The 57,671-nt window shown below is 72.7% G+C and carries 32 protein-coding genes (1 of these 32 running past the window's edge); 29 read left to right on the top strand and 3 right to left on the bottom strand.

The window, feature by feature from the left end; genetic code table 11:
- From AB0G28_RS35880 to mpaM, 14 genes are all read left to right on the top strand, one after another.
- Positions 1-2,800, top strand: partial view of an amino acid adenylation domain-containing protein gene (locus AB0G28_RS35880; RefSeq protein ID WP_361099759.1) — the 3' end only. 3,476 nt of this gene lie to the left of the window's left edge; the window shows 2,800 of its 6,276 coding nt (coding positions 3,477-6,276); its start codon lies beyond the left edge, outside the window; its stop codon occupies positions 2,798-2,800.
- Between the two features lie 56 nt (positions 2,801-2,856).
- Positions 2,857-5,967 (top strand): amino acid adenylation domain-containing protein, encoded by a 3,111-nt coding sequence (locus AB0G28_RS35875; protein WP_361099756.1) that lies wholly within the window; start codon positions 2,857-2,859, stop codon positions 5,965-5,967.
- A 131-nt stretch (positions 5,968-6,098) separates the two neighbouring features.
- Positions 6,099-18,329 carry an amino acid adenylation domain-containing protein gene (locus AB0G28_RS35870; protein ID WP_361099753.1) on the top strand — a complete coding sequence of 4,077 codons (12,231 nt, stop codon included), beginning with the start codon at positions 6,099-6,101 and terminating at the stop codon, positions 18,327-18,329.
- A 23-nt stretch (positions 18,330-18,352) separates the two neighbouring features.
- A complete protein-coding gene (locus AB0G28_RS35865; protein ID WP_361099750.1) occupies positions 18,353-23,935 on the top strand; it encodes an amino acid adenylation domain-containing protein in 5,583 nt (1,860 codons plus the stop codon).
- Positions 23,932-24,141, top strand: a complete 210-nt coding sequence (locus tag AB0G28_RS35860; protein WP_361099747.1) for an MbtH family protein — start codon at positions 23,932-23,934, stop codon at positions 24,139-24,141. Before AB0G28_RS35865 ends, AB0G28_RS35860 begins: the two co-directional genes overlap by 4 nt.
- Before the next feature lie 106 nt (positions 24,142-24,247).
- Positions 24,248-25,453: a cytochrome P450 gene (locus tag AB0G28_RS35855; RefSeq protein WP_361099744.1), complete on the top strand. Its 1,206-nt coding sequence runs from the start codon at positions 24,248-24,250 to the stop codon at positions 25,451-25,453.
- 48 nt (positions 25,454-25,501) lie between these two features.
- Positions 25,502-26,698, top strand: a complete 1,197-nt coding sequence (locus tag AB0G28_RS35850) for a cytochrome P450 (protein ID WP_361099790.1) — start codon at positions 25,502-25,504, stop codon at positions 26,696-26,698.
- 151 nt (positions 26,699-26,849) lie between these two features.
- A complete protein-coding gene (locus AB0G28_RS35845; RefSeq protein WP_361099787.1) occupies positions 26,850-28,082 on the top strand; it encodes a cytochrome P450 in 1,233 nt (410 codons plus the stop codon).
- A gap of 65 nt (positions 28,083-28,147) precedes the next feature.
- Positions 28,148-29,623, top strand: coding sequence for a tryptophan 7-halogenase (locus tag AB0G28_RS35840; RefSeq protein ID WP_361099741.1), 1,476 nt, complete (start codon positions 28,148-28,150; stop codon positions 29,621-29,623).
- A gap of 104 nt (positions 29,624-29,727) precedes the next feature.
- Positions 29,728-30,897 carry a glycosyltransferase gene (locus AB0G28_RS35835; RefSeq protein ID WP_361099738.1) on the top strand — a complete coding sequence of 390 codons (1,170 nt, stop codon included), beginning with the start codon at positions 29,728-29,730 and terminating at the stop codon, positions 30,895-30,897.
- Between the two features lie 43 nt (positions 30,898-30,940).
- Complete coding sequence (locus AB0G28_RS35830) at positions 30,941-32,167, top strand: glycosyltransferase (RefSeq protein WP_361099735.1); 1,227 nt, start codon at positions 30,941-30,943, stop codon at positions 32,165-32,167.
- A 149-nt stretch (positions 32,168-32,316) separates the two neighbouring features.
- Positions 32,317-33,135: a PIG-L family deacetylase gene (locus AB0G28_RS35825; protein ID WP_361099732.1), complete on the top strand. Its 819-nt coding sequence runs from the start codon at positions 32,317-32,319 to the stop codon at positions 33,133-33,135.
- 58 nt (positions 33,136-33,193) lie between these two features.
- Positions 33,194-34,888, top strand: coding sequence for a glycosyltransferase family 39 protein (locus AB0G28_RS35820; protein WP_361099729.1), 1,695 nt, complete (start codon positions 33,194-33,196; stop codon positions 34,886-34,888).
- Positions 34,889-35,028: 140 nt separating this feature from the next.
- Complete coding sequence (mpaM, locus tag AB0G28_RS35815) at positions 35,029-35,850, top strand: daptide-type RiPP biosynthesis methyltransferase (protein WP_361099727.1); 822 nt, start codon at positions 35,029-35,031, stop codon at positions 35,848-35,850.
- Between the two features lie 49 nt (positions 35,851-35,899).
- On the opposite strand, the gene AB0G28_RS35810 is transcribed toward mpaM, so the two are convergent.
- The gene (locus AB0G28_RS35810) at positions 35,900-37,186 is read right to left on the bottom strand and encodes a PLP-dependent aminotransferase family protein (RefSeq protein WP_361099724.1); all 1,287 of its coding nucleotides are present in this window, start codon (positions 37,184-37,186) and stop codon (positions 35,900-35,902) included.
- A gap of 169 nt (positions 37,187-37,355) precedes the next feature.
- Here AB0G28_RS35810 and AB0G28_RS35805 point away from each other — a divergent pair, with 169 nt between their 5' ends.
- The 10 genes from AB0G28_RS35805 (at position 37,356) to AB0G28_RS35760 (ending at position 49,322) form a co-directional block, all read left to right on the top strand.
- Complete coding sequence (locus AB0G28_RS35805) at positions 37,356-38,216, top strand: alpha/beta hydrolase (protein WP_361099721.1); 861 nt, start codon at positions 37,356-37,358, stop codon at positions 38,214-38,216.
- A gap of 46 nt (positions 38,217-38,262) precedes the next feature.
- On the top strand, positions 38,263-40,008 hold the full coding sequence (locus AB0G28_RS35800) for an amino acid adenylation domain-containing protein (protein ID WP_361099718.1): 1,746 nt from the start codon (positions 38,263-38,265) through the stop codon (positions 40,006-40,008).
- A gap of 14 nt (positions 40,009-40,022) precedes the next feature.
- Complete coding sequence (locus AB0G28_RS35795) at positions 40,023-41,213, top strand: cytochrome P450 (RefSeq protein ID WP_361099715.1); 1,191 nt, start codon at positions 40,023-40,025, stop codon at positions 41,211-41,213.
- A gap of 113 nt (positions 41,214-41,326) precedes the next feature.
- Positions 41,327-42,391, top strand: coding sequence for a 4-hydroxyphenylpyruvate dioxygenase (gene hppD / locus AB0G28_RS35790; protein WP_361099712.1), 1,065 nt, complete (start codon positions 41,327-41,329; stop codon positions 42,389-42,391).
- Positions 42,388-43,464 carry an alpha-hydroxy acid oxidase gene (locus AB0G28_RS35785; RefSeq protein WP_361099709.1) on the top strand — a complete coding sequence of 359 codons (1,077 nt, stop codon included), beginning with the start codon at positions 42,388-42,390 and terminating at the stop codon, positions 43,462-43,464. The genes hppD and AB0G28_RS35785 overlap by 4 nt, the downstream gene beginning before the upstream one ends.
- A gap of 41 nt (positions 43,465-43,505) precedes the next feature.
- A complete protein-coding gene (locus tag AB0G28_RS35780; protein WP_361099706.1) occupies positions 43,506-44,855 on the top strand; it encodes a cation:proton antiporter in 1,350 nt (449 codons plus the stop codon).
- Positions 44,856-45,183: 328 nt separating this feature from the next.
- Positions 45,184-46,596, top strand: coding sequence for an NDP-hexose 2,3-dehydratase family protein (locus AB0G28_RS35775; RefSeq protein WP_361099703.1), 1,413 nt, complete (start codon positions 45,184-45,186; stop codon positions 46,594-46,596).
- Position 46,597: 1 nt separating this feature from the next.
- Complete coding sequence (locus AB0G28_RS35770; protein ID WP_361099701.1) at positions 46,598-47,575, top strand: NAD-dependent epimerase/dehydratase; 978 nt, start codon at positions 46,598-46,600, stop codon at positions 47,573-47,575.
- A complete protein-coding gene (locus AB0G28_RS35765; protein WP_361099698.1) occupies positions 47,572-48,681 on the top strand; it encodes a DegT/DnrJ/EryC1/StrS family aminotransferase in 1,110 nt (369 codons plus the stop codon). Before AB0G28_RS35770 ends, AB0G28_RS35765 begins: the two co-directional genes overlap by 4 nt.
- A 23-nt stretch (positions 48,682-48,704) precedes the next feature.
- On the top strand, positions 48,705-49,322 hold the full coding sequence (locus AB0G28_RS35760) for a dTDP-4-dehydrorhamnose 3,5-epimerase family protein (RefSeq protein ID WP_361099696.1): 618 nt from the start codon (positions 48,705-48,707) through the stop codon (positions 49,320-49,322).
- A 60-nt stretch (positions 49,323-49,382) separates the two neighbouring features.
- Here the strand turns inward: AB0G28_RS35760 and AB0G28_RS35755 are convergent, their stop codons facing one another.
- The gene (locus AB0G28_RS35755; protein WP_361099693.1) at positions 49,383-50,531 is read right to left on the bottom strand and encodes a glycosyltransferase; all 1,149 of its coding nucleotides are present in this window, start codon (positions 50,529-50,531) and stop codon (positions 49,383-49,385) included.
- A gap of 212 nt (positions 50,532-50,743) precedes the next feature.
- Here AB0G28_RS35755 and dpgA point away from each other — a divergent pair, with 212 nt between their 5' ends.
- The 5 genes from dpgA to AB0G28_RS35730 all read left to right on the top strand — a co-directional run bounded on the left by dpgA (position 50,744) and on the right by AB0G28_RS35730 (position 55,778).
- Positions 50,744-51,844, top strand: coding sequence for a 3,5-dihydroxyphenylacetyl-CoA synthase DpgA (gene dpgA, locus AB0G28_RS35750; RefSeq protein WP_361099690.1), 1,101 nt, complete (start codon positions 50,744-50,746; stop codon positions 51,842-51,844).
- Complete coding sequence (gene dpgB, locus AB0G28_RS35745; RefSeq protein ID WP_361099687.1) at positions 51,838-52,494, top strand: enoyl-CoA-hydratase DpgB; 657 nt, start codon at positions 51,838-51,840, stop codon at positions 52,492-52,494. Before dpgA ends, dpgB begins: the two co-directional genes overlap by 7 nt.
- Positions 52,491-53,786 (top strand): (3,5-dihydroxyphenyl)acetyl-CoA 1,2-dioxygenase DpgC, encoded by a 1,296-nt coding sequence (dpgC, locus tag AB0G28_RS35740; RefSeq protein ID WP_361099684.1) that lies wholly within the window; start codon positions 52,491-52,493, stop codon positions 53,784-53,786. Before dpgB ends, dpgC begins: the two co-directional genes overlap by 4 nt.
- On the top strand, positions 53,783-54,592 hold the full coding sequence (dpgD, locus tag AB0G28_RS35735; protein ID WP_361099681.1) for an enoyl-CoA-hydratase DpgD: 810 nt from the start codon (positions 53,783-53,785) through the stop codon (positions 54,590-54,592). The genes dpgC and dpgD overlap by 4 nt, the downstream gene beginning before the upstream one ends.
- Positions 54,593-54,692: 100 nt before the next feature.
- Positions 54,693-55,778, top strand: a complete 1,086-nt coding sequence (locus AB0G28_RS35730; protein ID WP_361099678.1) for a 3-deoxy-7-phosphoheptulonate synthase — start codon at positions 54,693-54,695, stop codon at positions 55,776-55,778.
- 215 nt (positions 55,779-55,993) lie between these two features.
- On the opposite strand, the gene AB0G28_RS35725 is transcribed toward AB0G28_RS35730, so the two are convergent.
- Positions 55,994-57,268 (bottom strand): cation:proton antiporter, encoded by a 1,275-nt coding sequence (locus AB0G28_RS35725; protein ID WP_361099675.1) that lies wholly within the window; start codon positions 57,266-57,268, stop codon positions 55,994-55,996.
- Positions 57,269-57,671 lie beyond the last annotated feature (403 nt).

Genomic DNA, 57,671 nt, shown 5'->3' with positions numbered 1-57,671 from the left:
GCTGCTCGTGCTCGACGAGCTGGACCTGGCCGCGGCGCCGGACGCGGCGTTGCCGCGGGTGGGCCCGGGCGACGCGGCGTACGTGATCTACACGTCGGGATCCACGGGAATCCCCAAGGGGGTCGTCGTCACCCACGCGGGGCTGGGCAACCTGGCGCTGGCGCACATCGACCGGTTCCGCGTGACGCCGTCGTCCCGGGTGCTGCAGCTGGCGGCGCTCGGCTTCGACACCATCGTGTCCGAGGTGATGATGGCGCTGCTCTCCGGGGCGACGCTGGTGATGCCGCCGGACCAGGACCTGCCGCCGCGGGCGTCGCTGGACGACGCGCTGGCCCGGTGGGACATCACGCAGGTGAAGGCGCCGCCGTCGGTGCTCGCCACCACCGAGGTGCTGCCCGAGCGCGTGGAGACCGTCGTGGCGGCGGGCGAGCTCTGTCCGCCGGGCCTGGTGGACCGGCTGTCGGCGGGCCGGCGGATGATCAACGCCTACGGGCCGACCGAGACCACGATCTGCGCGACGATGAGCCTGCCGCTGGCGCCGGGGCAGGACCCGATCCCGTTCGGGAAGCCGGTGCCGGGGGTGCGCGGGTATCTGCTGGACTCGTTCCTGCGGCCGCTGCCGCCGGGGATCACCGGTGAGCTCTACCTGGCCGGGATCGGGGTGGCGCGCGGCTACCTGGGGCGGCCGGGACTGACGTCCGAGCGGTTCGTGGCCGATCCGTTCGTCCCCGGCGAGCGGATGTACCGGACCGGGGACCTGGCCTACCTGACCGGCGAGGGCGAGCTGGTGTCCGCCGGGCGGGCCGACGACCAGGTCAAGATCCGCGGGTTCCGGGTCGAACCCCGCGAGGTCGAGTTCGCCCTGTCCGCCGACCCGCGTGTCACCCAGGCCACGGTGACCGTCCGCGAGGGCCGGCTGCTGGCCTACGTGTCGCCGGGCGATGTCGACACGCAGGCGTTGCGGGACGACCTCGCCTCCCGGCTGCCGCAGTACATGGTGCCCGCGGCCGTGGTGGCGCTGGACGCCCTGCCGCTGACGGCGCACGGGAAGATCGACCGGCGGGCGCTGCCCGATCCCGAGTTCGCCCCCGCGACGGGCCGGGCGCCGGCCACCGAGGCCGAGCGGGTGCTCTGCGAGCTGTTCGGCGAGGTGCTCGGCGTGGGCCGGGTCGGCGTGGACGACAGTTTCTTCCAGCTGGGCGGCGATTCGATCCTCTCGATGCAGCTGGCGGCCCGGGCGCGCCGAGCGGGGCTGACGTTCACCGCGGCGGACGTCTTCGACGGGAAGACACCGGAGCGGATCGCCCTGCTGGCAGCGGAGTCGTCGCTGCCGCGGCGTGACCCGGCCGCGGCGGCCGACGGCGTGGGCGAGGTCGTGCTGACGCCGGTGATGCGGATGTTCGGCGACGCCGTCGCGGCGCCGGGGTTCGCGCAGTGGGTGGTGGTGGGCGCGCCCGCGGACCTGACCGGGGAGGCGTTGCGGTCCGGGCTCGCCGCGGTGGTGGACACGCACGACATGCTGCGGGCACGGGTCGTCGACGGCGCGGGCGGCAGGCGCCTGGTGGTGGGCGAGCGCGGATCGGTCGACGTGGCCGGGCTGGTCACGCGCGTGCAGGCGGGCGGCGACCGGCTGGACGAAGCCGCGGAGGAGGCGGCGCGAGCGGCGGTGAGCCGGCTGGACCCGCCGTCCGGCGTGCTTCAGGTGGTGTGGGTGGACGCCGGACCGGGCCGGGTGGGCCGGCTGGTGGTGGCGGCGCACCACCTCGCGGTCGACGGCGTGTCCTGGCGGGTTCTGGTGGCGGACCTGAGGACGGCGTGCGAGGCGGTGGCCGCGGGACGGGAACCCGTGCTGGAGCCCGTGGGGGTTTCGTTCCGGCGGTGGGCGGCCCTGCTGGCGGAGTGGGCGGTCTCGGCCGGCCGGGTCGCGGAACTGGCGGCGTGGCAGGCGATCGCCGGTCGAGGCGACCAGCCGGAGGCCGTCGCGGCCGGAAGCGTGCGCACGCGGTCGTGGACGGTGCCGGCGGCGGAGACGTCGGTGCTCGTCGGGCGGGCTCCGGTGGTCTTCCACTGCGGAGTGCACGAGGTGCTGCTGGCCGGGCTCGCGGGCGCGGTCGCCCGGTGGCGCGGCGGGGACACGCTGCTGGTGGACGTGGAAAGCCACGGCCGCCATCCGGTGGAGGGCATGGACCTGTCCCGGACGGTGGGCTGGTTCACCAGCACGCACCCGGTGCGGCTGGACGTGACGGGCATCGACCTGGCGGACGCCGTGGCCGGCGGCCCGGCGGCCGGGACCCTCCTGAAGGCGGTCAAGGAGCAGTCGAGGGCGGTGCCCGGCGACGGGCTCGGCTACGGGTTGCTGCGGCACCTCAACAGCGAGACCGGGCCGGTGCTGGCGGCGAGCCCCGCGGCGCGGATCGGGTTCAACTACATGGGCCGGTTCGCCGCCGGCGACCGCGACGGTGTGCGGCCGTGGCAGCAGGCCGGGGACATCGGCGGCGCGGTGGACCCGAGCACGCGACTGCCGCACGCGCTGGAGGTCAACGCCGTCGTGCGGGATCTGCCGGACGGGCCGCGGCTGGTGCTGATGGCGGAATGGCAGGACGGCCCGCTCGACGAAACCGCGATCGAACGGCTGGGACGAGCGTGGCTGGACGTGTTGTCCGGCCTGGCGCGCCAGGCGGACGACCCCGCCGCGGGCGGGCACACCGCGTCCGATTTCGGCCTCGTCGAACTGGACCAGGACGAAATCGAGGGCTTCGAAGCAATAGCAGCGGAACTCAGCGAAGGCCGGGCATCGTGAATACTTCGACCAAGTCAGCTGGATCGGCGCTTGCGGAAGTGTGGCCGCTTTCCCCGATGCAGGAGGGAATGCTCTACCACGCCTCGATGGACGACGAGGCGCCCGACATCCACGTCATCCAGCAGTCGCAGATCATCGACGGGCCCTTGGACGCGGACCGGTTCCGCAGATCCTGGGAGGCCGTCCTCGACCGGCACGCGGCGCTCCGCGCGTGCTTCCACCGGCGGAAGTCCGGCGAAACGATCCAACTCATCCCCCGTGACGTGCGGCTGCCGTGGACCGAATGCGACCTGTCCCATCTGTCCGAAGAGGACGCACTCGCCGAAGCGGGCGTGCTCGCGGAACAGGAGCGCGGCAAGCGGTTCGACCTCGCGAAGCCGCCCCTGCTGCGGCTGGTGCTGATCCGGCTGGGCCCGGACCGGCACTGCCTGGTGACCACCAGCCACCACCTGCTCATCGACGGGTGGTCGCGCGCGGTCATCGAGGCGGACCTCCTCGAGATCTACGCGGCGGGTGGCGTCGCCGCCCGGCCGCGGTCCGCGGGCTCCTACGGGGACTACCTGGCGTGGCTGGGCCGGCAGGACAAGCAGGCCGCCCGTGCGGCGTGGCGCGCGGAACTGGCCGGCGCCGAAAACTCGGCGCTCGCGGTCCGGGAAGCGCCCGGCCGGGCCCCGGGGCGGCCGGTCCGGGAGGTCTTCCGCCACTCGCCGGAGTTCACCTCCGCGCTGGCCGAGTTCGCCCGGCGGCACGGGCTGACGCTGAACACGCTGGTGCAAGGGGCGTGGGCGGTGGTGCTGGCCCGGCTGACGCGCCGCCGTGACGTGGTGTTCGGCGCGGTGGTTTCGGGGCGCCCCGCGGAGCTGCCCGGCGCCGAACAGGTCGTGGGCGTGTTCATCAACACCGTGCCGGTGCGGGTGCGGCTGGACGGCGCGCAGCCGGTCCTCCGGCTGCTGACGGAGCTGCAGGCACGGCAGTCCGAGCTGATTTCGCACCACCACCTCGGCCTGCCGGAGATCCAGAAGATCGGCGGGGCCAACTTCGACACGATCGTGGTGTTCGAGAACTACGCCGATCCGGCGGCGGGAGCGGGCTCCCCGGGTGGCCTCGGCCTGACCCTGCACGAGTTCCACCAGGCGTCGCCGTACGCGATCAGCCTGGGCGTCCTGCCCGGGGAAAGCCTGTACACCCAGCTGCAGTACCAGCCGGAGACGGTCGACGCCCGGGTCGCCGAGGCGATCCTGCCCCGGCTCGCCCGCGTGCTGGAGCGGATGATCGCGGAGCCGGGGACGGCGGTGGGCCGGCTGGACGTGGTGGACGACGCCGAGCGTGAGCTGGTCGTCGGGCGGTGGAACGAAACCGGCGACGCCCTGGGCGCCGCCTCGGCGGTGGAGCTGTTCCGCCGCCAGGTGGACCGGACGCCCCGGGCGGCGGCGGTGCGGGCCGGGGACCGGGTCTGGTCGTTCGAGGAGCTCGACGAGTGGTCCGGCCGGCTGGCCGGGGCGCTGATCCGGCGGGGCGTGCGGCGCGGCGACCGCGTCGGCGTGGTGCTGGAGCGGTCGCCCGAGGTGCTCGCGGCCTGGCTCGGCGTGTGGAAGGCCGGAGCGGCGTTCGTGCCGGTCGCCGCGGGCAACCCGGCGGACCGGGTGGCGTTCGTGCTGGCCGACGCCGCGGTGGCGGCCGTGGTGTGCGCGGCGGAGACCTCGGGTGTGGTGCCGTCGCACCACGAGCGGATCGTCGTGGACGACGTCGTCGGGGACGCGGTGCCGCCCGTCCCGGTCGGGCCGGACGACCTGGCGTACGTGATGTACACGTCCGGTTCGACGGGCACCCCGAAGGGCGTGGCGGTGCCGCACGGGAGCGTCGCGGAGCTGGTGGGGAGCTCCGGCTGGGCGATGGGGTCCGGCGAAGTGGTCCTGATGCACGCGCCGCACGCGTTCGACGCGTCCCTGTTCGAGATCTGGGTGCCGCTGGTGTCGGGTGCCTGCGTGGTGGTGGCCGAGCCGGGGCCGGTGGACGCCCGGCGGCTGCGGGAGGCGGTCGCGGCCGGGGTGACGCGGGCGCATCTGACCGCGGGCAGTTTCCGTGCGGTGGCGGAGGAGTCGCCGGAGTCGTTCGCCGGGTTGTTCGAGGTGCTGACCGGCGGTGACGTCGTGCCGGCGGCCGCGGTGGAGCGGGTGCGGAAGGTCTGTCCCCGGGTGCGGATCCGGCACCTGTACGGCCCGACGGAAGCGACGCTGTGCGCGACGTGGCACGTGCTCGAACCGGGCGGCGCGCTCGGCGCGGTGCTGCCGATCGGCCGTCCGCTGCCGGGCCGCAGGCTGTACGTGCTGGACGTCTTCCTGCGCCCGTTGCCCCCGGGCGTCGCGGGCGACCTGTACATCGCTGGCCCGGGGCTGGCCCGTGGCTACCTGGGCCGCGCGGCGTCGACGGCGGAGCGGTTCGTCGCCGATCCGTTCGCCCCCGGCGAGCGGATGTACCGGACCGGCGACGTGGCCTGCTGGACCGCCGGGGGTGAGCTGCTGTTCGCCGGGCGGGCCGACGACCAGGTCAAGATCCGGGGCTACCGCGTGGAACCGGGTGAGGTCGAGGCCGTGCTGGCGCGGCAGCCCGGCGTGGACCAGGCGGTGGTGGTGGCCCGGGAGGGACGGCTGGTCGGTTACGTCGTGTCGGGGGAGGACGTGGACCCGGCGCGGCTGCGCGAGCGGCTGGGCGAGATCCTGCCGGACTACCTGGTGCCGGCGGCGGTGGTCGCGCTGGCGGCCCTGCCGGTGACGGCGAACGGGAAGGTCGACCGGGCGGCGCTGCCCGACCCCGGCTACGCCGGAAACGCTTCCGGCCGGGAGCCGGCCACGGAGACCGAGCGGGCGCTGTGCGCGCTCTTCGCCGAAGTGCTCGGAGTCGAGCGGGTCGGTGCCGACGACAATTTCTTCGAACTGGGCGGCGACTCGATCACGTCGATGCAATTGGCCGCACGGGCCCACCGCCACGGAATCGTCTTCGGCACGACGGAGGTGTTCGAGCACCGGACGCCGGCGGGAATCGCGCTGGTCGTCGAACGGGGAACGGACGAGCCCGCCGCCGACGGCCAGGACACTTCCGGCGTCGACCTCCTCGAATTGGACCAGGACGAAATCGAGGAATTCGAAGCCGAGTTCGAGACCCGGTGACCGCCGGCATTGGACATGTTGTCCCGGCCGGTCCGGCAGAAGGATGATTGTTCCGGGGGAAATCAAGTCGTGTCCGGCTTCGGCCGCTTCGGCGACGAACTTCAAGCCTTTCGCTGATCGAGGAGATTTCAATGGCTCAGTCGCGGATCGAGGAAATCCTGCCGCTGTCGCCGCTGCAGGCAGGGTTGCTCTTCCACGCGGTCTACGACGACGAAGGGCACGACGTCTACACCGGCCATTGGGTCCTGGACCTGGACGGGCCCGTGGACGCGGCCAGGCTGCGCGCGGCGTGGGAAGCGCTGCTGACCCGGCACGCCCCGCTCCGGGCCTGCTTCCGGCAGCGCAAGTCGGGCGAGACGGTGCAGATCATCGCCAGGGAAGTGGACCTGCCGTGGCGTGAGGCCGACCTGTCGCACCTCGAGGACCCCGGGGAGGCCGTGCGGGAACTGTCCGAAGAGGACCGGACGAAGCGGTTCGACCTCGCGCAGGCGCCGTTGCTGCGGCTGACCCTGATCCGTCTCGCCGCCGAGAGCCACCGTCTCGTGGTGACCTGCCACCACACGATCATGGACGGCTGGTCGATGCCCGTCGTGCTCGACGAGCTTTCGTCGCTGTACGCCGCCGACGGCGGCCCGCTCGACCTGCCGGCGGTGACGCCGTACCGGGAATACCTCGCGTGGCTGAGCCGGCAGGACAAGGACAGGGCGCTCTCGGCGTGGGTGGCGGAGCTGGGCGACGCCGGGGAGCCGACGCTGGTGGCGCCCGCCGATCCGGGGCGGGCGCCCGGCGTGCCGGAAAGCGTCGAGGTCACGCTGCCGGCGGACCTCTCGCGATCGCTGGCCGGACTGGCCCGTGGCCACGGGCTGACGCTGAACACGGTGGTGCAGGGCGCGTGGGCGCTGGTGCTGGCGCAGCTGGCCGGCCGGACCGACGTGGTGTTCGGGGCGGTGGTGTCGGCGCGTCCGCCGGATCTGCCCGGCATTGAAGGAATGGTGGGGCTGTTCCTCAACACCGTCCCGGTCCGCGTGCGGCTGAACGGCTCGACGCCGGTCGTCGAACTGCTGGCGGAGGTGCAGAAGCGGCAGTCAGCGCTCATCCCGGACCGGTTCGTGGGGCTGGCCGACATCCAGCAGGCGGCCGGTTCCGGCGCGATCTTCGACACCCTGCTCGTCTTCGAGAAGTTCCAGCGCGAAGCCGGCGGGAAGGACTCCGCCGGCCCCTTCGGCATCCGGGTGAACCAGGGCCGGGAAGCGGCCCACTACCCGCTCACGCTGGTCGCGGTGCCCGGCGAGTCGATGCTCCTCAAGCTCGACTACCTGCCGGAGCTGTTCGACCGGGCGGCCGCGCTGGCCGTCGTCGAGCGGTTCACCGGGGTGCTGCGCCGGCTGACGGCGGCGGGTGACCTCACCGTGGCCGACGTCGAAGTGACGAGCGCGGCCGAACGGGCCCGGGTGGCGGAATGGGGAGCGGCGGGCGCCGCCGCGCCCGCCCGCTCGGCTCCGGACCTCTTCCGCAGCCAGGTGGAGCGCCGCCGCGACGAGGTGGCGGTCGTCGACGGCGATCGGACGCTGTCGTACGGCGAGCTGGCCGAGCGCGCGGAGAAGCTCGCCGGTCACCTGAGCGGCCGGGGCGTCCGGCACGGGGACCGGGTCGCCGTGGTGATGGACCGGTCGCCCGAGCTGATCGTGACGTTGCTGGCGGTGTGGCACGCGGGCGCGGCGTATGTCCCGGTGGATCCCGCCTACCCGGCGGAACGCGTGAAGTTCATGCTGGCGGACGCGGAACCGGCGGCGGTGGTGTGCGCGGAGGCCTACCGGGACGCCGTGCTGGACGGCGGCCTCGAGCCGATCGTCCTCGACGACCCGCGGACCCGGCAGGCGGTGGCGGAGTGCGCTCGCCTTTCGGTGGGCGCGAAAGCCGATCAAGTCGCCTACGTGATGTACACGTCGGGGTCGACGGGAACGCCGAAGGGCGTCGCGGTCTCGCACGGCAATGTCGCGGCGCTCGTCGGGGAGCCGGGCTGGGACGTCGGCCCCGGCGACGCCGTGCTGATGCACGCCTCGCACGCGTTCGACATCTCCCTGTTCGAGCTGTGGGTGCCGCTGGTGTCGGGTGCCCGGGTGGTGCTCGCCGGATCGGGTGCGGTGGACGGCGCGGCGCTGGCCGCTCACGTGGCGGACGGGGTCACCGCCGCCCACCTGACCGCGGGAGCCTTCCGGGTGCTGGCCGAGGAGGCACCGGAGTCGGTCGCCGGCCTGCGCGAGGTGCTGACCGGCGGGGACGCGGTGCCCTTGGCCGCGGTGGAGCGGGTGCGGCGGGCGTGCCCGGACGTGCGGGTGCGGCACCTCTACGGGCCGACGGAGAGCACCCTGTGCGCGACGTGGTGGCTGCTCGAACCCGGCGACGGGACGGGCTCGGTGCTGCCGATCGGCCGTCCGCTCGCCGGGCGGCGGGTCTACGTCCTGGACGCGTTCCTGCGCCCCGTGCCCCCGGGCGTGGCGGGCGAGCTGTACGTCGCCGGAGCCGGGGTGGCGCAGGGCTATCTCGCGCGTCCGGCGCTCACGGCCGAGCGGTTCGTCGCCGATCCGTTCGCCGCCGCCGGGCGGATGTACCGGACCGGGGACCTGGCCTCCTGGACGGACGAAGGCACGCTGGTGTTCGCCGGGCGGGCCGACGACCAGGTGAAGATCCGCGGCTACCGGGTGGAGCCCGGCGAGGTCGAGGTGGCGCTCGCCGGCCTGCCGGGGGTCGGCCAGGCCGTGGTGTCCGCCCGGGACGGGCACCTGATCGGTTACGTGGTCGCCGAAGCGGGGCAGGACGCCGACCCGGCGGGGCTGCGCGCGCGGCTGACCGAGACGCTGCCCGAGTTCATGGTCCCGGCCGCGGTGCTCGTGCTGGACGAGCTGCCGTTGACGGTCAACGGGAAGGTGGACCGGCAGGCCCTGCCCGAACCGGACTTCGCCGGGAAGGCGGCGGGCCGGGAGCCGGCCACCGAAGCCGAGCGAGTCCTTTGTGGAGTGTTCGCCGAAGTCCTCGGCGTGGACCGCGTCGGGGTCGACGACAGCTTCTTCGAGCTGGGCGGTGACTCGATCTCGTCGATGCAGGTGGCCGCCCGGGCGCGGCGCGAAGGGATTTCCCTGTCGCCGCGCCAGGTCTTCGAGCACCGGACCCCCGGGCGCCTGGCGGCGCTGGCCGGCGAGCCGCCGGCGGCGGACCGGACTCGCTCCGAAGTGGACAGTGGTGTGGGAGAGATCCCGTGGACGCCGGTGATGCGCGCGCTCGGGGACGAGGCTGCGCGCCCCGGCTTCGCGCAGGCGAGAGTCGTCGTCACGCCGGCGGGCCTGGACCCGGACGCGCTGGTGACCGCCCTGCAGGCGGTGCTGGACGTGCACGACGTGCTGCGGGCGCGGGTGGAGCCCGGCGGACGGCTGGTCGTGGCCGAGCGCGGCGCGGTGGCCGCGGCCGGCCTCTTCACGCGGGTGGCGGCCGGGAGCGGGAACCTCGACGAGATCGCCGAGCGCGAGGCCGGGACGGCGGCGCGCAGGCTGGACCCGTCGGCGGGAATCATGGTGCAGGCCGTGTGGGTCGACGCCGGGGCCGCCGAGCCGGGCCGGCTGACGTGGGTGGCACACCACCTGTCGGTCGACGCGATCTCGTGGGGAATCCTGCTGCCGGACCTGCGCGCGGCCTACGACGAGGTGGTCGCCGGCCGGGCGCCGGCCCTCGAACCCGCGGCGACGTCGTTCCGGCAGTGGGCCCGGCGGCTGACCGAGCAGGCGTTCAGCGAGCACACCGTGGCCGAAGCCGACCGGTGGGCCGCCCTGCTGGAAGGCGCGGACCCGGAGCTCGGGCCGCCCGGCGCCGTCCAGCACCGTGGGCAGCGGCATTCGTGGTCGGCGACCCTGTCCGGCCCGGTGGCGCACGGCCTGGTGGCCCGTCTGCCGGGGGCGTTCCACTGCGGGATCCAGGACGTCCTGCTGGCGGCCCTCGCCGGTGCGGTGGCGCGCTCGCGCGACACGGACGCCGGGCTGCTGGTGGACGTGGAAAGCCATGGCCGCGAAGCCGTCGGCGGCGAGGACCTGCTGCGCACCGTGGGCTGGTTCACCCGGGTGCACCCGGTCCGCCTCGACCTCGCCGGGGTCGACCTTTCCGCCGCGGCGGAAGGGCACGCCGCGGCCGGGCAGCTGCTGAAGGCGGTGAAGGAACAGGTCCGCGCCGTCCCCGGCGACGGGCTCGGCTACGGGCTGCTGCGCCACCTCAACCCGGCGACCGCCGACCGGCTGGCCGCGCTGCCGTCCGCGCGGATCGGGTTCAACTACCTCGGCCGGGCCGCTCTCGCTCCCGAGGACACGGCGTGGCGGCAGCTGGGCGAAGGGCCGCTCGGCGGCGGTCCGGACCTCGTACTGGCCCACGCCGTGGAGGCCGGCGCCGAAGTCCGGGACACGCCGGGCGGACCCCGGCTGGGGCTCGCCATCGACAGCCGGGATCTCGACCCCGCCACGGTGGAGCGGCTCGGCGAGGCCTGGCTGGCCATGCTGACCGGCTTCGCCGCGCTGGCCGGCACTCCCGGCGCGGGCGGGCACACGCCGTCCGACTTCGAGCTCGCCGAGCTGACGCAGCGGGACATCGCGGAGCTGGAGGCCGCGGTGCCGGGGCTGACCGACATCTGGCCGTTGTCGCCCCTGCAGGAAGGCATGCTCTTCGAGCGGGCCTTCGACGAAGACGGGGTCGACGTCTACCAGACCCAGCGGATCCTGGACCTCGACGGGCCGCTCGACGCGGACCGGCTGCGGGCGGCGTGGAGCCGGGTGGTGGCCCGGCACGAATCGCTGCGCGCGAGCTTCCACCAGCTGGCGTCCGGTGAAACGGTGCAGGTCGTCGCGGCCGAGGCCGGACTCCGGTGGCGGGTGGCGGATCTGTCGCACCTCGGTGAGGCGGAGGCGGCCGAGGAGGTCGACCGCCTGCTCGCCGCCGACCAGGCCGAACGGTTCGACGTGACCGCGGCGCCGCTGCTGCGGCTGCTGCTGATCCGGCTCGGCGCCGGACGGCACCGGTTCGTGCTGACGTCGCACCACGTCCTCCTGGACGGCTGGTCGACCCCGCTCGTCCTGGGCGAGGTGTCGGCCGCCTACGCGGGCGGGGCCGGTCTGCCGGCGTCACCGTCCTATCGGGACTACCTGGCCTGGCTGACCCGCCAGGACGAGGCGGCGACGCGCGCGGCGTGGCGGGCGGAGCTCGCCGGAGCGGACGAACCGACCCTGGTGGACGCCGACGCGGACAAGTCGATGGTCCTGCCCGGCGACTGCGCTGAACGGCTGTCCGAGGCGGCGACGCGAGCCCTCACGGACTTCGCCCGCGGTCACGGTTTGACGGTGAGCACGCTGGTGCAGGGCGCCTGGGCGCTGGTGCTGGCGCGCCTGGCGGGCCGGACGGACGTCGTGTTCGGGACGGTGGCCTCGGGTCGTCCGGCGGACGTGCCGGACGTCGAGCGGACGGTGGGGATGTTCGTCAACACCATCCCGGTCCGCGTGCGCCTCGACGGCGGCCTGCCGGTGCTGGACATGCTCCAGGACCTGCAGCGGCGCCAGTCGGCGCTGACCGAGCACCAGTACCTGGGGCTGCCGGAGATCCAGAAGGTGGCGGGCACCGGCGCGATCTTCGACACCATCGTGATGATCGAGAACTACCCGCACGACGCCACCGGTCTCGGCGACGACGGCGGCGTCTCGATCAGCTCGGTGCGCACCCGGGCCGGCACCAGCTACCCGCTGACGATGAGCGTCTCTCCCGGGAAGCGCCTGCAGATCCGCGTGTCCTACCGGCCCGACCGGATCGACGAGACGACGGCCGCCGAGGTCGCGCGGCAGGTCGTGCGGGTGCTGGACCGGATGGTGGCGGAGCCGTCCCGGCCCGTGGGCCGCCTGGTCGTGACGAGCGAACCGGCCCGTGCGTCGGTGGTGGAGCACTGGAACTCGACCGGCGAAGCGGCCGCCGGGTCGTCGGTGCCGGAGTTGTTCCGGCGGCAGGTCGCCGCCTCGCCGGAGGCGGTGGCGGTGGTGGCCGGCGGACGCACCTTGTCCTACGGCGAACTCGACCGGGAATCCGACCGGCTGGCCGGGTACCTGGCCCGGATCGGCGTGCGCCGCGGCGACCGCGTCGGCGTGGTGCTGGACCGCGGCGCGGACCTGCTCGTCGCCCTCCTCGCGGTCTGGAAGGCGGGGGCCGCGCAGGTCCCGGTGAACGTGGACTACCCGGCGGAACGGATCGCCCGGATGCTGGGCGACGCCGGCGCCGCGGTGGCGATTTGCGTGGCGGCGACCCGTGACGCGGTGCCGGACGAGGTCGAGCCGGTCGTCGTCGACGCCTTGGCGGAAGCGGACCTGCGGCACGCGGCACCGGCGTTCACGGCCGGAGCGGACGACGTGGCCTACGTGATGTACACGTCCGGGTCGACCGGAGTGCCGAAGGGGGTCGCGGTGCCGCACGGGAGCGTGGCGGCACTGGCGGGCGACCCGGGCTGGGCGCAGGGCCCCGGCGATCGCGTGCTGCTGCACGCGTCCCACGCGTTCGACGCGTGCCTGGTGGAGATCTGGGTGCCGCTGGTCAGCGGGGCCCGCGTGGTGGTCGCGGAACCGGGCGCCGTCGACGCACAGAGGCTGCGGGAAGCGATCGAAGGCGGCGTGACCACGGTGCACTTGACCGCGGGCGCTTTCCGGGCCGTGGCCGAGGAGTCGCCGGAGTCCTTCCGCGGGCTGCGGGAGATCCTGACCGGCGGGGACGCGGTCCCCCTGGCATCGGTCGCGCGGATGCGCGCGGCCTGCCCGGAGGTCCGGTTCCGGCAGCTCTACGGCCCCACCGAAATCACCCTCTGCGCCACCTGGCTCGTCCTCGAGCCGGGCGTGGAAACGGGCGGCGTCCTGCCGATCGGCCGCCCGCTGGCCGGACGGCGGGCGTACGTGCTCGACGCGTTCCTCCAGCCGGTGGCGCCGAACGTGACCGGGGAGCTCTACCTCGCCGGCGCCGGCCTGGCGCACGGCTACCTGGGCAATCCCGGTTCGACGTCGGAGCGGTTCGTCGCCAGCCCGTTCGCCGCCGGCGAGCGCATGTACCGCACCGGTGACCTCGCGCGGTGGACCGGCCGAGGCGAGCTGCTGTTCGCCGGACGGGCCGACGCCCAGGTGAAGATCCGCGGCTACCGCGTCGAGCCGGGGGAGATCGAGGTCGCGCTGACCGAGGTCCCCGGGGTCGCGCAGGCGGTCGTGGTGGCCCGGGAGGACCGCCCCGGCGACAAGCGGCTGATCGCGTACGTGACCGCGGAAGCGGGACCGGGACGGGATCCCGGCGCGGTCCGCGAGCAGCTCGCGGCGCGGCTGCCGGACTTCATGGTGCCCGCGGTCGTGGTCGTGCTGGACAGCTTCCCGTTGACGCTCAACGGGAAGATCGACCGCGCGGCCCTGCCCGCCCCGGAGACCACCGGGAAACCGGCCGGGCGCGAGCCGCGCACCGAGACCGAGCGGGTGGTGTGCGAGCTGTTCGCCGAAATCCTCGGCGTGGACCGGGTCGGCGCCGACGACAGTTTCTTCGAACTGGGCGGCGACTCGATCCTCTCGATGCGGCTGGCCGCAAGGGCGCGACGCGAAGACGTCGTCTTCGGCGCGAAGCACGTCTTCGAGCAGAAGACACCCGCCGGGATCGCGGCCGTCGCCGAGCTCGGCGGGCCGGGGCGGCCGAGCGCCGACGACGGCGTCGGCGAGGTTCCGTGGACACCGGTGGTACGGGCCCTGCTCGAACGGGATCCCGGTGCGCTCACCCGGGGCGCGCTGGCGCAGTGGGTGATCGCCGGGGCGCCCGCCGATCTGTCGGTGGACGCGCTGGTGGCCGGCTTGGCGGCGGTGCTCGACACGCACGACCTGCTGCGGAGCCGGATCGTCCAGGACGGCGGAGCGGAGCCGAGGCTGGTCGTGGCCGAGCGCGGAGCGGTGGACGCGGCGGCGCTGGTCGAGCGGATCGAGCTCGGAACCGGTGACCTGGACGAGGTCACGGACCGCTGGGCCCACGACGCGGCCGCGCGCCTGGCTCCCACGGCCGGCGTGATGGTCCGGGTGGTGTGGGTGGACGCGGGCCCCGGCCGCGTGGGCCGGCTCGTCGTGGCCGCGCACCACCTCGTGGCCGATGTGGTGTCGTGGCGGATCCTGCTGCCGGACCTGCAGGCGGCCTGTGAAGCCGTGGCCGCGGGCCGCGAACCGGCGCTCGACCCGGTGGACGTCTCGTTCCGCCGCTGGGCGCGGACGCTGACCGAGCAGGCGGCGATCCGGACCGCGGAACTTCCGTCGTGGACGGGGATCCTCGAGGGCGCGCCGTCGCGGCTGGGCGAGCTGGACCCCGCGCGGGACACCGTCGAGACGGCGGGGCGCAAGTCCTGGACCCTGCCGCGGGAGCAGGCGGCCGTGCTCGTGGAAAAGGCCACCTCGGCCTTCCACTGCGGTGTCCACGAGGTGCTGCTGGCCACCCTCGCCGGCGCGGTGGCCGCCTGGCGCGGCGGCACCGCCGTGGTGGTGGACGTCGAAGGGCACGGCCGTCAGGACATCGACGGGCTGGACCTTTCGCGGACGGTCGGCTGGTTCACCGCCATCCACCCGCTCCGGCTGGACGTCACGGGGATCGACCCGGCCGAAGCGATCGCCGGTGGCGACGCGGCCGGCCGGTTGCTGAAGCAGGTCAAGGAAAACGTGCGAGCCGTGGCCGACGGCGGGCTCGGCTACGGGATGCTGCGGTACCTCGACGCCGGAACCGGGCCGGTCCTGGCGGCACTGCCGAAGGCGGAGATCGGGTTCAACTACCTCGGCCGCTTCCCGGCCCGGTCCGAAGGTGACGCGCGGCCGTGGCAGCTGGTGGGGACCATCGGCGGGGCGGCCGAGCCGGACCTGGCGCTCCGGCACGTCGTGGAGGTCGACGCGGCCGTGCTGGACGCCGACGGCGGACCCGAGCTGACCGTGACCGTGACCTGGGCCGGACGCCTGCTGGACGAAGCCGGGGCGGAGGCGCTCGGGAAGGCCTGGCTGGACCTGCTGGCCGGGCTCGCCGCCCACGCCGGCGGCGGTGCCGGGGGGCACACGCCCGCCGACTTCCCGCTCATCCCGCTGGCGCAGCGGGATGTCACGGAGGTCGAGGCCGCCGTGCCGGACCTGCTCGACATCTGGCCGCTGTCCCCGCTCCAGGAAGGCCTGCTGTTCCACGCGGCCGACGAGCGCGGCCCGGACGTCTACGCGAGCATGCGGACCCTCGCCATCGACGGCCCGCTGGACGTCGCCCGCCTGCGCGCGTCCTGGCAGGTCCTCCTCGACCGGCACCCCGCCCTGCGGGCGAGCTTCCACCAGCTCGGGTCCGGCGCGGCCGTGCAGGCGATCGGCCGCGAAGTCACGCTGCCCTGGCTGGAGACCGACCTGTCCGGGCTGCCCGAGGACGAGGCGCTGGCGGAGTTCGACCGGATCGCCGCGCGGATGCACGCCGACCGGTTCGACCTGACCCGGGCACCGCTGCTGCGCCTGCACCTGGTCCGCCTCGGCGAACGACGGCACCGGCTGGCCATGACGTCGCACCACATCGCGGCCGACGGCTGGTCGCTGCCGCTGTTCATCGTCGACGTGCTGGCGGCCTACGAAGCCGGCGGCGACGGCCGGGCGCTGCCCGCCGCGACGTCCTACCGCGACTACCTCGCCTGGCTCGCCCGCCAGGACAAGGCGGCCGCCCGGGAGGCGTGGCGGACCGAGCTCGCGGGGCTCGACGAAGCGACGCACGTCGTGCCGCCGGAGACGATCACCGCGCCGATCGAGCCCGAGCGCGTCCAGTTCGGGCTCGCCGAGGGGCCGAGCCGCGCACTGGTGGAGTTCACCCGCCGGCACGGCGTGACGGTGAACACGCTCTTCCAGGGCATCTGGGCGCTGCTGCTGGCCCGGCTGACCGGACGCGGCGACGTCGTCTTCGGGGCCACCGTGGCCGGGCGCCCGCCCGAGATCCCCGGGGTGGAGTCCGCCGTCGGCCTGTTCATGAACATGCTGCCGGTCCGGGCCCGGCTGAACGGCGCCGAACCGTTCGTCGACATGCTGCGGGACCTGCAGGAGCGCCAGGTCGCGATGATGGCGCACCAGCACATCGGGCTGGCCGAGCTCAACCAGCTCGTCGGTCCGGGCGCGGCGTTCGACACGATCGTGGTGTTCGAGAACCCGCCGCTCCCGCTGCGCCCGTCCGACGACCCGGGCGCGCTCGTCATGCGCCCGGCGGCGGTCCCGAACGACACCGGGCACTACCCGCTGTCCATGCGCGTGTCCGCGGCGGACGGCGTCCGCGGCGAGTGCATCTACCGTCCGGACGCGTTCGGCCGCAGCCGGGTCGAGGAGCTGGTCGCGGCGATCCTCCGCGCGGTGGAGCAGGTCGTGGCCGAGCCGCGGACGGTGGTGGGGCGGGTCGGCCTGATCGGCCCGGAGCAGCGCCGGCTGGTGGTCGACGAGTGGAACCGGACCGACGTGCCGCTCGCGGCGGAGACGCTGCCGGCCCTGGTCCGCGCCCAGGCGGAGCGGGCGCCGGACGCCGTGGCGGTGGAGGACGCGGCGCGGAGCCTGTCGTACGCGGGGTTGCTGGACGAGGTCGAGACGCTGGCCCGGCTGCTCGTGGGCTCGGGTGTCCGGCGGGAGACCCGGGTGGGCGTCGTCGTCGGGCGTTCGGCGGAGCTGGCGGTGACGCTGATGGCGGTCACGTTCGCCGGCGGGGCGTTCGTGCCGGTCGACCCCGGCTACCCCGCCGAGCGCGTCGAGTTCATGCTGGCCGACTCGGCGCCGCAGGTGCTGGTGTGCACCGAGGCGACCCGCGCGGTCGTGCCCGCGGGGTTCGCGGGGACGGTACTGGTGCTGGACGACCTGCCCGCCGCCGATCCGGGGGCCGTCCTGCCGGCGGTGGCCCCGGAAGACGCGGCGTACGTGATCTACACGTCGGGGTCGACCGGGGTGCCCAAGGGCGTGCTGGTCACCCACTCCGGGCTCGCCAACCTGGGGTACGCGCACATCGAGCGGATGGCCGTGACGTCGTCCTCGCGGATCCTGCAGCTGTCCGCGATCGGGTTCGACGCCATCGTCTCCGAGCTGTACATGTCCCTGCTGGCCGGCGCGACCCTGGTCCTGCCGGACGCGGCGAACATGCCGCCCCGGGTCACGCTGGGCGACGCGATCCGCCGGGCGGGGATCACCCACCTGACCGTGTCGCCGAGCGTGCTGGCGAGCGAGGACGACCTGCCCGCCACGCTGGAAACCGTGCTGACGGGCGGCGAGGCCCTCCCGGCGGCGCTGGTGGACCGCTGGTCGCCGGGCCGCCGGGTGATCCAGGCCTACGGGCCGACGGAGACGACCATCTGCTCGACGATGAGTGCCCCGCTTTCCCCGGGACACGACCAGGTCCCGCTCGGCGGCCCGATCCACAACGTGCGGCACTACGTGCTCGACGCCTTCCTGCAGCCGGTGCCGCCGGGCGTGGTCGGCGAGCTCTACATCACCGGCGTCGGGCTGGCCCGCGGCTACCTCGGGCGCCCGGGCCTGACGGCGGAACGGTTCGTCGCCAGCCCGTTCGCCCCCGGCGAGCGGATGTACCGATCCGGCGACCGGTTCCGCTGGACCGCCGACGGCCAGCTGCTCTTCGCGGGCCGGGTCGACGCGCAGGTCAAGGTGCGCGGCTACCGGGTCGAGCCGGCCGAGATCGAGGCCGTGCTCGCCGAACACCCGGGGGTCGCCCAGGTGGCGGTCGGCGTCCGCCGGGACGGGCCGGGCGACAAGCAGCTGGTGGCGTACGTCGTGCCGTCGGCCGAGGGCGCCGCCGGGAACGGCGGGCTGGCGTCCGCGCTGCGCGAGCTGGCGGCCGAACGCCTGCCGGAGTACATGATGCCCGCGGCGTTCGTGTCGCTGGACCGGATGCCGCTCACCCCGAACGGCAAGCTCGACCACCGGGCGCTGCAGGCTCCCGACTTCGCCGGGATGTCCTCCAAGCGGGATCCGCGCACGCCCATGGAAGCGAAGCTGTGCGAGCTGTTCGCGGACGTGCTCGGCCTGGACCGGGTGGGCGCCGACGACAGCTTCTTCGAGCTCGGCGGCGACTCGATCACTTCGATGCAGCTGTCGGCCCGTGCCCGTCGCAACGGGCTGGAACTGACCCCGTGGCAGGTGTTCGAAGAAAAGACGCCGGAGCGGCTGGCGGCGCTCGTCACCGAGCTCCCCGCCGAAGGCGGGCCGGCCCCGGCGCCGGAGCCGGCCGGCGGCCTGCTCGTCGCTCTTTCCCCTGACCAGATGGACCAGCTCGAGGCCGGGCTGGCCGGCGAATGACCGCCATCCATAAGGAGCACATCGTGACCGTTGACGACACCCGCGCGAAGCCGCGCTCCAGCGTGGAAGACGTCTGGCCGCTTTCGCCGCTGCAGGAAGGCATGCTCTACCACACCGTCCTCGACGCCGACGGGCCGGACACCTACACCGTGCAGACCGTGTACGGCATCGACGGCCCGCTGGACGCCGGGCGGCTCAGGGCGTCGTGGCAGGCGCTGGTGGACCGGCATGCCGCGCTGCGGGCCTGTTTCCGCTACGTCAGCGGCGCGCAGATGGTGCAGGTCATCGCGCGGGACGCGGAAATCCCTTGGCGGGAAACGGATCTGTCCGGGCTGCCGGAGGACATCGCCGACGGCGAGGTCGACCGGCTGGCGGCGGACGAGCTGGCCGAGCGGCTCCGCATCGAAGCGGCGCCCCTGATGAAACTGCACCTGATCCGGCTCGGCCCGGAGCGGCACCGGCTCGTGCACACGCTGCACCACGTGCTGACCGACGGCTGGTCGATGCCGATCATCCACCGCGAGCTCGCCGCGATCTACGCGGCGGGCGGCGACGCCTCCGGCCTCCCGCCGACAGTGTCCTATCGGGACTACCTCGCCTGGCTGGGCCGGCAGGACAAGGACGTGGCCCGGGCGGCCTGGCGGGCGGCGTTCGCCGGGCTGGACACGCCCACCACGGTCGCCCCGGCCGATCCGGGCCGCGTGCCGGACATCGACACCGTGGTGGTCGAGCTGCCGACGGAGCTGACGGACGCGCTGGCCCGGCTGGCGCGCGGCCACGACCTCACCCTCAACACCGTGGTGCAGGGCGCCTGGGCGGTCGTGCTTTCGCAGCTCGCGGGCCGGACCGAGGTGGTGTTCGGCGCGACCGCTTCGGGGCGGCCCGCCGAGCTGCCCGGGGTCGAGGCGATGGTCGGCCAGCTGCTCAACACCCTGCCGGTGCGGGTCCGGCTCGACGGCGGGCGGCGGGCCGTCGAGCTGTTCGCCGAGCTGCAGCGCGACCAGTCGGCGCTGATGGCCCACCAGCACCTCGGGCTGCAGGACGTGCAGGCCGTCGTCGGTCCCGGGGCGGTCTTCGACACGCTCGTCATCTACGAGAACTTCCCCCGCAAGGGACTCGGCCGGGCACCGGACGGCGGCCTGAGCCTGATCCCGGTGAAGCGCGGGCGCAACTCCTCGCACTACCCGTTCACGCTGATCACCGGACCCGGCGAGCAGATGCCGCTCATCCTCGACTACGACCGGGGGCTCTTCGACCGGGCGGTCGCCGAATCGGTCGTGGGCGCGCTGGCCCGCGTGCTGGCGCAGCTGGTCGCCGAGCCCGACGTCCTCGCCGGCCGGCTGACGCTGCTGAGCGAGACCGAGCGGGCCCTGGTGGTGGACGAGTTCAACGCGACCGCGGGCCCGGTGCCCGGGGAATCCGTGGTCGAGCTGTTCGCGCGGCGCGTGGCCGAGGCGCCCGGCGCGGTCGCGATCACCGACGCGGCCGGTGCGGACCTGACCTACGCCGAGGTCGACCGGGCGTCGAACCGGCTGGCGGCCCACCTGGCCGCGAACGGGGTCGGCCGGGGTGACCGCGTCGGCGTGGCCATGCAGCGGTCGCCGGAGCTGCTGATCGCGTTCCTGGCGATCTGGAAGGCCGGCGCCGCCTACGTCCCGGTGGACGTCGAGTACCCGGCCGAACGGATCGCGTTCATCTTCGAGAACTCCGGGGTTTCGGCCGTCGTCTGCACCGGGGACACCCGGGCGGCCGCGCCGGAAGACGCGATCGTCCTCGACGCGCCGGAGACCCGGGCGGCCGTCGCCGGCTGCGCCGACACGCCGCCGGAGAGCCTGCCGCACGGCGCCGACCTGGCGTACGTGATGTACACCTCGGGGTCCACGGGCCTCCCGAAGGGCGTGGGCATCCCGCACCGGGCCGTGGCCGGTCTGGCCGGCGACGCCGGCTGGCAGCTCGGGCCGGGCGACGGCGTGCTGATGCACGCGACGCACGTCTTCGACCCCTCGCTCTACGCGATGTGGGTGCCGCTCGTCACGGGTGGCCGGGTCCTGCTCACCGAGCCGGGAGTGCTGGACGCGGGCGGGGTCCGCCAGGCCGTCGAACGGGGTGCGACCGCCGTCCACCTCACCGCCGGCAGCTTCCGGGCCCTGGCGGAAACCTCTCCGGAGTGCTTCGCGGGCCTGACCGAGATCGGGACCGGCGGGGACGTGGTTCCCGCGCAGTCCGTGGAGAACCTGCGGCGGGCCCAGCCGGACCTGCGGGTGCGGAACACCTACGGGCCGACCGAAACCACTCTGTGCGCGACGTGGAAGCCGATCGAACCGGGCGAGGTGATCGGCCGGGAGCTGCCGATCGGGCGGCCCATGACGAACCGCCGGATCCACCTCCTCGACGCCTTCCTGCGCCCGGTCCCGCCGGGCGTGACCGGCGAGCTGTACATCGCGGGCACCGGGCTGGCGCGCGGGTACCTCGACAGCCCGGGCCTGACGTCCGAGCGGTTCGTGGCGTGCCCGTTCCTCGACGGCGAACGCATGTACCGCACCGGCGACCTGGCGCGCTGGACCCCCGACGGCGAGGTGGTGTTCCTCGGCCGCGCCGACGACCAGGTGAAGATCCGCGGCTACCGCGTGGAACTGGGCGAGGTGGAGGCCGCGCTGGCGGCCCAGCCGGGGGTGGTCGAGGCCGTCGTCCTGGCCCGGGAGGACCAGCCGGGGGAGAAGCGCCTGGTCGGCTACTTCGTCTCCGACGGCGGGGACGCGGGACCGGAGGAGATCCGGCGGCAGCTGGGCCTCGTCCTGCCCGCGTACATGGTTCCGGTGGCCGTCGTCGCGCTGCCCGGTCTCCCGGTCACCCCCAACGGCAAGGTGGACCGCCGGGCCCTGCCCGCCCCGGACCTCACGGGGAGCGCGTCGGAGAAAGCACCGGCGAGCGAGACCGAAAAGGTGCTGTGCGCGCTGTTCTCCGAAATCCTCGGCGTCGAGCGGGTGGGCGTCGACGACGCCTTCCACGACCTCGGCGGGAGCTCGGCGCTGGCCATGCGGCTCATCGCGCGGATCCGCGAGGAGCTCGGCGCCGACCTGCCCATCCGGCAGCTGTTCTCCTCGCCGACCCCCGCGGGGGTCGCCCGGGCGCTCGCCGCGAAGTCGCGCCCCGCACTGGAAGCCGTCCCGCGGCCGGACCGGGTGCCCCTCACCGCCCGGCAGCTGCGCGCCTGGCTGCTGGCCGGCCCCGGGGAGGACACGGCCGGTCTGCACATCTCGGTGGCCCTGCGCCTGCGTGGCCGGCTGGACGTGCCCGCGCTGGCCGCAGCGCTCGGCGACGTCGCGGCCCGGCACGAGATCCTCCGCACGACCTTCCCCGGCGACGCCCACAGCGTGCGCCAGCACATCCAGGACGCCGTGGCGATCGAGCTGGCTCCCGTGCCGGCCACCGAGGAGGAGCTGCCCGGGTTGCTCGGGCAGCGGCGGGTCTTCGACCTGACCCGGGAGCTGCCGTGGCGCTGTGACCTTTTCGGACTGTCCGAAAAGGAGCATGTGCTGCACCTGCGGGTGCACCGGATCCTCGCCGACGACGACTCGCTGGACGTGTTCTTCCGCGACCTGGCGGCCGCCTACGGCGCGCGGCGGGAGGGCCGGGTCCCGGAGCGTGCGCCGCTGGCCCTGCAGTTCGCCGACTACGCGGTCTGGGAGCAGCGGCTGCTGGAAGCCGAGGGCGAGCCGGGCAGCCTGGTCGACGAACAGGTGGTGTTCTGGCGGGACAACCTGGCGGGCATCGAGGGGGAGACGGTGCTCCCGGTGGACCGCCCCCGGCCGGTGATCCCCTCCCGGCGGACCGAAGCCGTCCCGGTGCGGCTGGCCGCCGGCCCGCACGCCCGCCTGATGGCGGCGGTGGACGGGGCGGACGCACTCGAGGTCGTGCACGCCGCGCTCGCCGTGCTGCTGGCCAAGCTCGGTGCGGGCGACGATCTGGTGATCGGCACGACGCTGCCCCGGGACGAGGAGCTCATCGACCTCGAGCCGATGATCGGGCCGTTCGCGCGGCCGGTCGCCGTGCGCACGGACCTTTCGGGCGACCCGACCTTCCTGGAGGTCGTCACCCGGGTGCGGGAGGCGGCCCAGGCCGCGCAGGAGCACCTGGACGTGCCGTTCGAGCGGATCGCCGAGCTGCTCGGCCTGCCCGCTTCGCTGTCCCGCCACCCGGTGTTCCAGGTCGGGCTGGAAGTGCTGGACGAGGACCTCGCGACGTGGGACGCGACGGAACTGCCCGCACTGCGCACCGGCCTCGAGCCGGGCGGAGCCGAGGCCATGGAGCTGGATTTCGCGTTCAAGCTCGCCGAACGCCGGGACGACGACGACAACGAGGCCGGCATCGAAGGCACTCTCCGTTACGCCACCGACCTGTTCGACGAAGCCACGGCGGAATCGGTGGCGCGGCGGCTGGTCCGCGTCCTGGAACAGGTCGCGGAGGATCCCGGGCGGCGGATCGGTGAGCTCGACGTCTTCCTCGACGACGCCGAACGCGGCCGTCCGCCGATCGCCCCGGCGCGGTGGTCCGGTGCCGTGCCGCCGGTGGCCGCGAGCCTGGCCGGGGCGGGCCCGCTCGGGGCGCTTCTGCTCGACGAGGAGCTGCGTCCCGTCGCGCCCGGCGCCGTCGGCGATCTCTACCTCACCGGTGCGGCGGTGGACGCGGGGGAGGCCGGGCCGGCCGAGCCCTGCCCGTTCGGGGAACCGGGGCACCGGATGCTGCGCACCGGCCTGCTCGCCCGGAAGACCGCCGCCAAGACCCTGGTCGTCGTGGGCGAGCGGCGGCGGGCGAGTGCTTCGGTGAAGACGGGCGACTACGAGATCCTGCTGCCGCTGCGCGCCGGCGGCGACCGTCCGCCGCTGTTCTGCGTCCACGCGAGCGGTGGCCTCAGCTGGAACTACGAGCCGCTGCTGCGGCACCTCCCGGCGAACCAGCCGGTCTACGGCGTGCAGGCGCGCGGCCTGGCCCGCACCGAGCCCCTGCCCGGCAGCGTGGAGGAAATGGCCGCCGACTACCTCGCGCAGATCCGGGCCGTCCAGCCGTCCGGGCCTTACCACTTCCTCGGCTGGTCGCTGGGCGGCAGGATCGCGCAGGCGATGGCCGCACTGCTCGAGGCGGACGGAGAGGAGGTCGGCTTGCTCGCCCTGCTCGACGCCTATCCCGTCTACATGGGACGGAAAGCGACCGGCACCGCGAGCGAAGAGGCCGCGCGCGACGAAGAAGCCATGGAACAGCGGAACCGGCGGGACCTGGAGCTCGCGGGCCAGCTGGTCAAGGGCGCGGCCGCCAGGGCACGCCTGGAAGCGGTCATGCGCAACCTGTGGGAGGTCGGGCCGCGCCACACCGCGTCGCCCTTCGCCGGCGACATCCTGCTCTTCGTCGCCACGGTCGACCGTCCCGCGCACCTGCCCGTCCCGGTGGCGGTGGCCAGCTGGCAGGACTACACCACCGGCACCATCGAGCCCCACGAGATCCCGACCAACCACTACGACATGGTGCAACCCGCGGCGCTGGCCCGGATCGGCGCCGTCGTCGCCGAAAAACTCCGGTCCCGGCCGGAAAGTGAAAGGACACAACGATGACCAACCCGTTCGACAACGAAGACGGTTCCTTTTTCGTGCTCGTCAACGACGAGGGCCAGCACTCCCTCTGGCCGGCCTTCGCGGAGGTGCCCGCCGGCTGGACCCGGGTCCACGGCGAAGCCGGCCGTCAGGAGTGCCTCGCCTACGTCGAGGAGAACTGGACGGACCTCCGGCCGAAGAGCCTCGTCCGGGAAGCCGGCGCCTGAGGCGTCCAGCCGCTCAACGCGGACGGTTGGACGAGCCCCGCGCTCGTCCGGCCGTCCGCGACCACCCGGTCCGCATCCGCCGGCCGGAGGCGAAAGGACCTGTGCAGTGCTCGAGGAGAACGACGTCTTCCGGGGTACGTTCGAGGAGATCAACGTCGGCCGGGGTTCGGAGATCCACTGGCGGGACGGGTTCGACCCGGTACCGCAGCTCCACGCCCTGATGGAACAGGGCCCCTTGACCGTGCTGGGCGTCGAGGACGCCCCCGAAGGCCGGACCGCGTGGCTCGCCACCGGCTACGACGAGGTCCGGCAGGTGCTCGGCTCGGACAAGTTCAGCGCCAAGCTGATCTACGGCGGGACCGCCGCCGGATTCACGTGGCCGGGCTTCCTCACCCAGTACGACCCGCCGGAGCACACGCGCCTGCGGCGGATGGTGGTCTCCCCGTTCGCGATCCGGCGGATGGAGCGGTTCCGGCCGCAGGTCGAGCAGACCGTCGAGGCCGCACTGGACGACATCGAGGCCATGGGCGGCCCGGTGGACTTCGTCCCGCACTTCGGCTGGGCGGTGGCGACGACGGTCACCTGCGACTTCCTCGGCATCCCCCGGGACGACCAGGTGGATCTGTCGCGTGCCCTGCACGCCAGCCGGTCCGAGCGGTCCGGTAAGCGGCGCGTGGCGGCCGGGAACCGGTACATGACCTACATCGAGCAGGTCGTGGCCCGCACGCGCCGCGATCCCGGCGACGACCTGTTCGGCGTCGTGGTGCGCGAGCACGGCGACGAGATCACCGACGCCGAGCTGGCGGGGGTGGCCGCGTTCATCATGGGGGCGGGCGGGGACCAGATGGCCCGGTTCCTCGCGGCGGCCGCGTGGCTGGTGGTCGAGCACCCGGAGCAGTTCGCGGTGCTGCGGGACAAGCCGGACACCGTCCCGGGCTGGCTGGAAGAGGTGATCCGGTACCTCACCAGCGACGAGAAGACCACCCCGCGCATCGCGCTGGAGGACGTGCGCATCGGCACCTGCCCCATCAAGGCGGGCGACACCGTCACCCCCTCCTTGCTGGCCGCGAACCGGCCGCACTTCCCGGACCCGGAGGACGCGTTCGACATCACCCGGGAACGGCCGGCGCACGTCGCGTTCGGGCACGGCATCCACCACTGCCTCGGCCGTCCGCTGGCCGAGATGGTGTTCCGGACGGCGGTCGAAGCGCTGACGCACCGCTTTCCCACCCTGCGGCTGGCCGAGCCGGAGCGCGAAATCAAGCTGGGACCGCCGCCGTTCGACGTGAAAGCCCTGCTGCTCGACTGGTAGCGCCCGCACCGGCGGAGAAATCGATGGAGGAGCTTTCCCTTGAGCGGCTTGAGTGGTGACGACCCGCGCCCGGTCCACATCAGACGGCAGGGCCTCGACCCGGCGGACGAGCTGCGTGCCGCCGGACAGCTGACGAAGGTCACCGTCGGATCCGGCGCGGACGCCGTGACGACCTGGATGGCCACCGGGTACGCCGTCGTCCGGCAGGTCATGGGCGATCATCGGAGGTTCAGCACCCGGCGCCGCTGGGACCGGCGGGACGGGATCGGCGGGGAAGGGATCTTCCGGCCGCGGGAGCTGGTCGGCAACCTGATGGACTACGACCCGCCCGAGCACACCCGGCTCCGGCAGCTGGTGACCCCGGCCTTCACCGTGCGGCGGATCCGCCGGATGCAGCCGGCGATCGAACGGATCGTGGCCGACCGGCTCGACGCCATGGAACGGGCGGGCTCACCGGCGGACCTGATCGAGTTGTTCGCCGACGAGGTGCCCGGAGCCGTGCTGTGCGAGCTGATCGGCGTGCCCCGGGACGACCGCGCCCTGTTCATGCAGCTGTGCCACGGGCACCTCGACGCCTCGCGCAGCGCACGGCGGCGTGCGGCCGCCGGCGAAGCGTTTTCCCGCTACCTGCTGGCCATGATGGCCAGGGAACGGAAGGACCCCGGGGAAGGGCTGATCGGCGCGATCGTCGCCGAACACGGCGACACCGTCACCGATGAGGAGCTGAGAGGCTTCTGCGTGCAGGTGATGCTCGCCGGCGACGACAACATCTCCGGCATGCTCGGGCTGGGAGCGCTGGCACTGCTGCGGAACCCCGGGCAGATCGCCGCACTGCGCGGCGACGACCAGGCGGCGGACCGGGCGGTCGACGAGCTGATCCGGTACCTGACCGTCCCGTACGCGCCGACCCCGCGGACGGCGATGGAGGACGTCACCATCGGCGGTCAGGTGATCAAGGCGGGGGAGACGGTGCTGTGCTCGCTCCCGATGGCCAACCGCGACCCGGCCCTGCGGCCGGATCCGGACCGCCTCGACGTCACCCGCGAGCCCGTTCCCCACGTCGCGTTCGGGCACGGCGTCCACCACTGCCTGGGCGCCTCGCTGGCCCGCCTGGAACTGCGCACCGCCTTCACCGCGCTGTGGCAGCGCTTTCCGGCGCTGCGGCTCGCGGATCCCACGCAGGAGACCATGTTCCGCCTCACCACCCCCGCGTACGGGTTGACCAGCCTGATGGTCGCCTGGTGATCGGTGGCGGATTTCCCTTCCCCACGGGCATTCCGGCTACGCCGTCCACAGGAGGCGGTGGACGTCCCGCCGGATCGCCGGTGAAACTGGGTCGCCGTCGTGTCGGACCGAAAGAGAGCAGTGACGAATGGCAGAGGTGCTTCAACCCGGTGTGGACGACGGTGTCGGCGAAGTCGCGCCGCTCCTGCCGACGACGGCGAACTACATGATGCGGACGGTGTGCGACCCGCACCGGGAAATGTTCGACCTCCGGGCGCACGGCCCCCTGGTCCGGATGATCGGGGAGGCGGACGCCCAGCTGGGTGTCGACTACGTCTGGCAGGCGATGGGCTACGACGTCGTGCGGAAGATCCTCGGTGATCACGAGAACTTCACGACGCGGCCCCGGCTGACCCAGTCGGAACCGGTGACCGGGAACGGGACGCACGTGGCCTCCCAGTTCGTCGGGCAGATTTCGACCTACGACCCGCCCGAGCACACCCGCCTGCGGCGGATGCTGACGCCGGAATTCACGGCCCGGCGGATCCGCCGGCTGGAACCGGTGATCCAGCGCCTCATCGACGACCGGCTCGACGAGATGGAGGCCGAGGGCGCACCCGCGGACCTGCAGGGCATGTTCGCCGATCCGGTCGGCGGCGGTGTCCTTTGTGAACTGCTCGGCATCCCGCGCGACGACCGGCGCGAGTTCATCCGCCGGGTCAGGCGCAACGTCGACTTCAACCGCGACCTCAAGGCCAGGACGGCCGACAGCGCGGCGTTCAACCGGTACCTGGACGGCCTCATCGCCCGGCAGCGGAAGGACCCCGACGAGGGCTTCCTCGGCAGGCTCGTGCGCGAGCACGGGGAGGACGTCACCGACGAGGAGCTCAGGGGCCTGAGCACCGCGCTGATCCTCGGCGGTGTCGAGACGGTCGCCGGGATGATCGGCTTCGGGGTGCTCGCCCTGCTGGACAGCCCCGAGCAGATAAAGTCGCTCTTCGCCGGCCGCGAGGAAGCCGATCGCGTGGTCAGCGAACTGGTGCGCTACCTCTCGCCCGTGCAGCAGCCGAATCCGCGCCTGGCCGTCAAGGACGTGGTCGTCGGCGGACAGCTGATCAAGGCCGGGGACTACGTCCTGTGCTCGATCCTCATGGCCAACCGGGACGAAGCGCTGACGCCGGACCCCAACGTCCTCGACGCGAACCGCGCGCCGGTCTCGGACGTCGGGTTCGGGCACGGCATCCACTACTGCATCGGTGCGGCGGTGGCCAGGGCGATGCTGCGCATCTCCTACCAGACGCTGTGGCGCCGGTTCCCCGGGCTGCGGCTGGCCGTGCCCGTCGAAGAAGTGAAGCACCGAAACGCTTTCGTCGACTGCCCGGACAAGCTGCCGGTCACCTGGTGACGGCCGGCCGGCCCGGTTTTCCCCCAGCCGCAACGGATAGACACTCGATCGAGGAATGGTGAGATATGCCGGTGGAAGAGTTCGACGTGGTGGTGGCCGGTGGCGGGCCGGGCGGCTCGACGGTGGCTTCGCTCGTGGCCATGCAGGGGCACCGCGTCCTGCTGCTGGAGAAGGAGGTTTTCCCGCGGTACCAGATCGGTGAGTCGCTGCTGCCCGCCACGGTGCACGGCGTGTGCCGGATGCTCGGCGTCTCCGACGAGCTGGCCGGCGCCGGGTTCCCGATCAAGCGCGGCGGCACGTTCCGCTGGGGTGCCCGGCCGGAGCCGTGGACGTTCCACTTCGGCATCTCGGCCAAGATGGCGGGCTCGACGTCGCACGCCTACCAGGTCGAGCGGGCGAAGTTCGACGAGATCCTGCTGAACAACGCCAAGCGCAAGGGCGTGGTCGTCCGGGAGGGGTGCGCGGTCACCGACGTGGTGGAGGAGGGCGAGCGGGTCACCGGCGCGCGGTACACCGACCCCGACGGCAACGAGCACGAAGTGTCGGCGCGGTTCGTGATCGACGCGTCGGGCAACAAGAGCCGGCTCTACACCAAGGTCGGCGGTTCCCGGAACTACTCCGAGTTCTTCCGCAGCCTCGCGCTGTTCGGCTACTTCGAAGGCGGCAAGCGGCTGCCCGCCCCGGTCTCGGGGAACATCCTGAGCGTGGCCTTCGACAGCGGCTGGTTCTGGTACATCCCGCTGAGCGACACGCTGACCAGCGTCGGCGCGGTGGTGCGCCGGGAAGACGCCGACAAGATCCAGGGTGACCGGGAGAAGGCCCTCAACACCCTGATCGCCGAGTGCCCGATGATTTCGGAGTACCTCGCGAACGCGAAGAGGGTGACCACCGGCAAGTACGGGGAGCTGCGGGTCCGCAAGGACTACTCCTACCAGCAGGAGAGCTACTGGCGGCCGGGGATGGTCCTGGTCGGCGACGCCGCGTGCTTCGTGGACCCCGTGTTCTCCTCCGGGGTGCACCTGGCGACCTACAGCGCGCTGCTCGCGGCCCGGTCGATCAACAGCGTCCTCGCCGGCGATCTGGACGAGAAGACCGCGTTGACCGAGTTCGAGGCGCGGTACCGCCGGGAGTACGGCGTGTTCTACGAGTTCCTCGTGTCCTTCTACCAGATGAACGTGAACGAAGAATCGTACTTCTGGCAGGCCAAGAAGGTCACGAACAACCAGAACACCGACATCGAGTCGTTCGTCGAGCTGATCGGCGGGGTGTCGTCCGGCGAGGCGGCGCTGACGGCGGCGGACCGGATCGCCGCGCGCAGCGCCGAGTTCGCCGCGGCCGTGGACGAGATGGCGGGCGGCGACGGCGACGACATGGTGCCGATGTTCAAGTCGCAGGTGGTCAAGCAGGCGATGCAGGAAGCCGGCCAGGTGCAGATGCGGGCGCTGCTCGGCGAGGACGCCGAACCGGAGCTGCCGCTGTTCCCCGGCGGGCTGGTCACCTCGCCCGACGGCATGAAGTGGCTGCCTTACCACCCGGCATGACGGCCGCGCACTTTCCGAGGGCGGTGACATCCGGGGCTTCGCCGCGGGCCGGGGGCTCCGCCACCCGGACCCCCGAAAACAGGTACGACGGAACAGGGTGAACGATGCGGGTGCTGATTTCGGGGTGCGGATCACGCGGGGACGTCGAACCGCTGGTGGCGTTGGCCGTGCGGGTGCGGGAGCTCGGCGCGGAGGTGCGGATGTGCGCGCCTCCGGACTACGTGGAGCGGTGCGCCGAGGCCGGCGTGCCCATGGTGCCGATCGGGCGGCCGGTGCGCGCGGGGGCCCGGCCCCCCGGGATGCCGCCGCCCGGGGCGCCCGAAGCCGCGGCCGAGGTGATCGCCGAGCAGTTCGCGCACGTCCCGGCGGCGGCCGAAGGGTGTGACGCGGTGCTGGCGAGCGGCCTGCTGCCGACCGCGGTCGCCGTGCGGTCGGTGGCCGAGAAGCTGGGTGTGCCCTACTTCTACGCCGTGTTGTGCCCGGACCACCTGCCGTCGGCCAACCGGGAACGCCGGGACCAGTACAACGAAGGCGTCGACCGGCTGGCCGGTGCCGCGGTCGACCGGGGGCGGGCCTCGATCGGCCTGCCCCCGGTGCGGAACCTCTTCGACTACGGCTACACCGAGCGGCCGTGGCTGGCGGCGGACCCGATCCTGGCCCCGCCGCCACCGGGGGACCAGGACACCGTGCAGACCGGCGCGTGGATCCTGCCCGACGAGCGGCCCCTCCCGCCGGAGGTGGTGGCGTTCCTGGACGCCGGGCCACCGCCGGTGTACGTGGGGTTCGGCAGCTCGCTCGGCACCGCGGGCGCCGACAAGGTGTCCATCGAAGCGATCCGGGCCCAGGGCCACCGGGTGATCCTCAACCGCGGCTGGGCCGATCTCGCCCTGCCCGACGACGGGGACGACTGCCTCGCCGTCGGCGACGTGAACCTCCAGGCACTGTTCGGCCGGGTGGCCGCCGCCGTGCACCACGACGGCGCGGGCACCTCGCACGTGGCCACGCGGGCCGGGGTCCCGCAGATCGTGGTCCGCCACATCATTCCCCAGGTGTACTACGCCGAGCGCGTGGCCGACCTGGGCATCGGTGCGGCGGTCGACGGTCCGGCCCCGGCCTTCGACGCCATGTCGGCGGCACTCCGCACGGCCCTGGCCCCGGAAACCCGCGCGCGGGCGGCGGACGTGGCCGGCCGGATCCGCGCCGACGGGGCCACGGTGGCGGCGGGGCTGCTGCTCGAAGCGGCCGGCCGGGAAAACCCGGCCGTTCCCGCGTGAACCGGGCCGGCGGGCCGAAAACCTACGGAACGGGGAATGCGTGATGCGTGTGTTGCTCTCGACGTCCGGAAGCCGCGGAGACGTCGAACCACTGCTGGCACTGGCGGTGGGGTTGCGGGCGCTCGGCGCCGAGGCGCTGGTGTGCGCACCGCCGGACTGCGCGGACCGGCTGGCCGAGGTCGGTGTGTCCCACGTGCCGGTCGGCCCGTCGGCGCGCGCGCCGATGCACGGCGGGGCGCGGCCGACCCCCGAGGACATGCGCCGATTCACCGCCGAGCTGATCGCCATCCAGTTCGACGAGCTTCCGGCGGCCGCCGAGGGGTGTGACGCGGTGGTGGCGACCGGAGTGCTGGCCGCCGCGCTCGGCGTCCGGTCGGTGGCCGAGAAACTGGGCATCCCCTACCGCTACGCCTTCCACTGCCCGATCTACGTGCCGTCGCCGCACTACCCGCCACCCCCGCCACTGGGCGAGCCGCCCGCGCGGGACGTGACCGACGTCCGCGAGCTGTGGGAGCGGAACAACCAGGGCGCGTACCGGCGGTTCGGGGACACGCTCAACGGCCTGCGGGCCGGGATCGGCCTGCCGCCGGTGGCGGACATCTACCGGTTCGGCTACACCGACCACCCGCTGCTGGCCGCGGATCCGCTCCTCGCCCCGCTGCAGCCGACGGACCTCGGTGCCGTGCAGACCGGCGCGTGGATCCTGCCCGACGAACGCCCGTTGCCCGCGGAGCTGGCGGCGTTCCTGGCGGCCGGCCCGCCGCCGGTGTACGTCGGCTTCGGCAGCTTGCCCGGCCCCGCCGACGCCGCCCGGGTGGCCATCGACGCGATCCGGGCCCGCGGCCACCGGGTACTCCTCTCCCGGGGCTGGGCCGGCCTGGACCTGATCGACGCCCGGGACGACTGTTTCGCCGTCGGCGAGGTGAACCACCAGGCGCTGTTCGGCCGGGTCGCCGCCGTCGTCCACCACGGCGGCGCGGGCACGACGACCACGGCCGCCCGCGCCGGCGCCCCCCAGGTTCTCGTGCCGCAGATGGCGGACCAGCCGTACTACGCCGGCCGCGTGGCCGAGCTGGGCATCGGTGTGGCACACGACGGGCCGGTCCCGACCGCCGGGTCGCTGTCGGCCGCGCTCGCCACGGCCCTGGCCCCGGAGACCCGTGCGCGAGCGACCGCCGTGGCGGGCCGGATCCGCCTCGACGGGGCCACGGTGGCCGCGCGGCTGCTGCTCGACGCGGCCACCCGGGAAACGTCGTCCGTTCCGGCCTAGACCGCACCGGGTCGATCCCCGGCTTCGCGTGTGGTGCGCCGAAGCCGGGGAATCCGCCGTGCGGCGCCGCGGCGCGCGTCCGGGGCGAGCGTGAGTCCGTCCAGAATCCCCTGTTGTGATGGGGCAATGCGGTCACCAGACTCATCACCATGGTCCAAGAATCCGGCCAGGCCCGGCTACTGGTGATTTCCCCCCATTTGAACGACGCGGTCCTTTCCTTCGGAGCCGGTCTCGCCCAGGCGAAGCAGGACGGCGCGCAGGTGACCGTTTTCACGGTGTTCGCCGGTACCGCGTCGCCGCCCTATTCTTCGGCGGCGACGCGATTGCACGGCCTCTGGGGCCTCACACCGGATCAGGACGCGTCGCTGTACCGCCGGAAAGAAGACATCGCCGCGCTCGGTCACCTGGGGGTGGGCCACCGGCACGGCCGGTTCCTGGATTCCATCTACCGCCGGTCGGCGGATGGCCAGTGGCTGGCGGAAAACGTGGCGGGACGGCAGAAGCTGCGCATCCGGTCTTCGGAATCGGACAGCGAACTGTTCGCCGAGGTCAAGGCGGAGATCGAAGCCGTCGTCGACGAGTTCGGCCCGACGCTGATCGTCACGTGCGCGGCGATCAGCAACCACATCGACAACGAGATCACGCGGGACGCCGCACTGCTCGTCGCGCGTGAGAAGGACATTCCCCTGCGCCTGTGGGAAGACCTCCCGCACGCGACCTTCATCTCGGGTGTCGTCGAACTGCCGGAGGGTTTCCGCGCCGGCGCTCCCGAATCCGGTTCCGTCACCGCGGAAGCGATGACGCTGAAGTTCCAGGCGCTCAAGCACTACACATCCCAGCTGCTGATGCTCGACGGGCCGGGCAAGGACCTGTTCGCCCAGCTGGAAGAACACGGCCGCAAGAACTCGCCGGACGGCGGATACGGGGAAACGACCTGGCCGGTCCTGGCTCGCGAAGGCAACGGCTGAGCGTCCGCAACTCGCCCCGATTCGCCGTCGACCCGCTCTCACGCCCGGAGGTACAGGAGTGTCCGCAACTCTCATCGATCCGCTGCCACCACGCCAGGATCCCGTGCCCGGCGGCGGTTCCCCCCGCTGGGCGGTGTGGCGTTCGCCGTCCGGTCAGCCGCGGTGGGCGCGGCCGGCGTTGCTGGGCATCGCCTTCGTGGCGGCGGTGCTTTACGCGTGGAACCTGGCTTCGGTCGACTTCGCGCCGATGTATTCGAACGTCGCCAAGAGCATGTCCGAGAGCTGGAAAGCGTTCTTCTACGGCACCGTCGACGCGCAGGGGACCTACGCGCTGGACAAGCTCGCCGGGTCGTTCGCACCCCAGGCCATCTCGGCCAGGATCTTCGGCTACCACCCTTGGTCGCTGGCGCTGCCGCAGGTGATCGAGGGCGTGGTTTCCGTGCTGGTGATGTACCGGGTCGTGCGGCGGTGGGCGGGCGTGGTGCCCGGCCTGCTCGCCGCGGGCATCTTCACCCTCACCCCGGTGGCGGCGTCGATGTTCGGGCACAGCATGGAGGACGGCGCACTGGTCATGTGCCTGGTGCTGGCCGTCGACGCCTACCAGCGTGCGGTTCTGGAAGGGCGGCTGCGGTCGCTGGTGTGGGCCGGAGTCTGGGTCGGGATCGGGTTCCAGGCCAAGATGCTGCAGGCGTGGACGATCCTGCCCGCGCTCGCGGTGGGCTACCTGCTGACCGCGCCGGTCGAAACGCGCCGCCGGCTGCAGCACCTGGGGATCGCCGGGGTGGTGACGCTGGCGGTGTCGCTGTCGTGGATCGCGCTCTACACCCTCACCCCGGACGGTTCCCGGCCCTACGTCGCCGGCACCACGAACGGCAGCGCCGCCGCCATGGTGTTCGGGTACAACGGTCTCTCGCGCGTGGGCATCGACCTGCCGGGCGCCAAGGAGTTCACCAACGACGGCGCGCAGATCGATCCGAAGGCCCCGCCCGAGCTGCTGGACATCCGCCCCACCATCAGGGGAAACCCGTGGGACGACCCGACGAAGGCGGCGAGCAGGGAGAACCCCACCGGCGCGGGCAAACTGTTCGACGGCAGCCTCGGCGTCGCGATCGCCTGGCTGTACCCGCTCACGATCCTGGCCCTGCTGTGCGGGCTCTGGTGGCGGCGCCGGGCCGAGCGCACCGATCCGCTGCGCGGCGGGCTGGTGATGTGGGGTGTCTGGCTGGTGACCCTGGGCCTGACCTTCACCGTGGCCGCGGTCCCGCACACGGCCTATGTGGGCTCGCTCGCGCCGCCGGTCGCCGCGCTTTCCGGGCTGGGCATCGTGATGTTCTGGCGGGCGTACCGGCGTGGTGGCGGCCGGGCGTGGATCCTGCCGGCCGTGGTCGCGGCCGAAACGGCATGGGCCGCTTGGCTTTGGTCGCACTACCCCGGTTTTCTGCCGTGGGCGAGGTGGGGCGCGCTCGCGCTCGGCGTGGTCGCCGTCGTCGTCCTCGTGCTCGCGCGGGTGGTCCGGTCCACCGCGGTGGTTTCGGCCGCGCTCGTCGCCGGTGTCGCGGCCGTGCTGGCCGCACCCGCCACCTATGCGATTTCCGTGCTCGACCCCGACTACGCCGGCGCGTCCTACGACGCCAATGCCGGGCCGGAGTCGGGCAAGATTCCGGCCGGGCCGGGAGCGGGCCGGATGCCGACCGGGCCGGCCGGGCCGGGCGGACCGGGCGGGGGAAAGCCGGGTGACGGCGGAGGCGGCTGAGCGGCGGGATTCCGCCGGCGGGCCGAGCCCGGGAACGACCCGGTTCCCGGGCTCGGCCCTGCCGGAAAACGGGTGGAATACCCGGCGTCGTCCATTCCCGGATTCTGCCGGAGACAAATTCACGACCGTATTCTGGCCGCATGAGTGATCGAATGGTGAGTGCACCGGTGCGGACCGCTCGCGCGGACGTCCTGCTGGCCTCGGTGGGGGAGCGGGGCATTCTGTGCGACTTCTACGACGAAGCCGCCGCGGACATCTACCGCGACATCCTGCACGAGGACTCGTGGGAAGCGGCGGAGTACGCCGGCCGCGTCCGGGGGACGGCCGGGCCGGTGCTGGAGCTCGCGGCCGGAACGGGCCGGCTGACCGTTCCGCTCCTGGACCTCGGCCGGGAGATCACCGCCCTCGAACTGTCGGGCGCGATGCTCGCCATCCTCCGGGAACGGCTGGCGGACGTGCCGGCGGCGCTGCGGGACCGCTGCACCGTCGTCCAAGGGGACATGAGCGCCTTCGAGCTGGACAGGCGCTTCGGCGCGGTCGTCATCAGCCCGGGCTCGATCAACCTCCTGAGCGAGGCCCAGCGGTCCGGTCTGTACGCGTCGGTCCGCGAACACCTCGAGCCCGGCGGGAAGTTCCTGCTCGGCGTGCCGGAGAAGGACACCGGCAAGCCGGACACGCTGGAGCGCTCCCAGGAGATCCCCGGGGGAAGCGGCAGGCGGTACGTGCTGCACGCCAGGCTGGTTCCGGCGGAGCGAGCCCGCGAAGTCACCATTTGCCCCGCCGACGAAACGGCGGACCCCTTCGTCGTCTGCACGAGCCGCATCAGTTTCGTCGACGCCGACCAGGTCGGGCGCGAGCTCGGGGAAGCCGGGTTCGACGTGCTCGAACGGGTCCCCCTCGTGTTCGGCGGGGGGCGCCACCAGGACGTGCTGCTGGTCGCGGCACCGAGCGGCGATCGCTAGCGGAACCCGGCGCGAGGGGCGGGGCCGAGTGCCCCGCCCCTCGCCGCGGTCAGGGCAGGCGGGCGGTGATGAGCGCGGCGAGCCGGGCGATGCCCTCTTCGATCAGTTCCGGGGTGAGCAGGCTGATCGACAGCCGCAGCTGGTTGAAGCCGCCCTTGCCGCCGAAGAAGTGGTGCATCGGGGTGAACAGCACGCCGTGGTCGCGGGCGGCGACGGCCAGCAGGTCGTCGTCGACGGTGAACGGCACGGTGACGGTGACGAAGAACCCGCCGGTCGGTGTGTTCCAGCGGACCCCGGCGCGGCCGCCGAGCCGTCGCTCGAGCTCGCCCAGCACGAGCCGCAGGTTGCGCTGGTAGACCGCGATCTCGCGGGCGTTCGCCTTGGTCAGGCTGAAGTCGTTGAGGAGCAGCTTCCCGGCGATCACCGCCTGGGCGATCGGCGAGGTGTTCACCGTGAGCATGCCCTTGAGCTTGGAGAGCTGGTCGGCGAGCAGGCCGCCGTCGGCCATCCGCTGGTCCGCCACGGTGTAGCCGACCCGGGCGCCGGGCATGCCGGTCTTGGCGAAGGATCCGATGTAGACCACGGTCCCCGACCGGTCGAGGGCCTTGAGCGTCGGCAGGCGCTCGGCTCCGAACAGCCCGTAGGCGTTGTCCTCCAGGAGCAGAATCCCGTTGGCCTCGGCGACTTCGAGGAGGCGGTGCCGGGCGGGCAGGTCCATGCTCGTGCCGGTGGGGTTGGCGAAGTTCGGTGTCACGTAACAGGCCCGGACCCGCTTGCCCTGCTCGTCGGCCCGCTTCAGCTGCAGGACCAGGTCGTCGGGGTCGATGCCGTTCTCGGTCGACCGCACCGGCCAGACCGGCGTGTCGGTGAGCAGTGCCGCCCCGGTCAGGCCGACGTAGGTCGGGGCCGGTGCGAGCAGCACGTCGTGCTCGGCCGCCCGCAGCGTGCGCAGCACCAGGAACATCGCCTCCTGCGCGCCCACGGTGACCACCACCGATTCCGGGGTGGCGTCGATGTTTTCGTCCTCGGCGAGGTTGCGGGCGATGAGGTCGGCGATGACGCCTTTCGTGGTGCCGTATTGGAAGAGCGTGCGGGTGACGCCCGCTTCGTCGAGCTTCCGGTCGCGGCGGAGGTGGTCGCAGTAGGCGTCGATGTAGGCGTGGATGAGCCGGATGTCGAAAAACTCTTCGTACGGCCGGCCTGCCGCCATGGAAATGGCCACAGGGTATTCGTCGATCAGCTCGTTCAGCAGGTTCATCGACGAGATGGCCGGATCGTTGAGCGACCCGTGCAGCGTTTCCATGCTCAATTGAGTGGACAGACCGTATGAATTCATGAATACTAGGATTTCCATACGTCGTCGGAGTGTCAAGCGAAAGCCGTGGACGCCGGTCTTTTCGCCTATTTCCGGCCATGTCCATTTCCGGCCACTCCGATTACTCGATCTTTGCCGGTACGGTCACCGGCGTGGATGACCTCCGATATCACCACGGGGGAGGAGCAGCATGCTGATGACGACCGAGGACGGGATCCGGTTGTCCTACCACGATCAGGGCGACGGCCCGCCGGTCCTGTTGCTGACCGGCACCGGGGCACCGAGCTCGGTGTGGGACCTGCACCAGGTCCCCGCGCTGCGCGCCGCGGGATTCCGGGTGATCACCATGGACAACCGGGGGATCCCGCCGAGCGACGAAGGTGCGGCCGGGTTCACCGTCGACGACCTCGTCGCGGACGTGGCCGCCCTGCTCGACTACCTCGACGCGACCCCGTGCCGGGTGGTCGGCACGTCGATGGGCGCCTACATCGCGCAGGAGCTGGCGCTGGCGCACCCCCGGTTGCTGGACGCGGTCGTGCTGATGGCGGCCTGCGGCCGGAGCAGTCTCGTCCAGCGGGTGCTCGCCGAAGCCGAGGCGGAGCTGATCGAACGGGGGACCGAGCTGCCGCCGGGTTACCGCGCCGCCGTGCGCGCGATGCACAACCTGGGGCCGGCCACCCTCGCCGACGACGATCTCGCCGCCGACTGGCTCGACCTGCTCGCGGCGTCGGACGACGGGGGACCGGGCGTCCGGGCGCAGTTGCTGCTGAGCGCGCTGCCCGACCGCCGCGAGGCCTACCGGGGGATCAAGGTGCCCTGCCACGTCATTTCGTTCGAGCACGACCTCGTGGCGCCGCCGTCCGCCGGAGCCGAGCTGGCCGAGGTGATCCCCGGCGCCACGCACCGCACGATCCCGGGGTGCGGGCACTTCGGCTACCTGGAGAAGCCGGAAGCGGTGAACCGCGAGCTGATCCACTTCCTCCGCATGGACTTCGGCGCCGTGACGACCGGGGCCTCCGTCACCCGGACCCGCGCGGAACGGCAAGCGTGACACCGGGCCTCGCCCCCTGACCCCCCGAGAATTCCGAGGAGACCGCATGACCGGCGCGATCGTGCCCCCGTCCACGGCACCGGCCCTGTTCGAGGCGGCCGCCGCCGCGGTGCCGGACCGGCCGGCCGTGGCGATGGGGACCACCACGCTGACCTACGCCGAGCTGAACACCCGAGCCAACCGGCTCGCGCGCCGGCTGGTGGCGCACGGCGTGGGCCCGGAGCGGCTGGTCGCCCTGGCGATGCCGCGGTCGATCGAGTTCGCCGTCGCGATGCTGGCCGTGCACAAGGCCGGTGGCGCGTACGTCCCGATCGACCCCGACTACCCGGAGGAACGCCGGCGGCACATGCTGGCCACCGCGGCGGCGCAGTGCCTGCTGTGCCTGCCCGGGCAGGACGTCGACGGCGCTCCCGTCGTGCTGAGCGTGACGCTGGAGGAGGCCGGCCCGCCCGAGCCGGACCTGGACGACGCCGACCGGCTCGGCCCGCTGCTGCCCAGCCACCCCGCGTACGTCATCTTCACCTCCGGCTCGACCGGGCAGCCCAAAGGCGTGGTGGTCACGCACCGGGGGATCCCGAACCTGGCCGCCGACTACGTGCACCGCCAGAACCTGTTGCCGGACAGCCGGTTGCTGGCTTTCGCGTCCCCCAGTTTCGACGCCGCGGTCGCCGAGTTCTGGCCGATCTGGCTGGCCGGCGCGTGCCTGGTGCTGGCGCCCGCGCCGGACCTGATCCCCGGCGAGCCGCTCGCCCGGCTGGTCCGGGACCAGCGCATCACCCACGTGACGCTGCCGCCGTCCGCCCTGGCGCCGCTGGAGGAAGCGGGCGGCCTGCCCGCGGGGCTGACCCTGCTGGTCGCGGGCGAAGCGTGCCCGGCGCCGGTCGCGAAGCGCTGGTCCGCCGGCCGCGTCATGATCAACGCGTACGGCCCGACCGAGGCCACGGTCGCGGTGACCGCGAGCGACCCGCTGACCGGTGACGGCACGCCGCCGATCGGCAGGCCGATCACCGGTGTCCACACCTACGTCCTGGACGACCGGCTGGCCCCCGTGCCGGACGGGACCGTGGGCGAGCTGTACATGACCGGCCCCGGTCTCGCCCGCGGCTACCTGCACCGGCCGGCCGCGACCGCCGAGCGGTTCCTGCCGGACCCGTTCGCCGGTCCGGGGGAACGCATGTACCGCACCGGTGACCGGGTGCGGGCCCGTCCGGACGGCCAGCTCGTCTTCGTCGGCCGGGCCGACGACCAGCTGAAGGTGCGTGGTCACCGGATCGAGCCGGCCGAGGTCGAGTCCGCGCTGCTCGCGGTGGACGGGGTGGCCCAGGCGGTGGTGACCGAGCACGACAACCGGCTCGTGGCCTACGTGGTCGGTGCCGGGGGCGCGCGGGTGACCGCCGAAGACCTGCTGCCGCCGCTGCGGAAGCAGCTGCCCGGCTACCTGGTCCCCGACGTGGTCGTCAGCCTGCCGCACCTGCCGACCACGCCGAACGGCAAGGTCGACCGGGCCGCGCTGCCGGCTCCCGAACGCGAGGACGCCGGGCGCGCGGCCTCGGGGCGGCCGCCGAGCACGCCCACGGAAGTCCACCTGGCCGCGTTGTTCGCCGAAGTGCTCGGGGTCAGCAGCGTCGGCGTGGAGGACAGCTTCTTCGACGTCGGCGGCCACTCGCTGCTCGCCACCCGGCTGGTGTCCCGCATCCGCGAAAGCCTGCGGGTCCGGCTGCGGGTGCAGGCCTTCTTCGACGCGCCGACCGTGGCCGAGCTCGCCAAGGTGCTCGACGCCGCCCTGACGTGACCTGGAGACCTTTCATGCAGACGACGAACACCGTCGACCTCGGCAACCCCGACCTGTACACGACCCTGGAGCGGCACGCCCGCTGGCGCGAGCTCGCGGCGGAAGACGCGATGGTGTGGAGCGAACCGGGCAGTTCCCCCGGCGGCTTCTGGTCGGTGTTCTCGCACCGGGCGTGCGCCGCGGTCCTCGCACCTTCGGCGCCGCTCACCTCCGAGTACGGGATGATGATCGGGTTCGACCGCGAGCACCCGGACAACTCCGGCGGCCGGATGATGGTGGTCTCCGACCACGAGCAGCACCGCAAGCTGCGCAAGCTCGTCGGGCCGCTGCTGTCCCGGGCAGCCGCGCGCAGGCTGGCCGAGCGCGTGCGGACCGAGGTCGGCGGCCTGCTGGACCAGGCGCTCGACGGCGGCGTGTGCGACGTCGCCACGGCGATCGGTCCCCGCATTCCCGCCGCGGTGGTGTGCGAGATCCTCGGCGTGCCCGCCGAGGACGAGGACATGCTCATCGACCTGACCAACCACGCCTTCGGCGGCGAGGACGAGCTGTTCGACGGGATGACGCCGCGGCAGGCGCACACCGAGATCCTCGTCTACTTCGACGAGCTGATCACCGCGCGCCGCAAGGAACCCGGCGACGACCTCGTCAGCACCCTGGTGACCGACGACGAGCTCACGGTCGACGACGTCCTGCTCAACTGCGACAACGTGCTGATCGGCGGCAACGAGACCACGCGGCACGCGATCACCGGCGCGGTGCACGCGCTGGCGACGGTGCCCGGCCTGCCGGCCGCGCTGCGGGACGGGAGCGCGGACGTCGACACCGTCGTGGAAGAAGTGCTGCGCTGGACCTCGCCCGCGATGCACGTGCTGCGGGTGACGACCGCCGACGTCACGATCAACGGCCGTGACCTGCCACCCGGCACCCCGGTGGTGGCGTGGCTGCCCGCCGCGAACCGGGATCCCGCCGAGTTCGACGACCCCGACACGTTCCGGCCCGGGCGGAAACCCAACCGGCACATCACCTTCGGGCACGGCATGCACCACTGCCTCGGGTCCGCGCTCGCGCGGATCGAGCTGTCGGTCGTGCTGCGGGTGCTGGCCGAGCGGGTGTCCCGGGTGGACCTGGACCGGGAGCCGGAATGGCTGCGGGCGATCGTCGTGCAGGGGTACCGGGAACTCCCGGTGCGGTTCACCGCGCGCTGACCGTCGTGTCCACTGTGGACTTAGCGGTGGGTGTCAACCGGACACCGTTGATGCGCAATGGTCTTGGAGCCATCCTGGGAATGAGCGTTACTGCTATTTAACGGAGGAATGTCTTGACTTCCGAGTCGACTGTCCAGAATTTCGAGATCGACTACGTCGAAATGTATGTGGAAAACCTCGAGGCGGCCACGTTCACCTGGGTGGAGAAGTACGCCTTCGCCGTCGCCGGTACCAGCCGGGGCGCGGACCACCGGAGCGTCACGCTGCGGCAGGGGCCGATCAAGCTGGTGCTCACCGAACCGACGTCGGACCGGCACCCGGCGGCCTCCTACCTCCAGACGCACGGCGACGGGGTGGCCGACATCGCGCTGCGCACGCCGGACGTGACCGCCGCTTTCGAGGCCGCGGTGCGCGGCGGGGCGGCCGCCGTGCGCGAGCCGGTGCGGCTCGACGGCGGCTCGATCGTCACGGCCACCATCGGCGGGTTCGGCGACGTCGTGCACACCCTGGTTCAGAGCGGCGAAGCCGCCGCGCCGGAGGTCACCGGCCGGAGCGGGGGAGACGTGGAGCTGCTCGGGCTCGACCACTTCGCCGTCTGCCTGAACTCGGGTGACCTCGGCCCGACGGTGGCGTTCTACGAGCGGGCCTTCGGGTTCCGGCAGATCTTCGAGGAGCACATCGTGGTCGGCCGGCAGGCGATGAACTCCACCGTGGTGCAGAGCGCCTCCGGCGAAGTCACCCTCACCCTGATCGAGCCGGACAGCAACGCCGACCCCGGTCAGATCGACGAGTTCCTGAAGGCCCACCAGGGCGCGGGCGTGCAGCACATCGCCTTCAACGCCGACGACGCGGTCGGCGCGGTCCGGGCGCTGTCCCGGCGTGGCGTGGAGTTCCTGAAGACTCCGGGCACCTACTACGACATGCTCGGCGAACGCATCGAGCTGCAGACGCACTCGCTGGACGACCTCCGGTCGACGAACGTGCTCGCCGACGAGGACCACGGCGGCCAGCTGTTCCAGATCTTCGCCGCGTCCACCCACCCGCGGCACACCATCTTCTTCGAGATCATCGAGCGGCAGGGCGCCGGGACCTTCGGCAGCGCCAACATCAAGGCCCTGTACGAGGCCGTGGAGCTGGAGCGCACCGGGCAGAGCGAAATCGGCGCCGTCCGGCGATGACGCCCGTCTGCCTGGCCGACCTCGAACGCGCCGCGCGCGGCGTTCTCCCCGGCGAGATCTGGGACTTCCTCGCCGGGGGCAGCGGCGCCGAGGCGTCGCTGGCGGCCAACCGCACCGCACTCGAGCGGATCTTCGTGGTCCCCCGGATGCTGTGCGACCTGGCCGGCAGCACCACCGAGGCCGAGCTGCTGGGCCGGCCCGCCGCGCTGCCGGTTGCGGTCGCGCCGGTGGCGTACCAGCGGCTGTTCCACCCCGAGGGCGAGCTCGCGGCGGCCCGCGCCGCCCGGGACGCCGGCGTGCCGTACACCATCTGCACCTTGAGCAGCGTTCCGCTCGAGGAGGTCGCGGCCGTCGGCGGCCGGCCCTGGTTCCAGCTGTACTGGCTGCGTGAGGAAAAGCGGTCGCTGGAGCTCGTGCGCCGCGCGGAGGACGCCGGGTGCGAGGCGATCGTGTTCACCGTCGACGTGCCGTGGATGGGACGCCGGTGGCGGGACATGCGCAACGGCTTCGCGCTGCCGGAATCGGTGACCGCGGCCAACTTCGACGCGGGCGCGGCCGCCCACCGCCGCACCAGCGGCACTTCGGCCGTGGCCGACCACACCGCGCGCGAGTTCGCCCCGGCCACCTGGGAATCGGTCGAGACGGTCCGCGCGCACACGGACCTGCCGGTGGTGCTCAAGGGCGTCCTCGCCGCCGAGGACGCCCGCCGCGGGGTCGAGGCCGGGGCCGACGGGATCGTGGTGTCCAACCACGGAGGTCGTCAGTTGGACGGCGCCGTGCCGGGGATCGAGGTGCTGGCCGAAATCGCCGATGAGGTCTCCGGCCGCTGCGAAGTGCTGCTGGACGGCGGGATCCGGACCGGCGGGGACATCCTCAAGGCGGCCGCGCTCGGTGCGTCGGGCGTGCTGGTCGGGCGGCCCGTGATGTGGGGACTGGCCGCGGCGGGCCAGGAGGGCGTGGCGCGGGTGTTCGACCTGCTCGCCGCCGAACTCCGGAACGCGCTGGGCCTGGCGGGCTGCGACTCGGTGAGCGCGGCCCGCCGGCTGGGCACGCGGGTCCCCCGGTACGGCTGATCTTCCCTGCCCCTCGTAAGACGTTTCCTCGAAGGAGAAGAATGCTGCACCACCTCGCCGCGCCGGTCGCGCCGATCGCCGCGCACAGTCTCCTGATCTTCCTGCTGCAGGTCGGCCTGCTGCTCCTGCTCGCCGTGGTGCTCGGCAGGCTGGCCGGCCGCTTCGGGATGCCCGCGGTCGTCGGCGAGCTGTTCGTCGGGGTGGTGCTCGGTCCTTCGTTCCTCGGCTGGGCCGCACCGGGCCTGCACGGGTGGCTGTTCCCGGCCGCCGCCGAGCAGTACCACCTGCTCGACGCCGTCGGCCAGGTCGGCGTCCTGCTGCTGGTCGGTCTCACCGGCGTACAGATGGACATGGGGCTGGCCCGCAAGCGCGGCCTCACGGCGGCCGGGGTCAGCCTCGGCGGCCTGCTCCTCCCGCTCGGGCTGGGGATCGGCGCGGGGTACGTGCTGCCGAAGGTGCTCGTCCCGGAGGGCACCGACGTCACCGTCTTCGCGATGTTCCTGGGCGTGGCCCTGTGCGTCAGCGCCATCCCGGTCATCGCCAAGACGCTCATCGACATGAAACTGCTGCACCGCAACATCGGGCAGCTCACGCTCACCGCCGGGATGGTCGACGACGTGTTCGGCTGGTTCATGCTGTCCGTCGTCAGCGCGATGGCGGTCAACGCGGTCTCCGCCGGCACCGTGCTCACCTCGCTGGCCTACCTGGCCGCCATCATCGCCTTCTGCTGCACCCTCGGGCGCCCGCTGGCCCGGGGCGTGCTCCGCGTCGCGGCCAGGTCCGACGGCCCCGGACTCACCGTCGCCACCGCCGTGGTCCTGATCTTCCTCGCCGCGGCCGGTACGCAGGCTCTCGGCTTGGAGGCGGTCTTCGGAGCCTTCCTCTGCGGCATCCTGCTCGGGACGGCGGGCAAGGTGGATCCGGCCAAGCTCGCTCCCCTGCGCACGGTCGTCCTGTCGGGACTCGCCCCCCTCTTCTTCGCCACGGCCGGGTTGCGGATGGACCTCACCGCGCTGACCCACCCGGTGGTCCTGCTCACCGGGCTGGTGGTGCTCGCCCTGGCCATCGCGGGCAAGTTCCTCGGCGCGTTCGCCGGCGCGCGGCTGAGCGGCCTGAACAAATGGGAAGGGCTGGCGCTCGGCGCCGGGCTGAACGCGCGCGGAGTCATCCAGGTCGTGGTGGCCATGGTCGGCCTGCGGCTGGGCATCCTCAGCGTGGAGGTCTACACGATCATCATCCTCGTCGCGATCGTCACTTCGCTGATGGCGGCGCCGATCCTGCGGTTCGCGATGTCCCGGGTGGAGCAGACCGCCGAAGAAGAGGTCCGGGAGAGCGAGCACCGGGCCTGGACCGCGCCCCCGGAGGCGAGCCCGCGGCAGCGGAGCCGCTAGTGGCGCGCGTCCGAGGTGCGTTGACAGCGGCTCGGCTCAAAGCGCCCCAATGTGGCGTTGGTTGCGTCCAACGCACCGAACGCCACATTGGGTGCGTTGGATGCACCGAACGCCACATTGGGTGCGCTGGACGCACCGAACGCCACATTGGGTGCGCTGGACGCACCGAACGCCACATTGGGGCGCACCGGCCCGCGCGACGAACAACTTGCGACGCGCGCCATCAGCCGGATTTCCCGGTGTGCACGGAGGAACTGGACGACCTGGACCGCCGGGAATCCCCGCGGCTACCTTTCACCGCGGGACGGCCATGACGAGGAGCCCATCGATGCTGCCCTACCTTGTTCGACCGGTCGCGGTGCGGACCCGCCACGACCACGGCCACCTGGACCGCATCGCCTTGTCGGCCGCCACCCCCGAGGGGGCGCACCTGCGGACCGAGGACGTCCGCGCCTGGATCGCCGAACGCCGTGAGGCCAACGTGTTCCGCGTCGAGCGCATCCCGTTCGCGGACCTGGACCAGTGGTCGTTCGAGGGCGCGACCGGCAACCTCGTGCACGACAGCGGACGGTTCTTCGCCATCGAGGGCCTGCACGTCGTCGAGCACGACGGCCCGCACGGTGACGGCCCCTACCGCGAGTGGCAGCAGCCGGTGATCAAGCAGCCGGAGGTGGGGATCCTCGGCATCCTGGCCAAGGAGTTCGGCGGGGTCCTGCACTTCCTGATGCAGGCCAAGATGGAGCCGGGGAACCCCAACCTGGTGCAGCTTTCCCCGACCGTGCAGGCCACGCGCAGCAACTACACCAAGGCGCACGGCGGCACGAACGTCAAGCTGATCGAGTACTTCGCCCCGCCCGACCCCGAACACGTCATCGTCGACGTCCTGCAGGCGGAACAGGGCTCGTGGTTCTTCCGCAAGTCCAACCGCAACATGATCGTCGAGACCGTCGACGACGTGGCGGTGCCGGCCGACTTCTGCTGGCTCACCCTCGGCCAGATCGCGGAGCTGATGCACGAGGACGAGACGATCAACATGAACGCCAGGAGCGTGCTGTCGTGCCTGCCCTACCACGACCCGGCTCCCGGCGCGCTGTGGTCCGACGTGCAGCTCCTGTCGTGGTTCACGAACGAGCGGTCCCGCCACGACGTGCGCGCCCAGCGCATCCCGCTCAAGGAGGTGTGCGGCTGGAAGCAGGGCGTCGAAGCGATCGAGCACGAGGACGGCCGGTACTTCAAGGTCCTCGCGGTCGCCGTGAAGGGCAGCAACCGCGAGCGGATCAGCTGGACCCAGCCGCTGCTCGAATCCGTCGGGACGGGTGTCGTCGCGTTCCTCGTGCGCGAGATCGACGGCGTGCCGCACGTCCTGGTGCACGCCCGCGCCGACGGCGGTTTCCTGGACACCGTCGAGCTGGCGCCGACCGTCCAGTGCACGCCCCGCAACTACGCGCACCTGCCCGCCCAGGACCGTCCGCCCTTCCTGGACGCCGTCCTCGGCGCTCCGCGGTCGCGGATCCGGTACGAGGCGATCCATTCCGAAGAGGGCGGTCGCTTCCTCGACGTCCGGGCGCGGTATCTCGCGGTCGACGCGGACGAGACCGTCGATCCGCCACCCGGCTACGCCTGGGTCACCCCGGCCCAGCTCACCACGCTCACCCGGCACGGGCACTACGTCAACGTCGAGGCCCGCACGCTTCTCGCCTGCCTCAACGCCTCGACGGCCCGATCTCGAGGAGGTGCATGACATGAAGCTGATCACCGTCCTCGGCGCTTCGGGCTTCGTGGGCTCGGCTGTCACGCGCGCTTTGGCGCGGCAGCCGATCCGGCTGCGGGCCGTGGCGCGCCGGAGGTTCACGCCCGCGCCCGGGCGGGCCGAAACCACCGTCGTCGCCGCCGATCTCACCGACCGGGCCGCGCTCGCCGACGCGGTGGCGGGCTCGGACGCGATCGTGTACCTGCTCCTGGCGGACGGCGGCTGGCGCGCGGCCGAGACGGACGAAGCCGAACGCGTCAACGTGGGCGTGATGCGGGACCTCGTCGACATCGCCGGCCGCTCCGGCGGGACATCGCCGCTGGTGGTGTACGGCGGCGCCGCTTCGCAGGTCGGTGTCCCCCCGCGGGAGCCGCTCGACGGGAGCGAGCCCGACCACCCGGCGACGCCGTACGACAAGCAGAAGCTGGCGGCGGAGCAGATCCTCAAGAAAGCCACGGCCAACGGGCAGGTGCGCGGCATCAGCCTGCGGCTGCCCACGGTGTTCGGGGAGAGCGCGGCGGACGGGGCGAACCAGGACCGCGGTGTCGTTTCCGCCATGGCGCGGCGGGCACTCGAAGGCCAGGCGCTCACCATCTGGGGCGACGGCACCGTGCGCCGGGACCTCGTCCACGTCGAGGACATCGCGAAAGCGTTCACGGCCGCGCTGGCCGGCCCGGACTCCCTGGTGGGCGGCCACTGGCTGCTCGGCGCCGGCCGCGGCGACCAGCTCGGCGACGTTTTCCGGCTGCTGGCCCGGGAAGTGGCCGCGCACACCGGACGGAACCCGGTCGAGGTGACGTGCGTGGAACCGCCGTCGCACGCGCCCGAGACGGACTTCCGGAGTGTCACCATCGATTCCACACCGTTCCGGACGATCACCGGCTGGCGCCCGGAGATTTCGCTGTCCGAAGGAGTGCGCCGCACTGTCGCCGCTTTGCCGGCCCCAGCTCACGGAAAGGCTCGTCCATGACCACGCGCGTATGGGACTACCAGGCCGAATACCGGAACGAACGGCTCGACCTGCTGGACGCGGTCGAGACGGTCTTCGACTCGGGGCAGCTCGTGCTCGGCGCGAGCGTGGCCGGCTTCGAGGCGGAATTCGCCGCGTACCACGGGGTCGGGCACTGCGTCGGGGTCGACAACGGGACGAACGCGATCAAGCTCGGCCTGCAGGCACTGGGCGTCGGGCCGGGCGACGAGGTGATCACGGTGTCCAACACCGCCGCCCCGACCGTGGTCGCCATCGACGGCACCGGCGCCACCCCGGTCTTCGTCGACGTCCGCGAGGACGACTTCCTGATGGACACCGGTCAGGTCGAGGCCGCGATCACCGGGCGCACGAAGTGCCTGCTGCCCGTGCACCTGTACGGGCAGTGCGTCGACATGGCACCGCTGAAGGAACTCGCCGCGAAGCACGGACTGTCCATTTTGGAGGACTGCGCCCAGGCGCACGGCGCCCGGCAGCACGGCACGGTCGCGGGCTCGACCGGTGACGCGGCCGCGTTCTCCTTCTACCCGACCAAGGTGCTCGGCGCGTACGGCGACGGCGGCGCGACCATCACCTCCGACGAAGCCGTGGACCGGCGGCTGCGTCGGCTGCGGTACTACGGTATGGACAAGCAGTACTACACGCTGGAAACGCCCGCCCACAACAGCCGGCTGGACGAGGTCCAGGCCGAGATCCTGCGGCGCAAGCTCAAGCGGCTCGACACCTACATCGCCGGCCGCCGGGCCGTCGCCGAGCGCTATGCCGACGGGCTCGGCGACACCGAGCTGAAGCTGCCGCGGACGGTTCCCGGCAACGAGCACGTGTACTACGTGTACGTCGTGCGCCACCCGCGTCGCGACGACATCCTCGAGCGGCTCAAGGCGTACGACATCCACCTGAACATCAGCTACCCGTGGCCGGTGCACACGATGACCGGGTTCGCCCACCTCGGCTACGCGACCGGATCGCTGCCGGTGACCGAGAAGCTGGCCGGCGAGATCTTCTCCCTGCCGATGTACCCCGCGCTTTCGGCCGACCTGCAGGACAAGGTCATCCACGCCGTCCGCGAAGTACTGACCACCCTCTGACCACGCCGATCCCAGGAGCAGCCGTGCAAGCACGCAAACTCGCCGTCGAAGGCGCGATCGAGTTCACCCCCCGCGTCTTCCCCGACGACCGGGGCCTGTTCATCTCGCCCTTCCAGGAAGAGGCCTTCGTCGAAGCGCACGGCAGTCCCCTTTTCCGGGTGGCACAGACGAACCACAGCATGTCCAAGCGTGGCGTGGTGCGGGGCGTCCACTACACCGTGACGCCGCCGGGCATCGCGAAGTACGTCTACTGCGCCCGCGGCAAGGCACTGGACATCGTGCTCGACATCCGGGTCGGCTCGCCCACGTTCGGCAAGTGGGACGCGGTCCTGATGGACCAGCAGGACCACCGGGCGATGTACTTCCCCGTCGGGGTGGGGCACGCGTTCGTGGCGCTCGAGGACGACACCGTCATGTCGTACATGCTGTCCGGGCGTTACGTCCCGCAGGACGAGCTCGCCATCTCGGCCCTGGATCCCGCGCTGGAACTGCCCGTCGACGCCGGCGTCGAACCGATCCTCTCCGACCGGGACCGGGCGGCCATCACCCTCGCCGAGGCGCGGCAGCAGGGTCTCCTGCCGGACTACGCGACCAGCCTGGAGATCGAGCGGCGGCTGACGGAAGTCTCCGTCTCCGCCTGAAAAACGAGCCGCGCGGCCGCCTCCCCGGAGGGGCGAGCGGCCGCGCGGCCGTTCGTCCGGTCAGACGCGGCCGGGCAGTGCGGCGGCGACCTCGGCCGGAGCGGGCATGGCGGCGACCTCTTCCGCGAGAGCGCGGGCGGCGTCCCGCACGGCGGTGTCCGCCAGCAGGGCGCGGGCCTGCTCCGTGACGGCCTCGGCCGTGAAGCCGTCGCCGGTGAGCTGGGCGGCGACACCGGCCTCGACCGCCGCCCGGGCGTTGGCGAGCTGGTCGGCGCCCTGCGGCAGGACCAGCTGCGGCAGCCCGGCGCCGAACGCGCCCAGCGTCGTCCCGCTCCCGCCGTGGTGTACGACGAGGTCCACGTGCGGCAGCAGTTCGCTCTGCGGGACCCACGCCTCGAGCCGCACGTTCGGCGGCACCTCGCCCAGCAGCTCGACGCCGATGACCGGGCCGGTGGCGACCAGCACGTCGAGGTCGAGCGCGGCCAGGCCGGTGATCGCCTCGGCGAGCACGTCGGTGTTCCCGTACTGGGTGCCCAGCGTCAGGTAGGCGAGCGGACGGTCGCGGTCGCGGCCTTCGATCCCGGCGGGCAGGTCACCCGGCACACTCCAGCCGACCGGCCGCACCGGGATCCGCTTCGCCGCGGCGAGGAACTCCCGCGACTGCACCGACTCGGGGCAGATGTCGAGGACCGGGTCGCCGAACCCGGTCTCCAGTTCGCCCTCGACACCGAATTCGGCGGAGGTCGCCCGGATCCGCTCGCGGATCTCCTCGCCGGCGTCGTACTCCGCCACCCGGCCGAAAGTGTGGCTGAAACACGGAATCCCGGCGCGCTTGGCGGCGTAGGCCGCACCCGCGTTCATCGCCTCGTAGACCACCAGGTCCGGGCGCCGCCCGGCCAGGACCGGCTCGATGTCTCCGGCGAAAGCGCGGGGCAGGACCGCGCCGAACACCCGGCCGAGGATCTTGTACAGTTCTTCCGGCGGAAGCCGCCTCGGGTCCCCGTCGAGTCCCTTCACCTCCGCCATGAACGCTTCCTGAGGGGTGATTCCGGCCGGGATACCGGTGATTCCGGCTTTCTCGACGGCCGGCAGGAATTCGTCGGTGGTCGCGAAGCCGACTTCGTGCCCGGCGTCGCGCGCGGCGACGGCGAGCGGGATGAGGGGAAAGCAATGTCCGTAGCCGCCGAGGGCCGTGAATAGCAGGCGCATGCGCCAACAGTAGCCGTCGGCGGCCGGGGTGCCCATGACTGTTTTCCGTCCCCCGGCGCGGGTTTCCGCATTGGACGATCTTGACCGCCCTGATCGGCCGCGCCTATTTTCGGAAATGCCCTCTCCGCATTCGCGAAAGGTGAGATCATGGCCGTTTCACAGGTCAAGCAGCTGCTTCGGAGCAAGCTCAGAACCTGGGGGTGGATGTACCGATGACGATCGCCGCCGAACCGGCCGAGGACCTTTCCGTTCTCACCGGGCTCACCGAGATCACCAGGGTCGCCGGTGTGGGGACCGCCGTGTCCGCCACCTCCTACTCCCAGACCGAGCTGCTGGAAATCCTCGACGTCGAGGATCCCCGAATTCGCTCGGTTTTCCTGAACAGTGCCATCGACCGGCGTTTTCTCACCCTTCCGCCGGAGCGTCCCGGCGGGGGACGCGTGTCCGAACCGCAGGGCGACCTTCTCGACAAGCACAAGGAGATCGCGGTCGACATGGGGTGCCGGGCCCTGGAGGCCTGCCTGAAGTCGGCGGGAGCGACGCTTTCGGACCTGCGTCACCTGTGCTGCGTCACCTCGACCGGTTTCCTGACCCCCGGCCTGAGCGCGCTGGTCATCCGCGAGCTGGGCATCGACCCGCACTGCAGCCGTGCGGACATCGTGGGCATGGGGTGCAACGCCGGCCTGAACGCGCTCAACGTCGTCGCCGGCTGGTCCGCCGCCCACCCGGGTGAGCTCGGGATCGTCCTGTGCAGCGAAGCGTGTTCCGCGGCCTACGCCCTGGACGGCACCATGCGGACCGCGGTGGTCAACAGCCTGTTCGGCGACGGATCCGCCGCTCTCGCCGTGGTTTCCGGTGACGGGCGCGTGCCCGGCCCGCGGATCCTGAAGTTCGCGAGCTACATCATCACCGACGCCGTCGAGGCGATGCGCTACGACTGGGACCGTGACCAGGACCGGTTCAGCTTCTTCCTCGACCCGCAGATCCCCTACGTGGTCGGCGCGCACGCGGAGATCGTCGTCGACCGGCTGCTGTCCGGGACGGGCCTGCGGCGCAGCGACATCGGCCACTGGCTGGTGCACTCCGGCGGCAAGAAGGTCATCGACTCCGTCGTCGTCAACCTCGGCCTGAGCCGCCACGACGTCCGCCACACCACCGGCGTTCTCCGCGACTACGGGAACCTTTCCAGCGGCTCCTTCCTCTTCTCCTACGAGCGGCTCGCCGAAGAAGGCGTGACCCGGCCCGGGGACTACGGCGTACTCATGACCATGGGGCCCGGCTCCACCATCGAAATGGCGTTGATCCAATGGTGAACGGTGAACTGGTGCTGCGGCTCGACGGCGCACGGCCCCTGTCGGCCGCGTCGGTCGAGGAACTGTCCGCCCTCTGCGACTTCGCGGAAGACCACCGCGAACCCGGGCCGGTCACCGTCCACGTCACGGGTGCCCCGCCCGCCGGCTGGGCGGCGGGGGTGACGGTCGGCCTCGTCTCCAAGTGGGAACGGGCGGTGCGCCGGTTCGAGCGGCTCGGCAGGCTCACGGTCGCGGTGGCGGCGGGCGACTGCGCCGGGACGGCGCTGGACGTCCTCCTCGCGGCCGACGTCCGGATCGCCGCCCCGGGCACCCGGCTGCTGCTGGCCGGGGCCGGCGGCGCGCCCTGGCCCGGGATGACCGTGCACCGGCTCACCCGGCAGGCCGGGGCGGCCGGCATCCGGCGGGCGGTGCTGCTCGGCGCCCCGATCGAGACCGAGCGCGCGCTGGCCCTGAACCTGCTCGACGAGGTCTCCGACGACCCGGCGGCGGCGCTGGCGAAGCTCGCCCGGACGGCCGGCGCCGTGGACGGCAAGGAGCTGGCGATCCGCCGTCAGCTGGTCTTCGAAGCCGGCTCGACCGCTTTCGAAGACGCGCTCGGTGCCCACCTGGCCGCGGCGGACCGGGCCCTGCGCCGGGAAGGCGTATCGTGACAACGGATTTCGCGACCCAGCCGCTGCTCGGCCGCGAGGCACTGGCGGAGGCCGCTCAGCGCGTCGACGACCTGCTCGCCGGGCTGCCGTCGCCGTCCGCCCGGACTCCCGGGCAGCGCGAGGCTGCGGCTTCGGCGCTGGACGGGATCCGGGCGATGCGCGCGGACTACGTGGCAGCGCACGCCGAAGCGATCTACGACGAGCTCACCGGCCGCCGGGCCCGGTCCCTGCGCATCGACGAGCTCGTCCGGGCCGCCGCCCGGGCCTTTCCCGGCCTCGTGCCCACGGACGAGCAGATGGCCGCCGAGCGCGCGCGGCCGCAGGCGGAGAAGGAAGGGCGGGAGATCGACCAGGGCATCTTCCTGCGCGGGATCCTGCGGGCGGACCGGGCCGGTCCGCACCTGCTCGACGCCATGCTCCAGCCGACCCCCCGGGCGCTGAAGCTGCTCCCGGCGTTCACCGAGTCCGGTGTGGTGCAGATGGAGGCGGTCCGGCTGGAACGCCGGGACGGCGTCGCGTACCTGACCCTCTGCCGGGACGACTGCCTCAACGCCGAGGACGCCCAGCAGGTCGACGACATGGAGACCGCGGTCGACCTGGCCCTGCTCGACCCGGCCGTCCGGGTGGCGCTGCTGCGCGGCGGCGAAATGAGCCATCCCCGCTACCGGGGACGCCGGGTCTTCTGCGCGGGCATCAACCTCAAGAAGCTCAGCTCGGGCGGCATCCCGCTGGTCGACTTCCTGCTGCGGCGGGAACTGGGGTACCTCCACAAGATCGTCCGCGGCGTGGTCACCGACGGTTCGTGGCACTCGCGGACGATCGAGAAACCCTGGATCGCGGCCGTCGACTCCTTCGCCATCGGCGGCGGGGCGCAGCTCCTGCTCGTCTTCGACCACGTGCTGGCCGCGTCGGACGCCTACTTCAGCCTGCCCGCGGCGAAGGAGGGGATCATCCCCGGCGCGTCGAACTTCCGGCTGTCCCGGTTCACCGGGCCCCGCGTGGCCCGGCAGGTGATCCTCGGTGGCCGCCGGATCCGGGCGGACGAGCCCGACGCCCGGTCGATCGTCGACGAGGTCGTCCCGCCCGGGGAGCTGGACGCGGCGATCGACGCCGCGCTGGCCCGCCTGGACGGGGAGGCGGTGCTGGCCAACCGGCGCATGCTGAACCTCGCCGAGGAACCACCGGAGGAGTTCCGCCGGTACCTGGCCGAGTTCGCCCTGCAGCAGGCGCTGCGGATCTACGGCGAAGACGTGATCGGCAAGGTCGGCCGGTTCGCGGCGGGCTCGGCATGATCGGCGACCGGGTCCGGTACGAGAAGAAGGACCACGTCGCGTACGTGACGCTGGACCGGCCCGACGTGCTCAACGCCATGGACCGGCGGATGCACGAAGAGCTCGCCGGCGTCTGGGACGACGCCGAGGCCGACGACGAAGTCCGGGTGGTGGTGCTGACCGGCGCGGGGACCCGCGCGTTCTCCGTCGGCCAGGACCTCAAGGAACGCGCGTCGCTGAACGCGGCGGGCGCGGCGGCGACGACGTTCGGCAGCCGCGGTCAGCCGGGGCATCCCCGGCTGACCGACCGGTTCACCCTGTCCAAGCCGGTCCTCGCCCGGGTGCACGGCTACGCGCTGGGCGGCGGTTTCGAGCTGGTGCTCGCGTGCGACATCGTCATCGCCTCCGCCGACGCGGTGTTCGCGCTGCCGGAGGTCCGGCTCGGCCTGATTCCCGGGGCGGGCGGGGTGTTCCGGCTGCCGCGGCAGCTGCCGCAGAAGGTGGCGATGGGCTATCTGCTGACCGGGCGCCGGATGGACGCGGCGACGGCGCTGAAGTACGGGCTGGTGAACGAGGTCGTGCCGGCGGAGGAACTGGACCGGTGCGTCGCCGAGTGGACGGACAGCCTGGTGCGCGCCGCTCCGCTGTCCGTCCGCGCGATCAAGGAGGCCGCCCTGCGGTCGCTGGACGTCCCGCTGGAGGACGCGTTCACCGCTTCCTACGTCTGGGAAGAACGCCGCCGGCGGAGCGAGGACGCGGTCGAGGGTCCCCGGGCCTTCGCCGCGAAGCGGGATCCGGTCTGGACCGGGGAGTACCGGCCGAGTTGAACGGCTGTCGGTTTCGAGTGAGGGATGGTGCGGAAATGTCGGTGACGGAATTCGCTGTGACGGCCCGAAGGGGAGCGGCCGGGCGCCGGGTGTGGTCGCGATGACCCACACCGTCGCCACGATCGACCTCGACAACCAGCGCATCGACCGGATCGTCCCCCTGGTCACCCCGGCCCTGCTGCACCACGAACTGCCGCTCAGCGCCACCGCGGCCGAGACGGTGCGCAAGGGCCGCGAGACCGTCGTCGGCGTCCTCGACGGCACGGACGACCGGCTCCTGGTGATCACCGGGCCGTGCTCGATCCACGACCCCGCCGCGGCGCTCGACTACGCCGGCCACCTCGCCGCGATGGCCGGCGAGGTCGCCGACGACCTGCTGGTCGTGATGCGCGTGTACTTCGAGAAACCCCGGACGATCGGCGGCTGGAAGGGGCTCATCAACGACCCGCACCTCGACGGCACCGGCGACGTCAACCAGGGGCTGCGCACCGCCCGGCACCTCCTGCTGGAGCTCGCCGAACAGGGCCTGCCCGCCGCCTGCGAATGGCTGGACACCACCATTCCCGCGTACTTCGCGGACACGGTCTCGTGGGGTGCCATCGGCGCCCGCACGGTGGAAAGCCAGAACCACCGCATGCTCGCCAGCGGCCTGTCCATGCCCGTCGGCTTCAAGAACCGCCGCGACGGCGACATCACCGTCGCCATCGACGCGATCCGGGCCGCCGCGGCCCGCCACGTCGTCCCCGGCGTCGACCCCGGTGGCGTGCCGGCCATCCTGCACACGGCGGGCAACCCGGACTGCCACGTGGTCCTGCGCGGCGGCGACACCGCGCCCAACCACGACTCCGCGTCCGTCCACAAGGCACTGACGGCGCTGGCGGCGGCGGGCCTGCCCGGCCGGGTGGTGATCGACGCCAGCCACGACAACAGCGGCAAGGACCACCACCGCCAGCCCGCCGTCGCGGCCGAGATCGCCGCCCAGGTCGAGAGCGGACGGCACGGCATCGTCGGGGTCATGCTCGAGTCCAACCTCCGCGCCGGCCGCCAGAACCTCGAGCCGGGCCGCCCGCTGACGTACGGCCAGTCGATCACCGACGCCTGCATCGACATCCCCACCACCCGGACGGTCCTCCACGGCCTCGCCGCGGCGGCCGCCACCCGGCGCAAGCTCGCCCGGGCGAGGTGACCGAGCCGTTCAGCGCGGCGTGGGGCGGGCGGGGAGGAGGTCCGGACCGAGGTCATCCGGCCGCGGCCGGCACATCGAACGCCGGCCTCCGGCGAGCCGGCGGCCGGCCCGGGTCCGGCTCGCTCACCGCGTCGGAGCCGCGCCGGCCGCGAGCCCGGACGGCGCCGATGGGCAAGCGGCCGGCCCGCCCCCGGTGACGGGCGGGTGCCGGCCGGTCACGTGGCGGCCGTGGCGGCCTTGTCGCGGCGCAGCAGGAGCCGGGTCACCGGCCGGGCGCCGACGCCGTGCAGCAGCACGCTGCCGAGGACGCAGACCACCGTGATGGTCAGGATCGTGTCGGCCGTGCCGCCGTCCGGGAGCCGGTTGAAGGCCAGGAGCCCGAACACGATCGTCGTCGTGCCGCGCGGCCCGAGCGCGCCGAGGAGCAGGCGCTCGCGGGCGGGGAACTTCGAGCCGAGCAGCGAAAGGAACACCGGTGCGAGCCGGAGCACGGTGAGCGCGGCCGCGCAGAACAGCACGACCTGCCAGGACACGCCGACGACGACCACCAGCACCGCCGCGACGCCCACCATGAACCACATGGTCATGGTCAGCACCGAGGTGAGGTCCTCCAGCAGCTGGAAGTCCTTGGTGAGGGAGTGGGCGCTGTCGGTGCCCCGCGCCCCCGGAGCACGGCGGAGCCGGCGGGCCTTCAGCTGCCGGTGGACGTACCGGAAGGCGGTCCCGCAGACGAAGGAGGCGACGAACCCGTTGCCGTCGACGGCGACGGTCGCCGTGTAGGTCAGCAGCGGGGCCAGCATGACGACGACGCGCGCGGCCTGGTCGGTCATCCAGCCGAGCCGGTGCGCCTGGTCCATGAGCACCGCCAGCAGCGTCCCGAGCACCACGCCGGCGACGAGGGCCTTGAGCGCGAACGGCACCACGGTGCCCAGCGCCTCCAGCGGGGTCCGCTGCTGGTCGTGGTCGCCCGCGAGGATCAGGGCGAAGAGGAAGATCGGGGAGACGATTCCGTCGTTGTAGCCGCTCTCGACGTTGAGCACGTTGCGGGCGTGCATCGGTACTCCGCGGTCGCGGACCAGCCGCTCGGCGGGGGCGAAGTCGATCGGCATGACGACGCCGGCGATCAGCAGCAGCACCGGCCAGGAGAAGCCGGGGAACAGGACCCAGCCGAACGCCATCGCGAGCGCGAGGCTCAGCGGGAGGGCCAGCAGCAGCACCCGGGCGACCGACCACGGCGCGCTGCCCCAGAGCCGCCCGCCGCGCACCTCGGTGGCGTCGGTGAACAGCAGCACGGCGAGGATGATCTCCGCGACCTGCTGCACCGCCTGGGTGTTCAGCACGGCGTTGATCGAGTCCTCGTTGAGGACGCCGACGACGACGCCGGCGAGCACGAGGACCACCGGGGCACCGAGGTTCCACCGGTCCAGGCGCGCGGCCGCCAGCGAGCGGACCAGGATGGCGGCGGCGATCGCGAGAAACAGGGCGTTCATGAGGGAGGCGGGCTCGTTTCCGCAGGTCGGGTCTGTACTCAGTGGACGGTGGGCGCGGCCGATCATAGCCGAAGCCACGGACACCGCCCGGCTGCCGGGTTCCGAAGGGCGCGGGCCGGGCGGCCCGCCCGGATGCCGGGAGTGCTCTTCCGCTCGCGGAGTGTGAGCGCTAACATCCCCGTCGCTCGGCAAAGACGGAGGAGGGAACGAATGCGCGGGTTCCGATCGTCGTCTCGGTACTGCTGATCGCGGGGGCGCTGGTGGCGCCGGCCGGCCCGGCGAGCGCCCGTCCGCCGGGATACGCCGGGTACCTGTTCGCCTACTTCACCGGCGAAGGCACGCCCGACGGCGAGCAGGTCTACTTCGCGTTGAGCCAGGGCAACGACCCGCTGCACTGGCGGCA

It is taken from the genome of Amycolatopsis sp. NPDC021455 (assembly GCF_040640995.1).
Taxonomy (GTDB): Bacteria; Actinomycetota; Actinomycetes; order Mycobacteriales; family Pseudonocardiaceae; genus Amycolatopsis.
The sequence above is the reverse complement of the archived record's forward strand: the minus strand, read 5'-3'. Positions and strand labels throughout refer to the sequence as shown.

What these genes read in the sequence shown, in the direction of transcription:
- AB0G28_RS35875 (WP_361099756.1), top strand. Translation starts at nt 2,857, where the DNA reads ATGCAGGAGGGAATGCTCTACCACGCCTCGATGGACGACGAGGCGCCC.
- AB0G28_RS35870 (WP_361099753.1), top strand. Translation starts at nt 6,099, where the DNA reads ATGGCTCAGTCGCGGATCGAGGAAATCCTGCCGCTGTCGCCGCTGCAG.
- AB0G28_RS35860 (WP_361099747.1), top strand. Translation starts at nt 23,932, where the DNA reads ATGACCAACCCGTTCGACAACGAAGACGGTTCCTTTTTCGTGCTCGTC.
- AB0G28_RS35840 (WP_361099741.1), top strand. Translation starts at nt 28,148, where the DNA reads ATGCCGGTGGAAGAGTTCGACGTGGTGGTGGCCGGTGGCGGGCCGGGC.
- AB0G28_RS35835 (WP_361099738.1), top strand. Translation starts at nt 29,728, where the DNA reads ATGCGGGTGCTGATTTCGGGGTGCGGATCACGCGGGGACGTCGAACCG.
- AB0G28_RS35830 (WP_361099735.1), top strand. Translation starts at nt 30,941, where the DNA reads ATGCGTGTGTTGCTCTCGACGTCCGGAAGCCGCGGAGACGTCGAACCA.
- AB0G28_RS35825 (WP_361099732.1), top strand. Translation starts at nt 32,317, where the DNA reads ATGGTCCAAGAATCCGGCCAGGCCCGGCTACTGGTGATTTCCCCCCAT.
- mpaM (WP_361099727.1), top strand. Translation starts at nt 35,029, where the DNA reads ATGAGTGATCGAATGGTGAGTGCACCGGTGCGGACCGCTCGCGCGGAC.
- AB0G28_RS35810 (WP_361099724.1), bottom strand. Translation starts at nt 37,186, where the DNA reads ATGAATTCATACGGTCTGTCCACTCAATTGAGCATGGAAACGCTGCAC.
- AB0G28_RS35805 (WP_361099721.1), top strand. Translation starts at nt 37,356, where the DNA reads ATGCTGATGACGACCGAGGACGGGATCCGGTTGTCCTACCACGATCAG.
- AB0G28_RS35800 (WP_361099718.1), top strand. Translation starts at nt 38,263, where the DNA reads ATGACCGGCGCGATCGTGCCCCCGTCCACGGCACCGGCCCTGTTCGAG.
- AB0G28_RS35795 (WP_361099715.1), top strand. Translation starts at nt 40,023, where the DNA reads ATGCAGACGACGAACACCGTCGACCTCGGCAACCCCGACCTGTACACG.
- AB0G28_RS35785 (WP_361099709.1), top strand. Translation starts at nt 42,388, where the DNA reads ATGACGCCCGTCTGCCTGGCCGACCTCGAACGCGCCGCGCGCGGCGTT.
- AB0G28_RS35780 (WP_361099706.1), top strand. Translation starts at nt 43,506, where the DNA reads ATGCTGCACCACCTCGCCGCGCCGGTCGCGCCGATCGCCGCGCACAGT.
- AB0G28_RS35775 (WP_361099703.1), top strand. Translation starts at nt 45,184, where the DNA reads ATGCTGCCCTACCTTGTTCGACCGGTCGCGGTGCGGACCCGCCACGAC.
- AB0G28_RS35770 (WP_361099701.1), top strand. Translation starts at nt 46,598, where the DNA reads ATGAAGCTGATCACCGTCCTCGGCGCTTCGGGCTTCGTGGGCTCGGCT.
- AB0G28_RS35765 (WP_361099698.1), top strand. Translation starts at nt 47,572, where the DNA reads ATGACCACGCGCGTATGGGACTACCAGGCCGAATACCGGAACGAACGG.
- AB0G28_RS35755 (WP_361099693.1), bottom strand. Translation starts at nt 50,531, where the DNA reads ATGCGCCTGCTATTCACGGCCCTCGGCGGCTACGGACATTGCTTTCCC.
- dpgA (WP_361099690.1), top strand. Translation starts at nt 50,744, where the DNA reads ATGACGATCGCCGCCGAACCGGCCGAGGACCTTTCCGTTCTCACCGGG.
- dpgB (WP_361099687.1), top strand. Translation starts at nt 51,838, where the DNA reads ATGGTGAACGGTGAACTGGTGCTGCGGCTCGACGGCGCACGGCCCCTG.
- dpgD (WP_361099681.1), top strand. Translation starts at nt 53,783, where the DNA reads ATGATCGGCGACCGGGTCCGGTACGAGAAGAAGGACCACGTCGCGTAC.
- AB0G28_RS35730 (WP_361099678.1), top strand. Translation starts at nt 54,693, where the DNA reads ATGACCCACACCGTCGCCACGATCGACCTCGACAACCAGCGCATCGAC.
- AB0G28_RS35725 (WP_361099675.1), bottom strand. Translation starts at nt 57,268, where the DNA reads ATGAACGCCCTGTTTCTCGCGATCGCCGCCGCCATCCTGGTCCGCTCG.